The sequence below is a fragment of the Paenibacillus haidiansis genome, assembly GCF_036553665.1.
In the GTDB taxonomy this organism is placed as follows: Bacteria; Bacillota; Bacilli; order Paenibacillales; family Paenibacillaceae; genus Fontibacillus; species Fontibacillus haidiansis.
This window is the reverse complement of record NZ_JAZHPZ010000001.1, coordinates 284,757-342,427: the sequence shown is the minus strand read 5'-3', so window position 1 is coordinate 342,427 and position 57,671 is coordinate 284,757. Positions and strand designations below refer to the sequence as shown.

Below are 57,671 nucleotides of genomic sequence, written 5' to 3'. Positions count from 1 at the left end.
AACTGTAGTATATGGAATCGCACCTTACCGTGGCAATCTATTTCATTTACGGCTGCCTCGGATTGATTGGGATAGGCATGCTGCTATTGTTCTGGATCAGGATCAGGTCGATCCGGATGGACAAACAGAAGGAAGTGTATTCACGGAAACATCAGGAATATTTCCGGTTTATTCAAGCCCATTTAAACGGGGACGGCGAATTGCCGCTGCCGCCCGGCAAGCTGACGCAGCTGGAGCGGCAGGTCGTTCAGGAGAAATTGATCGAATGGATCGAGCAGTTCAAGGGAGAGACGCGCGACAAGCTGGCGGATCTGTGCCGGCGGGCGGGATTCGTGGAGAGCGATATCAAACAGCTCGACAGCCTGCTTTACGGTCGGCGGATTTCGGCGGCGTACCGGCTCGGCGGCATGCGGGCGGCGGAAGCCGTCCCAAGAATGCTGCTGATGCTGGAGAAGGAGAGATACAGCCCGCTGACGATCGTAATCGCCCGCTCCATCGCCAAGAGCGCGGAGCGCGGGGATCAGCTCAAGGAGATGCTGAACCATTTGCTCCGCCACGGCAAGCCGATTCACAATATGGCCGCCGATATCCTGATGGAGACGAAGCTGGATTTGAGCCGGCTGCTGCTTAAGCTGCTGGATGACGAGAACCCGGATTTCGTCAAAGTCGCGCTGGTCGCCATGTGGGGACAGGCGGTTCCGGAGGTCGTTCCGGCTCTTGACAGACTGGTCGGCGCGGAACAGAAGGATGTCCGCACGGAAGCGGTCAAGCTGTATTTAAGCTCCAATCCGGTGCTGGAGGATGACACGATCCGCGAGCTGATGGCCGACACGAATTGGGAGATCCGCGCCGCCGTGGCCAAGTCGCTCGGAAATATCCACGCCGCCGGCAGCATTTCCCTGCTGCGCGCCGCCCTGAGAGATCCGAACTGGCGCGTAAGAAACAACAGCGCGGCCAGCCTGGCCAAACTCGGCGAGGCGGGGTTCGAGGTGCTGTGCCAAATCGCCAAGAACGGCTCCGGGGTCGAGCGGGAAACCGCACTCGATCATGTCGAAAAAGCGATGCTGGAGGAAAGCGAGCATCAGAAGCTGGACCAGATGATCGCTTACAACAAAAAAAAGCTGCTGTACGAACGGTATTTCGGTTCCTCCGGGGAATCGAAGCCGGTTCGCCAGGTCGCAGCCGTCGGAGGGGATTATACTGCTTAGGGATATTTTGCTCATTTACGGCCTGTTTGCGTCGTACTACGTAATGACCGTTAATATTATCTATTTTTCGATTATGGGATTTTCGTTCCGCAATATTTTGACCATTTACCGCCGGGCCGCCTTCTCCAAATTTAATACGCTGTCCGGTTCGGAACTCGTGCCGTCGATCTCGCTGCTGGTTCCGGCCTACAACGAAGAGGTCACGGTCATTGAAAATGTGAAATGCCTTCTGACGCTGAATTACCCGACCTACGAGGTCATTGTGATCAACGACGGTTCAAGCGACGACACGCTCGGCGTGCTGATCCGGGAATTCGGGCTGACACCGCTGCCGAATCCGGGGATGCGGAACGCAATCGACTGCCAGCCCGTTCGTGCCGTTTACCACAATCCTCAGTATCCGCATCTGTTTGTAATAGATAAACCGAACGGGGGAAAGGCGGATTCGTTGAACGCGGGCATCAATCTGTCGCATTATCCGCTGATCTCCTCGATCGACGCCGATTCCTTGCTGGAAAAGGACGCGCTGATCCGGATGGCCCGCATGTACATGGAAAATCCGGAGGAGACGGTCGCGATCGGCGGAGACGTGCGGATCGCCAACGGCTGCGTCATCGAGAACGGCGCGGTCAAGGAAGTGTCGCTGCCGCGCAAGATGTGGCCGATGTTCCAGTCCATCGAGTACCTGAAGGCTTTCCTCGGCGGGCGGATCGGCTGGAGCTCGATCAACGGGCTGATCATCGTATCCGGCGCCTTCGGCTTGTTCCGCAAGGATTACGTGATCGCGGTCGGCGGCTACCGGGGCGGGTACCCCGGCGAGGACATGAACATTATTATCAAGCTGCACCGCTACATGCTCGAGAACAAGCTGAAATACCGGATCGCCTTCTGTCCGGAAGCGGTCTGCTGGACGCAGGCGCCCGACACGTACCGGATCTTGTCCAACCAGCGCAAACGCTGGGGGCGGGGGAATCTGAAAAATATGATCGAGAACTACGACATGGCCTTTAATCCGAAATACAAAGTCATGGGCTTACTGACGATGCCGTACAACATCATCTTCGAGGCACTCAATCCTTACTTTAAAATTACAGGGCTGCTCGCCCTGATCGGATATACGCTGCTGGATATGACGCATTGGCGAATCCTCGCGGCATTCTGGCTGATCAATTTCCTCAGCGGCTTTTTGCTCAGTATCGGGGCGCTGCTGCTCGAAGAGCTGGCCTTTAAGCGGTTCAAGAAGCTGTCCGATCTGGTCAAGGTGATCGCTTTTTCCGCGCTCAAATTTTTCGGATATGCCCAGCTCGGCGGGCTGTGGCGGATTCAGGGCCATATACAGTATATGCGCAACAACAACTCCTGGGGCACGATGACCCGGCAAAGCTGGTCGGAGAAGAGCGACCCGGCCAAAACGGCCTGATCCCGGAATCAATAAATATTTCGGGATTCCCGCAATCATAGATGGAAGCGGGAAGGGAGTTGATAACAAGGGAGCCAAAAGCCAAATCCATGGCTGCATCAATTCATATCTAAGAAAGGCGGGATGAATCATGCCAAATACAACATTGCCAAGTCAGGAAGAACAGTCCAGTTTGTATCTGAACATTGTCCAAACGGCGCAGGAAGCCGTATCGGAAATGAACGGAATTTTGTTCATTTCCTGCGCGGGAGGGCCGGCTTATGCGGAAACGCAAGTGCGCGGCATTTTGGATTCGCAGCCGGGCCTGTCTTATGAAATTTGGAACGGGGAAGAGCCGGGGAATCTCTTCGTGCTGCTGCCCGGCCAAAGCCTGGACGCCGTGCACTTTCAAGGATTGCTGCTGAAACAGCGGCTGCAGGAAACCGTGCAGAATTTCGATCCGCGGATGACGCTGACGAGCTTCGAGAAAAGGGAGGAGATTACACAGCACGTGCTGATGCAAATGGAGGACTCCATAAGACAGCTCACCGCCGGAGAAATCCATATCTTTTCCCGGGAGGAGATGCAGACGGCGCGCAGCCGGATTCTGATCGTCGAAGGGGATGCCACGGTGCGCGAATTTCTGGAGATTCGCCTGCAGATGCAGGGATACGAAACATTGGTCGCGGACAACGGACTTACCGCCCTGGAGCTCATCGGATCATGGCAGCCCGATCTGGTGCTGACGGAGCTCAATCTGTACGGGATCGACGGCTTGCCTTATATCCATCACATTCAACAGCTTGACGTACCCGAGTCCCCGAAGATCGTCATTTTGACCGAGCAGCGGGTGGAGCAGACGATCAGCCTCTGCTTCCAAAACGGGGTGGACGATTACATCACCAAGCCGTTCTCGCCGGTGGAGCTGGATGCCCGGATTCGCCGCTGCATTCATTAATTCGCGTTTAAAGCTTCTATATATAAAAATACACCTATACAGACAAAACGGAGGTTGAAGCAGTGAATAAACAATATCAGACTTTACTGAATGCTATCGAATCGAAAACCGCGGTGCTTGGCGTCGTGGGCTTGGGATATGTTGGCCTTCCCTTGGCCGTCGAAATGGTGAAGCAGGGCTTTAAAGTCGTAGGCATCGATCTCGACGCCGGTAAAATCGAGCGCATTCAGCGCGGAGAATCCTATATTCACGATATTCCTTCCGAAAGCTTGGCCGAGGTAATGGGCACCGGACGGTTCAAGCCCACGACGGACTATGCCTCTCTGCAAGAAATCGACGCGGTCAGCATCTGCGTACCGACTCCGCTCAGCGAGAATCAGGACCCGGATACTTCTTATATTGTGACCGTTGTGGAGCAAATCAAGCGCTATATGAAAAAAGGCATCCTGATTACGTTGGAAAGCACGACGTATCCCGGAACGACGGAAGAACTGATCCAGCGCGAGCTGGAAGCGCTCGGCCATGTGGTCGGCGAGGATTTCTTCCTCTGCTTCTCTCCGGAACGGGTGGACCCGTCCAATGTCAAATTCAATACCTTCAACACGCCGAAGGTCATCGGCGGAACGACGGAGGCTTGTTTGGCTCTCGGCAACGCGTTATACAGTAAATACGTGCAGACGGTCGTACCCGTAAGCTCACCGAAAGTGGCGGAGATGTCCAAGCTGCTGGAAAATACATTCCGCAGCGTCAACATCGCCTTTATCAATGAAATGGCGATGATGTGCGACCGGATGGGCATCGACATTTGGGAAGTGATCGACGCGGCGAAAACGAAGCCGTTCGGCTTCATGCCGTTCTACCCTGGCCCGGGGATCGGCGGGCACTGCATCCCGCTCGACCCGATGTACTTGTCCTGGAAGGCGAAAGGCTTCCGCTTCTACAGCCAGTTTATCGAGCTGGCGCAGTCGACGAATGATAACATGCCGTATTATGTAGTCAATAAAACGTCGAAAATCTTGAACGAGTATGCCAAATCGATCAAGAAATCAAACATTTTGATTCTGGGCATGGCCTACAAACCGGACATCAGCGATCTGCGCGAATCCCCGGCCTTGGAGGTGTACGAGCTGTACAAGGACAGCGGCGCCCAGGTGGAGTACTACGATCCGTACGCGACGAGCTTCCGCGACAAGCACGGCAGAACCGTGCACAGCGTGGAGTATAATCTGGAGAAATTCAAATCTTACGATTGCATTGTGCTCGTAACGAACCACAGCAATCTCGACTACGGCACCATCGCCCATCTCGGCGTGCCGATCGTCGATACGCGCAACGCGTTCCGTGATTATCCGCTGCCGCATATCTATAAGATCGGCCATTCGGTGCAGCATGCGGCCGAGGCGGACGAGGCGCTGAGCGTCGGATAAATTATATAGGATGGGAGATAGTGAAAGGAGGCGGAACATGAAGATCCGGAATCTGGGGCCGCAAACCAAGAAACGGCTCATCATCCTGTGCGGAGGGATTCTGCTGGTTCTTCTGCTGCTCGTTGTCCGCCCTTCCGCTACCTACGCCAAAGCGACCTGGCTTTGGGACACCAAGCTGATTCAGCAGCATAGCGAAGATATCGTTGCTTTTGCCAAAAAGCAGGGAGTCAAAATTATTTTTCTGCAAATTGGCGGGGATGTGAAGGAGGAGAGCTACCGGGAATTCATCCGGAAGGCTTCCTCCTCGGGCATGGAGGTTCATGCTTTAAACGGGAAACCGGAATGGGCGCTCGGCGAACATCGGGAGGAAGCGGACGCCTTTCTCGAATGGGTGGAGAGTTACAATGAAAACTCTGATCCGGAAGAAAGGTTCACCGGGATCCAATTCGATGTGGAGCCCTATCTGCTCAAGGACTGGAAAAACGATCAGGCTGCCGTCGTTGAGCAATGGGCGGAGAATGCCGGGAATTGGATCGAAAAGGGAAAGGAGGGCGGCCTTGAAGTTGGGGCCGCGGTTCCTTTCTGGCTGGACGGCATCGACTATGCCGGGCCGGACGGGGAAATTCCGCTGAACCGGTGGATGGTCGATACGTTCGATTATGTCGCCATAATGGCCTATCGCGATGAAGCGGACAGAATTTACAGCGCGGCGAAGACGACGCTGGAGGAAGGGGATCGCGAGCAAAAGCCGGTTTGGATCGGCGTGGAGCTCGGCGAAAGCGAGGAAGGTCCCGGCGTGTCTTTTTATGAAAGATCGTTTACGTTTCTGACCGGAGAAATCAATAAGCTCGTCCGCAAGGTCAAAGGGCATGACTCGTTCGCGGGGATTGCGATTCACAGCTATGAGCCGTGGCGCGAGAAGATTTCCCAGTGGGAACGGTCATTGAAGCAATAACGAATCGTATATGGCAACCCTGCGCATTTCAAGCGCGGGGTTGTTTGCTTTTAGTAGTCGGTTGCTTTTTTTGATATAATAGTAGGTAATTATGTCGCGAAGAAGGGAAATGGAGTCGGTAGAATGATATTGCACAAGGGAGAAATACTGTTCCGGCAGGGAGACGAAGGATTATTTCTATATCATATCAAAAGCGGTCTGTTTAAGGTGACCCGGCTGCATGAGAACGGTAATATGGTATTGTTCAATATTTTGTATCCCGGTGAGATGGTCCCGCACCATTCCTTGATCTCGCCGAAGGAGACGCACGGCACGGCCATCGCGCTGATGCGAAGCGAAGTCGAAGCCATTCCGGCTCAGGAATGGTACCGCGAACTGCAGGAGGACCCGAAGAAGCCGCTGGAAGTGGCAAGGCTGCTGCAGGAGAAAGTGCGGTTCATGCAGGAGCGGCTCGATCATTTGACGGTCGGGACGCCGGCGGAGCGGCTGGCGCTCTTGACCAAATGGCTGGGGCAGCATGCGAACGGCATTCCTTTGACGGAATATTTGACCCAGGAGGAGATAGGCCAGCTGATCGGGGTCCGGCGGGAAACCGTCAACCGCTTGCTGCGGCATCACCAATAAGAAAAACCCCCGGGAGTTTTCGCATCTTCGGTGATGCGAAATTCCCGGGGGTTTTTTGGACTTTGGCTTACAGACTGTCCGCCGGTCCGAAAAATTCGAAATGGATGCGCTCTTCCGGCACGCCCCATTCTTTCAGCGCGCGGTTGATCGCCCGCATGAACGGCAGCGGGCCGCAGAAGTAGAAATCCGCGCTCGGATCGGCCACGGTCTTGAGCCACGGCAGGTCGATATAGCCGGTCTTGTCGCAGCTTTCGCCTTCGGCCGGGGACTCGTACACATGGTAGGAGCGGAGCTGGCCTTGATGCTCCCGCGTCAGCTTGTCGATATGCTCCTTCATGGCATGGTAGCTTCCGCAGCGTGCGGCGTGGATATATACGATATCGCGGTTGCTGCCATCCTCCAGCAGCGTTTCCAGCATGCTGACCATCGGCGTCAGCCCTACGCCGCCGCTGAGCAGAACGACCGGAATTTCTTTGGTTTGATCCAGGACGAAATTACCGGCCGGTGCGCTGATATCGAGGATACCGCCCTCATTGATTTTTTCGTGCAGATAGGTCGAAACGACGCCGGCAGGGTTGCCGTTTACGGCATCCTCGCGCTTCACGGAGATACGGTAATAGTCATGTCCCGGGGATGTCGACAAACTGTAATGGCGCAGATGGGTAAACTCCTGGCCTTCCGGTTTGACGCGGACCGTGATGTATTGTCCCGGCTTGTAGGAAGCGATATCGCCGCCGTCTTCCGGTTTCAGATAGAAGGACGTAATCACGTCGCTTTCTTTGACTTTGCGGTCGACGACGAACTTGCGCCAGCCGCGCCAGCCGCCTTTTTGCTGTTCGGCATCCTTGTACATCTCCGCTTCGACGCCGATGAATACGTCGGCGATCACGCCGTAGGCTTTGGCCCAGGCGTCGATGATTTCATCGGTCGCGGCGTCGCCGAGCACGGTCTTGATCGCGGCAAGCAGATTCTCGCCGACGATCGGATAGTGCTCCGGCATAATGCCGAGCGCGCGGTGTTTTTGGGCGATGTCTTTAACGACGGGAAGGATTTCCTCCAGGCGGTCGATATGGGCGGCGGCGGCATAAACCGCGTTGGCCAGGGCTGCGGGTTGTTTACCTTGCCGCTGGTTGGCATGATTGAAGATATTAAGCAGTTCGGGGTGATTTTTAAACATCATTTGATAGAATTGTTTGGTAATGGTTTGTCCGTGCACTTCCAGCACCGGGACGGTGGATTTGATCGTTTCAATGGTTTTAGCGTCGAGCACGATCGATACCTTCTTTCTAAAAATTATCGGTTACCTATTCAGTATAGGCATTCCTTATTTTTAATATTTGTGAGCATGATCACTTTAAAAATTTCTGAAATGTGAACTTATCATAAATTGCAATGAGCTTTATCACAGTTTCGATGAAAAAATATTATTTACCGTCTCAAGCTGTTTAGTCATTATTCGATTTGTGTTATAATAAGAATAGACAAAAACAGAAAGGATCAGGATACCATGTGTCCCCGAAGGACGAATCCCCAAAGGACGATTTGGAAACGTTGTGATCTCTCTTACACTTAGCTTTTTTCGTGGAGCGTCGGTTTACGGCCTACAACCCTACGAAAGAAGCGTGTGATAATGCGAAGGATGAAGTCCTCAAGGACCTTCTTTAGCGTAGGGTGCGGCCGTAAGGTCAACAAAACTACGATAAGAGGGATTCCGGATGAGGAAGAAGACAGGATGGAATGTTGACGGAAGACAGTTATTGACGATGTTGTTTGGTTCGTTTTTATTGGCTTTTACTTATTACCACATCAATTTTCAGAACGGCTTGTCGGAAGGCGGCTTTGTAGGACTTTCGCTGCTGGGTAAATACTTGTTCGATTTGCCTCCGGCACTTACGATGATTGCTCTGGATATTCCGATTTTTATTTTGGCCCTATTTTTGAAAGGCCGGAAATTTATTATGAATACGCTGATCGCTTCGCTGTCGTTCTCGGCGTTCTATGAATTGTGCGAGCAATTCTCGCCGCTGAATATGAACATGGGCGGAAATTTGCCGGTGGCGGCGGTGTTGTCGGGCCTCTTAACCGGCCTTGGCGCGGGTCTCGTCCTGCGGACGGGCGGAGCGACGGGCGGGGACGATATTTTATCGACGATGATAAGTCAGTGGTCCGGCATAAAGATCGGTACGGTGTTTATGATCATGGATGCGGTGGTGCTGACGGTTTCATTGTTCTACCTGCCGTTTAAAGAAACATTGTTTACCATTATGGCGGTGCTGATCGCCGGCAAGATGATTACCTGGACGGTCGATTACGGCCGGAAAGACATCGCGCCGCGCCATACCGCATACGGGATGAAAAAGAAAACAGCTTGAGCCTGACCGGCTTAAGCTGTTTTTTTGTCCGCCATTTGCTATTTCTCGTCTTTCGGATGGTTCTCGGCCCACTCCTCCGCTTTGGCCGTGCCGATGGCGATGGCGCGCCCTTCCTCGTAACCGTCCTCCAGCAGGGCACTCGCAATCTCCACCGCCTTGTTTCTGACCCGAGGCTCCAGATTTTTCATGGACGGCGGGTAGTCGTGACTGTTCCAGGGCATAAATTGATCCTCCTTCCTAGGGATGTTATCTCATTATTACCCCGGTTTATCCGGCCGTAAAACCGCGAAACAACGCCGATGCTGCGCTTACATGGTTCTCCAGGAGCCCTGCTGCTTGCGGATCAGCACAATCTGCCCGGCGTGATAGGCGTCATGCAGCAGCCAGCGGGATAGTTCTTCCCCGAGGAGAACATCGCTGGATTCTCCGGAATACGGCGCCGCGAGATCTTCCTCCGTCAGCCCGGCGATCGCCTGGCGCAGCTCGTAGGCGGTGCGCTCGGTCTCGGCGAGCGTCGCCGCCCAGCCGTCGGCTCCGGCCGGACGCTCGCCATTGGCAAATGTCGCTTCGTTGGTATCCACGCTGTGAGCGTTGGGATTATTTTTCAACCGGTTGAGGATGCGCTTGTTATAATAATTCAAATGATTGACGGTTTCGCGAATCGTATTGCCTCCGCCGGGGGGAACCCACTCCGCCTGCTCGGTTGTTACGCCTTGGACGGCGGTGGCCAGAGGAACGACCCATTCTTCGCGATCCCACGTATTGTCCTTTTGAATTTTCAGCAAGCCGACCGGATTAATGCCCATGCTTTCAGCTCCTTTTCGGAATTAGTAACTAGTGAAGTCGATATTTAAAGGTTACAATAAGATTGTAGCATAGCGGAAATAAAATGTAACTACTTAATTTGTAGATAGATAGTTACAAATGAATTACGGAGGTCTTTATCTTGGAAACGCTCTGGAGCGATTTTATAAACAGCGAGTGGCATGACTGGCGGGGAAGCGGGCGTTCCGAGGACCGGATCGGCCAGGAAAAGTGGCAGAATTATTTTCTGAACCGGTGGCATTTGGAAGCGCCCGTTCCCGCTGATGCGGAAGTGATCCGTACGATGCGGGAATTTCGCGACCGCCTGCACGACATGTCGGAGCGGTGCGCCCGGGGAGGGGGGCTGTCACACGCCGAGCTGGAGGAGCTGAACGCCATCCTCGATCTCGGGCCAGTGAAGCGGCGCGCGACGGAGGAAGCGGGGGAGCTTCGCCTCGGCCTCGTCCCCGTGCGCGAGGATTGGCGGCAGGTCATGGCGGAGGTGGCCGCCGCCTTTATCCGCACCCTCATCGATGGCGAAGCGGGCCGGATTCGCGTCTGCGACAATCCCGATTGCAGATGGGTGTTCTATGACGACACCCGCAACCGGGCCAAGAAATACTGCGAGGACAAAACCTGCGGAAACCTGATGAAGGTGCGGCGATTCCGGGCGAAGAAGAAGCTGGAGAAGGAACGCGGGGAGAATCCTGAATCGGACAAGTAACCCGGGAAAATCAAAATCGTCCCGCGAAAAAATGCCCCTGCCGGAGGTTCAGCACCGGCAGGGGCATTTATCATTTTATATTATTTGAACAAATAGAGATACTCGCCGTACCCTTGCTTCTCCATTTCGTCCTTCGGCACGAAACGAAGCGCGGCGGAATTGATGCAGTAGCGGAGTCCCGTCGGCTCCGGTCCATCGTCGAATACATGCCCGAGATGGGAGTTGCCTTCCCGGCTGCGCACCTCCGTGCGGACCATGAAATGGCTCGTATCGGTCTTTTCCTTGATGCTGTATTCCCGCAGAGGCCGCGTAAAGCTCGGCCAGCCGCAGCCGGCGTCGTATTTGTCCCGCGAGCTGAACAGCGCTTCCCCGGAAACGACGTCCACATAGATGCCCTCTTCGGTATGATCCCAATATTCGCCGGTAAACGGACGTTCCGTGGCGCTATTTTGCGTGACCTCGTACTGGATCGGCGTCAGCCGCCGTTTCAGCTCTTCCGGGTCCGCCGGGCCGGACCAGTGACGTTCGATGAAATCCTCCCGACCGGAGCCTTTGCGGTAACGCTTGTAATGGCCGGGGTTTTTCTTATGATAATCCTGATGATAATCCTCGGCCGCGTAGAACGGGCCCGCAGGGAGAATTTGCGTGGCGATCGGTTTGTCGAACCGGCCGCTTTCCGCCAGCTCCTGCTTGGATTGTTCGGCTTCGACGCGCTGGCTTTCGCTATGATAAAAAATCGCCGTCCGGTAAGATTCGCCCCGGTCATGGAATTGTCCGCCCTCATCGGTCGGATCGATCTGCTGCCAGTACAATTCCAGCAGCTTCCGGTAAGGGAATACGGCCGGGTCAAATTTAATTTGCACGGCTTCGTAATGCCCGGTTCCTCCGGCGCATACCTGTTCATAGGTGGGGTTTTCCGTATGACCGCCCGTATAGCCGGACACGATCCCGTGAATTCCCGGGAGCTCCTCAAAAGGCGATACCATGCACCAGAAGCAGCCCCCGGCAAAGGTGGCGAGCTCCAGGCCGTCGTTCTGTGATGAGTTCATGCTGATCCCTCCGTTTCGATGTGGTTCCGGCCATGCTCCGGTTGTTCCGGTTTCCATTATACCGTTTTTTGGGCCCAACCCAAAGCGGGGGAGCCGGTTCCCTTGATTTCCCTTCCTATATACCCATAAAATCAACAAAACCAACAGCATATATACGCTCGCCGCACCTAACGCCACCCATGGCTTGCTCAGCAGGGAAGCGCCCAAAAAAGCGTACAGAAAGACGCTCGGCAGCTTACCGATCACGGACGCGGACAGATAAGTGAGAAAAGGAATGCCGTAGGCCCCCGCATAAATGTTGACCGCGGTTTGCGGGACGACCGGAGTCAGCTTGCAGAGAACGATCGCCGAAAAAGGACTCCTGTCGATCGTATCGGCGATCCGCTCCAGCGGCTTGATCCGGGCGGTCCAGTTCTGCGCGACGCTGCGGAAGCCGTAGGCGGAGCCCCAGTAAAACAGCGCCCCCGCGAGCGTGGAGCCGATCAGGGTGAGGATGCCGCCGGCAAGCGCGCCCATCACATAGCCCGCCGCGGCGATGACAATGCGGTAAGGGACAATGGGAAACACGCCCAGGACGGTGGACAAAATAAGCAGGCCCCACACCGGAGGATCGCCGGTAATCCAGCCGACGAGACTGTCCCTATATATAAAGGCCACGGCAAATGCCGCGGCATACACCGCCAGTGCTGTCCACTTTTTCATGATGACTCCTTTCCTTCCTCTCACCATCATACCAAAGTCTCTCTTTACCACAAATATAAAATACGCTATAATTACTTGAAAATTAAACATGCATGGTTCCCAAAGGGGAGTAGCTAGTAAGCAATAAAGTCGTCATTACGGGTTAAACGCCCCGGCTTTATTGGCAACGTTCGTTGTTAGCGAGACCTTTGCCCGGTGCTAATATTGGGTGAAGGTCTTTTTTGATGCATCAAAAGTGCGCCAAGCCCAATATGAGCATGGCGCATTTTTTTGCGCTGGAGACCAGTATGAGCATAGAAAGGGGAGAGAACATGGAACTGTTGAGCTTGGAGTTTTGGACCGCGCTGTTGTCCATTGTTCTGATCGACCTGGTGCTGGCTGGCGATAACGCGATCGTCATCGGTCTCGCCGCCAGAAACGTGCCGAAGGCGGATCAGAAGAAAGTGATTTTGTGGGGGACCGTCGGCGCTATCATCGTTCGTGTAATTATGACTTTGCTTGTTCTGCAATTGCTTCAAATTCCCGGCCTTCGGCTCGTCGGCGGTCTCGCGCTGCTGTACATAGCTTACAAGCTGCTCGTCGACGAGAAGGAGCATGATATTAATGCAGGCAGTCAAATGTGGGCGGCGATCCGCACCATCATTATCGCCGATGCGATGATGGGGCTGGATAATGTTTTGGCGGTAGCCGGGGCTGCGCATGGCGATATCCTGCTCGTCATTGTCGGACTGGCCATCTCCGTACCGATCATGGTATGGGGCAGCACGATGATCCTGAAGCTGACCGAACGGTTCCCGGTCGTGATTACGATCGGTGCGGCGGTATTAGCCTGGACGGCGTCCAAGATGCTCGTCGAGGAACCGCTCATCCATGACTGGTTTGCGAACGGTTTGCTCAAGTACGGCTTTGAAGCTATCGCGATCATTGCCGTAGTTGTCATCGGGACGCAGATGAAAAAGAAAATGGAACAAAAACGCCGCCTGGAGCAAACGTTGAATCATGGCAATCTGCCGACATAAGTCAAGCTGAACCGCGGTTCGGCTTGACTGCAAGAATAAGCTGCCGATCCTTCGCAAGGTGAAGGATCGGCGGCTTTTTTGCGTCTTTATCGGCTTGGGGTGTTCAGGAGTTCTCCGGATTGCGCGCCGATTGCCGGAACTGCTTGGGCGACATGCCGTAACGCTTGCGGAACATTTTATGAAAATAGTTATAGCTGGGAAACCCCGAGCTTTCGGCCACATGCTCCAGCGTCAGCGGGCTGAAAATGATCCGCTCGCGGGCCATGCTCAGTCTGACCTCAAGCGTATATTGAATAATGCTCGTGTCGAACGCTTCCTTAAACAGATGGACGGCGCGGGAGACGCTGACGCCGACATGGGCGGCGGCATCCTCCAGCTTGAACTGGTTCGACGCATTCTCTTCGATGAAATTTTTGATCCGGTGGGCGAGGTAATTCGGATAGGCCGGAAGCGGCTGCTGCAGCAAATTACGGTCGATCTCCATGCACAAAATTTTCAAGTAGTATTCCGCGATTTCCGGGGAAGGATTGGAAATCCGCCGCTGCTCCAGCATAATTTGCCGGAACGTCCCGACGATGCCCTCGGACAGCGGAACCTTCAGCTTGCGCGGGCGGTCATGCTTCGCCCACCATTCCTTCACCCAGGGACCGGCGAGGAAGATATGATAGTCGCCGCTGTTGACCACGGGCTCGCCGGCCTTCGTCGTCTCCGGCTCGATCCGCAGCTCGTAGGGGTCCTCGGGCGAGACGAGCAGCAGATCGCCCGGCTCGAGCAGTTCCAGCCGTCCGGATAGCCGGGTGCGGCAGCGCCCGACGGTCTGCAGCCGGATCAAATAGTTCTCCAGCCCCTCGGGCTGAAATATATGGAACGGCTTGCTGTGCAGCGAATAGCCGGCTGTCAATATTTGCAGGTTTTGATATTCCATACAATGCATTCTCCTGTGGTTTTTATAAAATAATGACCAGATTGTTCATGTTCCAATCATATTATTCATTTTACAATGAGGCAAATTGAAATAACATGTAGGAGAGTCGACTTACAACATCATCGCTTCGGGAGGAGTGATAAGAATTGACCCCAAAAATGAAAATCGGCATGATCGGCTGCGGCAATATCAGCCCTGCCTACTTGAATTACCTGGCTCACAGCGAAGTTGCGGAGGTCCATGCCCTCGCCGACCTGGTCCCGGAAAAGGCTCGGGAGCGCGGAAATGAGTTTCGCATTGCAAACGTATGCACAGTAGAGGAGATATTGCGTCATCCGGAAATCGAACTGATTCTGAATTTGACGATTCCGGGATCCCATGCCTCCATCAATATGGATGCGCTATACCATGGCAAGCATGTATATGTCGAAAAGCCTCTGTCCGTTTCGCTTCAGGACGCGAAGGCGGCCTTGGATTTAGCGGCGGCCAAGCGGCTGCGCGTAGGCTGCGCGCCCGATACGTTCCTCGGCGCGGGCATCGAAACGGCCCGCCGGGCGATCGAAGACGGCCTGATCGGCAGACCGGTGGCGGCCACGGCCTTTATGATGGGCGCGGGACCGGAGAGCTGGCACCCGAACCCCGACTTTTTCTACGCCGAGGGGGGCGGCCCGATGTTTGACATGGGCCCGTATTATTTGACGGCCCTTATGCATTTGCTCGGCCCGATCGCCGCGATCAGCGGTACGGCGGCGAGCCCGCTTAAGGAGCGGCTCATCGGTGCGGGTCCGAGAGCCGGAGCAAGCATCCCCGTAAGCACGGCGACGCATTACAGCGGCACGCTGAACTTCGTTTCCGGAGCGGTCGGCACGATGATCGTGAGCTTTGACATTCCGGGTGGCAGCGCACTGCCATGGATCGAGATTTACGGCACGGAAGGAACGCTGTCCCTTCCCGATCCGAACTTTTTTGACGGCGAAGTGAAGCTGCGCCGTCACGGCTCCGAGGAGTGGACAGTCTTGCCGCCGGTATTCCATTCGGAAACCAACGAACGGGGCCGGGGCCTGGAGGATATGGTTAAAGCGATCGCGGAAGGCCGGGATCACCGGGCAAGCGGACTGCTGGCCTACCATGTGCTGGAAGCGATGCACGCTTTCGAAGCATCCTCGCTGGAGGGCCGCCGCGTGGAACTCGCCAGCTCGGCGGAGCTTCAATCTGGTCCGGAGGGCTATCTGGTCCCCGCCAAAGTTTTTGTGTAATTTTCAAACCATTTTATAATGAGGTGATTATTCATGGTACAAGTCGGTTTGCAGCTTTACACGGTCCGTGACGCCATGGAACGGGATTTTGAAGGTACCTTGCGCAAAGTGGCCGAGCTCGGGTATCAAGGCGTGGAGTTTGCCGGGTTTTACGGCCGTACGGCGGAACAAGTGAAAGCGGTTTTGCGGGAAACCGGACTGACCGCATTGGGCGCGCATACTCCGTATACCAGACTCCGCGAAGCCCTGGACGAAGAGATCGCATTCCATAAGGAGATCGGTAACCGTCATATCGTGTTCCCGTTCTTGGAAGAAGCGGACCGGGACCGCTGGGAAGAAGTAATCGAAGATCTGCGGGCGTACGGTAAACGGTGTGCCGAGAAAGGCCTGGTATTCTGTTATCATAACCATGAATTCGAGCTGACTCAAAATCTCGGAGAAGAGCCTGTGCTCGACGCGATTTATTCCCGGGTACCTGCGGGCCTGCTGCAGGTGGAATTGGACTCCTGCTGGGTCCATTACGCCGGCTTTGATCCGCTTGCCTATATCGCCAAATACAGCGGCCGTTTGCCGGTGCTTCATTTGAAGGATATGGTAACCAAGGACGGCGGAGCCGCGGAAACGGTGGAACTGGGCAAAGGGATTGTCCCTGTGAAGGATATCGCCGACGCCGCCATCGACAGCGGCGTGGAGTGGATCGTCGTGGAGCAGGATTTCTGCGCGGGCGACTCCTTGGAAGCTATCGCGACCAGCATGGAATGGGTACGTCAATATGCGAAAAACGGAGGTAAAATCGATGTCTAAAACTTTAAAAGTCGCCATTATCGGCTGCGGCGGAATCGCGAACGGCAAACATCTGCCGAGCCTGGCCCAACAGCCCGAGGTACAAATGATCGCTTTCTGCGACATCATTGAAGAGCGGGCGGTCAAAGCGGCCGCCGAATACGGCGCCGAAGGAGCCAAGGTCTATACCGACTTCCGCAAGCTGCTGGCGGAGAGCGACGTAGATGTCGTGCATGTGTGCACGCCGAACGACTCCCACGCGGAAATTACGGTCGCGTCGCTGGAATCCGGCCGGCATGTCATGTGCGAGAAGCCGATGGCGAAGACGGCCGCACAGGCGCGGCAAATGCTGGACGCCGCCAAGCGCACCGGCAAGAAGCTCAGTATCGCCTACCAGAACCGCTTCCGCGACGACAGCATGTATCTGAAGCAGCTGTGCGAAGACGGCGAGCTCGGCGACATTTATTTCGGCAAGGCGATCGCCCTGCGCCGCCGTGCGGTGCCGACCTGGGGCGTGTTCCTTGATGAAGAGAAGCAAGGCGGCGGGCCGCTGATCGATATCGGGACGCATGCCTTGGATTTGACTTTGTGGCTCATGGACAACTACGAGCCGAAAAGCGTCACCGGCTCGGTGTTCCACAAGCTGGGCAGCCGCGCCAATGCGGCCAACGCTTTCGGTCCGTGGGATCCGGAGCAGTTTAAAGTCGAGGATTCCGCTTTCGGCTTCATCACGATGAAGAACGGCGCAACGATCGCGCTGGAAGCGAGCTGGGCGCTCAACGTGCTTGATTTCGGGGAAGCGAGAACGCTGCTCTGCGGAACGGAAGGCGGCGCGGATATGAACGACGGGTTGCGCCTGAACGGCGAAAGATTGAGCCGACTCTATGAAACGAAGGTGGATTTCGGCGCCGGCGGCGTCGCCTTCTATGACGGGAAGCAGGAGACCGATGCCGTGCGCGAAGCGAGATATTGGGTACAGGCGGTCCTGGAGGACAAAGAGCCGCTGGTGAAACCGGAGCAGGCGCTTGTCGTGACGGAGATTCTCGAAGCGATCTACGAGTCGGCCAGAACGGGTAAAACGGTTTACTTCGATTAATCCGATTCGATTAATACGTCAAATACGTCGATCATAAACTAAACAAGCATTAGCATAAAACGATCTCTCATTCAGGAGGAATAGAAATGAAATTAGGCGTTTTTCTTGTACTCTTCGGCGGCAAGCCGCTGGAGGAGGCGCTGGATCTGGTCGCCGCCCAAGGGGTCAAAGCGGTGGAAATCGGCACCGGCGGCCACCCGGGCAATTCGCATTGCAATCCCGATGAGCTGCTTGCGAATAAAACCGCACGCGACAATTTCAAAAAAGCGGTGGAATCCCGCGGGCTGACGATCAGCGCGCTGAGCTGCCACGGCAACCCGCTCCATCCGCAAAAGGCGATTGCCAAGGAATTTCACGATACCTTCGTAAAAACCGTGCAATTGGCCGAGCTGCTGGAGGTTCCGGTGGTCAACACGTTTTCCGGCTGCCCGGGCGACCATGAGGACGCTAAATACCCCAATTGGCCTGTGGCGCCGTGGCCCAACGATTTTCAGGAAATTTTGGATTGGCAGTGGACGAACAAAGTAATCCCTTACTGGACCGAATGGGGCAAATACGCGGCCGATCATCATGTCAAAATCGGGCTGGAGCTGCACGGCGGTTTCTCCGTGCACACGCCGGCAACCCTGCTGCGCCTGCGCGAGGCCGCGGGAGAAGCGATCGGCGCCAATCTCGACCCGAGCCATATGTGGTGGCAGGGGATCGATCCGGTGCAAGCCATTTCCATCTTGGGCCGGGCGGGAGCAATCCATCATTTCCATGCCAAAGATACGACGATCGATCCGGTTAACGTCAATCGTTACGGAATTACGGACATGCAGCCGTACACGGCGATGCTGGACCGGGCTTGGCAGTTCCGTACGGTGGGCTTCGGCCATGATCTGAAAACTTGGGCCGATATCATCAGTGCGCTGCGCCTGCACGGCTATGATTACGTGGTAAGCATCGAGCACGAAGACGGTCTGATGTCGACGGAGGAAGGATTCACGAAGGCTGTCAAGAACCTGCAACAGGTTCTGATCGAGGATTCGGGCACGGAGATGTGGTGGGTATAAGTTGCCGCAATCCGAATATACTTAGCATTAGCGGCCGCCGTCCGGCGGCCGTTTTTCACTCTGTAAGCACTTACATATTTTGGACCGTCTTCAGTTTGAGTAGGGGTTTTTTCCTGGCGGGCGGATATTGTATAATCTAAAATAACATGGGCTGGCATAATCTAAGCGTGTTCATTCCTCCGGAAATATGCTATGATGTAATATACTAACTAATCGTAAGTTTAGCATCGTAAAATTTGTGTTCTTTTATTTATGAGGTGAATTCACATGGAAGAAAATCAGTTCGCGATGTGTCCCCGCTTCGAGTCGGCGTTCGTGATTCTGGGGAAGCGCTGGAACGGTCTGATCATCCGGACATTGATGAGCGGGCCCAAGCGTTTCAAGGATATTTCGAACGGGATTCCGGCAATGAGCGACAAGATGTTGTCCGAACGCATGAAGGACCTGGAGAATGAAGGGATCGTGGCCAGACATGTTTACCCGGAGACGCCCGTACGGATCGAATACGAACTGACGGAGAAGGGCAGGGCCCTAAGCCCGGTAATGAACGAGGTGCAATGCTGGGCTGAGCAGTGGATTAAGTGAAGGGCGTGCCGTTTTCCCGTGGCGGAAGCGGCACGAATTATAATGAAAGTGGGTGTACTTGTGGCTGAGGTAATCGTAATCGGAGCGGGCCCTGCGGGAGCAAGCGCGGCATTGTTTCTGGCTAAAGCGGGGAAGGAAACCCTGGTGCTGGACAGCAATACCAGTATGACGAAGCGGGCTTGGATTGAAAACCATTATGGGGCAAAAGACATTTCCGGGCCGGATCTTTTGAAAATCGGTCGGGAGCAGGCCCAGAAGTTCGGAGCCAAATTTATCGAAGAGAAAGTCACGGTCGTGGATACGAACGGTGGATCAAGAGTCACGGTAAAAACGGAATCCGGCCGCAGCTACGAGGCTTCGCATGTGATTTTGGCAACCGGAGCCCTCACGGATCTCGCGGGTGCGATCGGGCTTGAGCTGAAGGAAGGCAGAGAGCCGAGAATCAAGACCGTCATCGCGACGGACGGTAACGGACGCACCAGCAATCCCCGCATTTGGGCCGCAGGCACGGTCGCCGGCGTAAGCGTTCACACGATTATAACGGCGGGGGACGGGGCCAAAGTGGCGATTGAACTCATCAGTGAATTGAACGGAGACCGTTATGTGGATCATGACGTATTGAAGGCTTAGTATCATTTAAATCGGAATCTCTAAGGGCTGCCGGAAGTAGTGAGACTACGGAAGGCGGCCCTTTTTGTGCTCCGTGCACATGCACTGCGCTAAAATCGACAAAAAGCTTGTGACTGGAATCACAAGCTTCATTTTCAGGGTGCGATAGGCTAAATTTAGTATTTTGAAATGGAGTTCTTTTAGGATCAAAGTTTAATTGCGTTAGGAGGGGAACAGGTATGACTGAGCGCAAACGGCAATTTGACAAGGAAGACTTAGTCCGCGATATCGTGCTGGGGTTCCCGAAATCGGCGGATTATTTCCGTCGCCGCAAAATCGATTTTTGCTGTGGGGGCAACCGCTCTCTTCAGGCGGCCGCAGCGGAAAGAGGGATCGAGGCCGAGGAACTGGTCGCCGATTTGACGGAACTCGCGGCGGCTCATCCGCAAGCGGAAGAAAGGGATGCATGGGAGGAAGCGGATTCCCGGTCCTTGATCGAGCACATCGTCAATAAGCATCATGCGTTTTTGCGGGAAGAATTGCCTGAGCTGCAAAAGAGCGTGACGAAGGTCGCGCGCGTTCACGGCGAACATGATCCTCATTTGCTTGAAGTGCAGCAATTGTACGGACAGCTTCGCGACGAATTGCTGGAGCATACCGCCAAGGAAGAGGCGGAAGTGTTTCCGAAGATGATCAACTGGGAGCTTGGTCAAGAGGAAGAGGTTCTCGGCAAACTGCGGTCCGCGATCGACGAGCTGGAGGATGAGCATGAGGGAGCGGGGCGGATTCTCAAAAGGCTGCGGGATATTACCGGGGATTATCAACCGCCGGCTCACGCCTGCACGACTTACCGGACGACCTACGCCCGGCTGGAAGAGCTGGAAGGGATGACATTTACGCATATTCACCTGGAAAATAATATTCTTTTTCCGCGCTACTCGGAAGTCTGAATCATAGATTTACAGCCTTCTCTGTTTTTCCTTGTGGAAAACAGAGAAAAATTTGAACAAATATGTGATAAGTTTCACATTTAGTGTGAAATAAATCACAATTTAATTAGAATTTTAAATATATAATTTTGGTATGAAGTTGGAAACCGATTAAAGCAGAAGTCATGGAGCAAACGGATATTGAAGGAGGCAATTCTGAGATGGAAACAGCCAAAGAGAAGCTGGTCGTCATCGGCAACGGGATGGCAGGGATCAGCACCGTAGAGCAAATTTTGAAATTAACGACCAAATTCGACATTACCGTGTTCGGGAGCGAGCCGCATCCCAATTATAACCGGATCATGCTTTCCTATGTTCTGGAAGGCAGCAAAACGCTGGACGATATTGTGCTCAATGATTTGAACTGGTACAAGGATAACGGAATTACCCTGCATACGGGAACGACCGTCGCCAAGATCGACGAAAGCCGCAAAGAGGTAGTTGCTGCGGACGGCCTGCGGGTGCCTTACGACAAGGTGCTGATCGCCACGGGCTCGAATTCGTTTATTCTGCCGATTCCGGGCGCGGATAAGGAAGGCGTCGTCGGCTTCCGCGATATTGCGGACTGCAATCAGATGCTGGAAGCGGCCAAAACGTACCGGACCGCCGCTGTCATCGGCGGAGGCCTGCTCGGGCTGGAAGCGGCCAAAGGGCTTGTTCAGCTCGGCATGGACGTGACGGTCGTCCACCTTATGGAAGATTTGATGGAGCGCCAGCTTGATCATCAGGCGGCCTCGATGCTGAAGGCCGAGCTGGAACGCCAGGGCATCAAATTCAAAATGGGCGCGCAAACCGTCGAACTGCTCGGCGACAAGCGGGTCAGCGGCCTCCGGTTTGCCGACGACACGGTGCTGGATGCCGAATTCGTTGTCATGGCGGTGGGTATCAAGCCGAATGTGGCGGTGGCCAAGGAGAGCGGAATTGAAGTCGGCCGGGGGATTGTAGTCAACGACTACCTGCAAACCTCGATGGAAAATGTGTACTCGGTCGGCGAATGCACCGAGCACCGCGGCGTCTGCTACGGCCTTGTAGCCCCGCTGTTCGAGCAGGGCATGGTGCTGGCGAAGCATATCAGCGGCATTGACACCGCGCCTTATGAAGGCTCGGTCGTATCGACCAAGCTGAAAATTTCCGGAGTCGACGTGTTCTCGACCGGCGAGTTTATCGACGGGCCGGAGCATACGGTGATCGCAAACAAGGACGATTGGAAGCGGACCTACAAAAAAATACTGCTCAAGGACGGCGTCATGGTCGGTGCCGTACTGTTCGGCGATATTACGGACTCGGCGGAACTGCAAAAGCTGATCAAGCAAAAAACGGTCATGACCGACGAGTTGTACGCTTCGCTCATGGGCACCGGCTGCTGCGGCGGGGGCAAAAAGAGCACCTCGGTCGAAAATATGGCCGATGAAGAGATCGTCTGCGGCTGCAACGGCGTCACCAAGGGGACGATCGTGGATGTCATTACGAATCAAGGCTTGACGACGGTCGACGAGATCAAAGCCTGCACAGGAGCTACCCGCTCGTGCGGCGGCTGCAAGCCGGTGGTCGAGCAAATCCTGCAATATGTACTGGGCGACGGCTTTAAAACGGCGGCCAAACAAGGGATTTGCGGCTGCACGACCTTGAGCCGCGACGAAATCGTGGCCGAGATTAAGGCGAAGGGGCTGCAGACGACCAAGGAAGTGATGAATGTGCTCGGCTGGAGCCAGCCGGAAGGCTGCTCGAAGTGCCGCCCGGCCATCAACTACTACCTCGGCATGCTGCATCCGGATACGCACGAGGACGAGAAGGAATCGCGCTTCGTCAACGAGAGAATGAGCGCAAACATCCAGAAGGACGGCACGTACACGGTCGTGCCGCGGATGTACGGCGGCGTGACCACGCCGGAGGAATTGAAGAAGATCGCCGACATTTCGCTGAAATACGATGTCAAGGTCGTCAAGGTGACCGGCGGGCAGCGGCTCGACCTGATCGGCGTGAAGAAAGAGGATCTGCCGAAGGTATGGGAAGAGCTCGACATGCCGTCGGGATATGCATACGCGAAATCGCTGCGCACGGTGAAGACCTGCGTCGGCTCGCAATTCTGCCGCTTCGGCACGCAGGATTCGATGGGCATGGGCGCGACGCTGGAGCGCAAATTCGAGCGGCTCGACTTCCCGGCCAAATTCAAGATGGCCGTCAACGGCTGCCCGCGGAATTGTGCGGAATCGTGTACCAAGGACATCGGCATCGTCGGCAATGACGGCGGATGGGAAATCTTCGTTGGCGGCAACGGCGGGATCAAAGCCCGGCTGGCCGATTCGCTCTGCAAGGTGAAGACCGACGAAGAGCTGATCGAAATCGTCGGCGCGGTGATGCAGTATTATCGCGAAACCGGCAATTACCTGGAAAGAACTTCGGAATGGGTGGAACGGATCGGCCTCGATCAAATCAAGGCCGCGGTCGTCGATGACACGGAGAACCGCAAGGCGCTCCTGGAACGGATCGAGTTTGCCCTGGAGCAAGTCGAAGATCCTTGGAAGAAGCTGCTCAACGATGAAGACAAGCGCGACAAATTGTTCGGCCGTTTGGAAATGAGCAGCCAACTGTAAGCGTAAGACCCTAACGAGAGGAGAAGCGAAAGCTATGAAAAACGATCATATGGAGTTTTATCCCGTCGGAGCGCCGGATGAATATCTAACGCAAATCGGCCGCGTCGTCGAGATCGGGGGGCGGCAAATCGCCGTCTTCCGCCTTTCCGACGGCCGGATTTTCGCCGCGCTCAATCAAAGCCCGCATCCGAAGGGCGGGCCGCTGGCGGAGGGGATCGTATCGGGACACTATTTGTACGATCCGCTTTACGACTGGAAGATCGATCTTACCACCGGGCTTGTGCAAGCTCCGGATACGGGCCGGGCGCACATGCTGCCGGTGAAGGTCGAAGACGGCCAGGTATGGATTGGGGCGGGGGAGCTGCAAACCACCGCATAGCGGGCTTTTATCGCATGGATGAGTAAGGGTTATTCGGAGATATAGGGGAGAGGATGTCCGATGTTTACGCAAAATGTGGAAGCGATCGTAGAAGCGGCTGTGAAAAAGAAAGAGAAAATGAATGAAAGCTTGCCCAGATATCTGGTTTCCGCCATGCTGGCCGGGGCTTATGTGGGGCTGGGGATCATTCTGATCTTCAGCGTAGGCGCGCCATTGGCCGCGGCGAAATCGCCGTTCCAGACGATGGTGATGGGGATGTCCTTCGGGCTCGCCCTCACGCTGGTCATCTTTGCCGGTTCAGAGCTGTTTACCGGCAACAATATGTTTTTTACGGCCAGCACGCTGGCCCGGAGAACGACGGTGGGCGACACGCTCAAAAACTGGGTCCTCGTGTTCCTGGGCAACCTGGCCGGCGCCGTCGTACTCAGCCTGCTCATCTTGGGCTCGGGTTTGTTCAAATCCGCCGGCCCCGAGCATCTGATCTTCGCGAGCACGGCGAAAAAAATGGGCGCCCCGGTCATGGAGCTGTTTTTTCGCGGCATTTTGTGTAACTGGCTCGTCTGCTTGGCCATCTGGATGTCGAACAAAGCCAAGGACGATATCTCCAAGCTGGTCCTGATCTGGTGGTGTCTGTACGCGTTCATCGCCAGCGGCTATGAGCATAGTGTGGCCAATATGACGCTGCTCAGCCTCTCCCTCTTGCTGCCGAATCACCCCGAGACAATCACGCTGGCCGGCTGGTTCCACAACATGATTCCGGTCACATTCGGCAATATCGTCGGCGGGGCGATCTTCGTCGGCATGGCCTACTGGTTCATTTCGCCGGTGCGCAAGAAATAACGGATTCAAGGGCTTATCATAGCCTAATAGCCGCTCTGGAGTCTTTAACGGACTGCCGGAGCGGCTTTCATTATTATTGGACTATTTATATATAGACAAAAATTAACTGGCGTTGCTTTAAAAAGTAAACTTATTATGAAAAGAAAGGAGCAAGCAAACGAAATGGGGGATTAAAATGCGTGATCTTCATTTTATGATGGATTACAAAAATCAGGAGGCCGTCAGAAAGAGCTTGTTCGCACTAGCGGAAAGCACTTTTGGAATCTCATTTGAAGCATGGTATCAAAAAGGGTTTTGGAATGAAACCTACATTCCTTATTCCTATGTTGATGGAAAACAAGTAATCGCAAACGTATCCGTTAATATACTGGATTGGATTATCGATGGAGAGACGAGGAAGGCCGTGCAGATCGGCACGGTAATGACCCGTCCCGACTACCGAAACCGGGGTCTGTCGTCAAGCTTGCTGGCAAAAGTAATCGAGGAATACGAGAACCGCTGCGATTGGATGTATCTTTTTGCCAATGAGTCGGTGCTGGATTTTTATCCGAAGTATGGATTTCAGCCCGTAGAAGAGAAGCAGTTTTCGATGGACTATGTGGTCGAGCGGAGGGAGCGACGGGGCCGGAGGATAAGGAAGCTCGATGTAAACGATAGCGCCGATTTGGCGACAATTTACCGGCTGGCACAGGAAAGAATCCCGAATTCCCGGCATTTTGACACGGCGAATTCCCAAGGGATCTTTATGTTCTATTGTTTGAATGTCTTTAGCGAAGATCTTTATTATTTGGAGGATAAGGAGATCATTGCGGTATGCAGGCAAGAGAACGGCCGGATCGACCTGTTCGATATCGTAAGCGGGCGGGAGTTCGACTTGGCGGAGGTCTTGGATCGTCTCGCGGAAGACCATGCCGGAAAGGTCGTATTCCATTACACACCGGATCATGAAAATCTGAACCTGCGCGCCGAAAAGTACGAGGGGAACATGTTTGTCCGGGCCAAGAGCCAGACAATCGTCTCTGCGGATTTTAAGCATCCCGTAACGGGTATTGCCTAGTGAACAGGTCAAACAGGACGGAGCAGGGGATAGGTGCTGCGCCGTCCTATTTTTGCGGGATTTCGGAACAAACGATTTCAGGGGCCGGATTGGTCTTATCTATCATCGGCATTAAATCCGGCAGATTTCACTTGGGCACAATTCGCAATGACAAATGTCCTGAAGCATAATCAAGTCTTTGATGACGATCATGCCGTTCTCGTACTCCAGCGCGTCCTTCTTGCGCAGGTCGCTCAGCATCCGGTTGACGCTTTCGCGGGTGGCGCCGATCATGTTGGAGAGGTCGGTATGGGTAATCTTCTTGTTGATCAGGATGCTGTCCCCGTGCTGCTCGCCGTACGTGTTGCTCAAACGGATCAGCGTCGAGCAGAGCGCGCCCGGTTTGCCGTACATCATCAGATCGCGGAATTTGGTTTGCGTCAGGCGATGGTGGATGCCCATCCATTTCATGAAGTCGATCGCAAAATCGCAATGCTGGCAAATCATGATTTCCAGGTCTTTTTGCTCGATGACCCCGATTTCGCTGTCTTCGATCACTTCGGCGGTAAAGCTGTGCTTGGTGCTGAAGAAGGGATCGGCCTGGCCGACCATGTCGCCGCGCCCGTACATATACAGGATCAGCTCTTTGCCTTCGTCGGTGGATTTGGTCAATTTCACGCGTCCGCGCTTAATATAGAACAGTTTATCTGAAAAGTCGCCCTCCCAGAACAGATGCGTTCCCTCGGGATATGCTTTATCTTTCATCGTGACAAGCAACCGGTTGAAATTCTGCTCCGCAAAACAGCTCGTATTGCCGTGGGGCAAGGTGGCGCTCGTAATTTCACTCATCTTCGGTTTCCCCCTCTGTGTTCCAAATTTTTCTGAAAATTTTAAATTAATTATATAACTTTTCCGCGCTTTTGGGAGGCCTATCAAGCCCGAAAAAGTGTCGAAATTTCAACATTGTGACTATTTTCACTTTTTTTAAAATAAGAAATTCTGGAATTATATTGCAAATAATAAATGAAAAATCGAACACGGCAAATGAAAAGTTTCAAAAAAAACTTTATACTATGTGAAAAAATTCACTATACAAATTATTCCCGCTGTGTTATGCTTTACCCATAAAGAGAAGCGCAATGCTTCGTAAGGGTAAGCCTATTAGTGAAATATTTCACTATTATAGGATTATCCACTATCTACCTTAGGAGGATGAGAGAAATGGCTATTAAAAACGAAGTGACGGCAAAAGCGGGGCCGACTGCGGAACAGTACATCCAAACCCTGATCGACAAGGCGAAGAAGGCTTCCGAAGCCTTTATGAGCATGGACCAGGAGCAAATCGACAAAATCGTTCAGGCCATGGCGCTGGCCGGGCTTGACAAGCATATGCATTTGGCCAAAATGGCCGTTGAAGAAACCGGGCGAGGCGTGTATGAGGATAAAATCATCAAGAACATGTTTGCGACCGAGTACATTTACCACAGCATCAAGAACGACAAAACGGTGGGCGTGATTGAAGATAACCCTTACGACAGCTTCCAGAAGATCGCCGAGCCGGTAGGCATTATCATGGGGATTACTCCGGTGACGAACCCGACCTCCACGACGATCTTCAAAGCTCTCATCGCGATTAAGACCCGGAACCCGATCATCTTCGGCTTCCATCCGTCCGCACAGAAGTGCAGCGCGGAAGCCGCGAAAATCCTGCTCGAAGCCGCTGTGAAGCATGGCGCGCCGGCAGACTGCATCCAATGGATCGAGAATCCGTCGATGGACCGTACGAACGCCCTGATGAATCATCCCGATGTGGCCTGCATCCTGGCGACCGGCGGATCGGCGATGGTCAAAGCGGCATACAGCTGCGGCAAACCGGCGCTCGGCGTAGGTCCCGGCAACGTGCCTTGCTTCATTGAAAAGAGCGCGGACCTCGATCAAGCGGTCAACGATCTGATTCTGTCGAAAACCTTCGACAACGGCATGATCTGCGCTTCCGAACAAGCGGTTATAATCGAAGAGCCGGTCTTCGATCAAGTGAAAAAGAAAATGATCGCCAACGGCTGCTACTTTGTCAACAAGGAAGAAGCCGCCAAGCTGACGGCCGGAGCGATCATCGCCGATAAATGTGCAGTAAACCCTAGCATCGTCGGCCAACCAGCCGTGAAAATTGCCGAAATGTGCGGCATCGACGTACCGGCCGGCACGAAAATTCTCGTAGCGGAAATCGAAGGCGTCGGTCCGAAATTCCCGCTCTCGGCCGAGAAGCTGAGCCCGGTTCTGGCCTGCTACAAAGTGAAGAACGCGGATCAAGGCATCGAACGCGCGCTTGAAGTCGTACGCTTCGGCGGCATGGGCCACTCGTCGGTTATTCATTCGAACAACGAAGAAATCATCCAAAAATATTCCGACAGCATGCCTACTTGCCGTATTCTCGTCAACCAGCCGTCTTCGCAAGGCGGGATCGGCGACATCTACAATACGAACCTGCCATCGTTGACACTGGGCTGCGGATCTTACGGACGCAACTCGACATCGTCGAACGTAACGGCCATCAATTTGATCAACGTGAAAAGGGTGAATCGTCGTACCGTGAATATGCAATGGTTCAAAGTGCCGAGCAAAATCTACTTCGAGAAAAATTCGACGCAATATCTTGCCAAAATGCCGGATATTTCGCGGGTGTTGATTGTAACCGACCCGATGATGGTTAAACTGGGATATGTGGAAAGAGTGGAGCATTATCTCCGTCAACGCCAAACGCCGGTAGCGATCGAAGTATTCTCGGACGTTGAGCCGGATCCGTCGACGACGACCGTAGAGCGCGGTACCGAGCTGATGGCCAAATTCCAGCCGGACTGCATCATCGCCCTGGGCGGCGGCTCGCCGATGGATGCCGCGAAAGGCATGTGGCTGTTCTATGAATATCCGGATACCGACTTCCATAACTTGAAGCAGAAATTCATGGATATCCGCAAACGGATCTACAAATACCCGCGTCTCGGACAAAAAGCGAAATTCGTGGCCATTCCGACGACTTCGGGCACAGGCTCGGAAGTGACTTCTTTCGCGGTTATCACGGACAAAATCAACGGCAACACCAAATATCCTTTGGCCGATTACGAGCTGACGCCGGATGTGGCGATCATCGACCCGGAATTCGTCTACAGCTTGCCTAAAGTAGCCGTAGCCGATACGGGGATGGACGTTCTGACGCATGCGATCGAAGCTTACGTATCGGTAATGGCCAACGACTATACGGACGGTTTGGCGATCAAAGCGATCCAGCTCGTGTTCCAGTACCTGGAGAAATCGGCGCTGACCGGCGACAAGCTGGCCCGCGAGAAAATGCACAACGCTTCGACGCTCGCCGGCATGGCGTTCGCGAACGCCTTCCTCGGCATCAACCACAGCTTGGCGCATAAATGGGGCGGCCAATACCATACCGCTCACGGCCGCACCAACGCGATCCTGATGCCGCACGTTATCCGCTATAACGCGAAGAAGCCTACGAAATTCGCCGCATGGCCGAAATACACGAACTTCGTGGCCGACGAGCGCTACGCGGAAATCGCCCGCATTCTCGGATTGCCGGCCCGCACGACGGAAGAAGGCGTGAAGAGCCTGATCAACGCGATCCGCGATCTGAACAAAAAGCTCGGCATTCCCGAAACCTTCCAAGAGCTAGGCTTCGATCCGAAGGATTTCGAATCGCGCGTGGATTATCTGGCCGATCGTGCCTTCGAAGACCAATGCACGACCGCGAATCCGAAGCTTCCGCTCGTAACCGAACTGGCCGAAGTGTACCGCGACGCATTCTATGGAAGATTTGAAGATTAAGTGAACAGATAGGCCGAAATTGGTGACAAAAATCACTTCGAAAGTGATTTTTGTCACAATCTTTCTTTAGGAATTATTATAAAATAACAATATAAATGATCCCGTACGAATGGTAAGTACGACGGATTTGATTCCTAATTCCAAGGACTTATCAGTGACATAATTGTGAAATGTATCACAAATTTTAGGGATCATGAGACGCGGAATTATCCTTCAAGTCCGCGTTACTCAAAATATAGATGGAGGGATTTAAGATGTCGGTGATTGAGAGAGAAGTACAAAAAACGCAAGAAGTACCAACGGCATGGAGAGGCTTCAAAAAAGGCAAATGGATGAAAGAAGTTAACACCCGCGACTTCATCGATACGAACATCAAAGCTTATGAGGGCGACGAAGCATTCCTGAAAGGCGCGACCGATAACACTAAAGCGCTGTGGGACATTATTTCCGATTTGTCCAAGAAGGAAAGAGAAGCGGGCGGCGTGCTGGACGTTGACGTTCACAAGCCGTCGACCATCGTTTCCCATGCTCCGGGTTACCTGGATAAGGGTAAGGAACAAATCGTAGGCGTACAAGGGGATGCTCCTTTCCAACGCACGATCCATCCGTTCGGCGGGATCAACATGGTTATCAACTCTTGCAAAGCATACGGCTTCGACCTTCCGGGCGAAATCGTAGATATGTTTACGACAATCCGCAAAACGCATAACCAAGGCGTTTTTGACGCTTATACATCCGAGATGAGAGCTGCGCGCAAAGCCGGCATAATTACCGGTCTTCCGGACGCATATGGCCGCGGCCGCATCATCGGTGACTACCGCCGCGTCGCACTGTACGGGGTAGACTTCCTGATCAAACAAAAACAAAGCGAATTGAAGAGCCTGGAAGTCGACGTGATCGATGAAGACGTGATTCGCCTCCGCGAAGAACTGTCCGAACAGATCCGCGCTCTGGGCGAATTGAAACAACTCGGCGAAATGTACGGCTTCGATATTTCCCGTCCGGCCGAAAACGCGAAGGAAGCCTTCCAATGGGTATACTTCGGATATTTGGCAGCCGTGAAGGAACAGGACGGAGCGGCGATGTCGCTGGGCCGTGTATCCTCTTTCCTCGATACCTATATCGAACGCGATCTGACTGAAGGAACTTTGACCGAAGAAACGGCGCAAGAATTGGTTGACCATTTCGTTATGAAGCTGCGGATCGTCAAATTCCTACGTACTCCGGACTACAATGAACTGTTTAGCGGCGACCCTACTTGGGTAACGGAATCGATCGGCGGGATGTCCGTCAACGGCACGACGAGAGTAACGAAGAACAGCTTCCGCTTCTTGCATACCTTGTACAACCTGGGTCCTGCTCCGGAACCGAACCTGACGGTGCTCTGGTCGGAACAACTGCCTGAAGCGTTCAAGAAATACTGTGCCAAAGTTTCCATCGAAACCAGCTCGATTCAATACGAAAACGACGATCTGATGCGTCCGATTTACGGCGATGATTACGGTATCGCCTGCTGCGTATCCGCGATGGAAATCGGCAAGCAAATGCAATTCTTCGGCGCCCGCGCCAATCTGGCGAAAGCCCTGCTGTACGCGATCAACGGCGGTAAAGACGAGAAATCCGGCGTGCAAGTAGGCCCTGAATTCCCGGCCATCACTTCCGAATATCTCGAATACGACGAAGTGATGAAACGCTTCAAGTCGATGATGGAATGGCTCGCCAAGCTGTATGTGAACACGCTCAACGTGATCCACTACATGCACGATAAATATTGCTACGAACGGATCGAAATGGCACTGCACGACCGCGACATTCTCCGCACGATGGCTTGCGGCATCGCCGGGTTGTCGGTCGCTGCCGACTCACTGAGCGCAATCAAATATGCCAAAGTGAAACCGATCCGCAACGAGCAAGGCATTGCCGTTGATTTCGAAATCGAAGGCGAATTCCCTTGCTACGGCAACAACGACGATAAGGTTGACCAAATCGCCGTAAATCTGGTCGAAACATTCATGAGCATGATTCGCAAGCATAAAACTTACCGCAATTCGCTGCCAACGCAATCGGTTCTGACGATCACTTCGAACGTCGTATACGGCAAGAAGACCGGTACTACGCCGGACGGCCGCAAAGCGGGCGAACCGTTTGCTCCGGGGGCCAACCCGATGCACGGCCGCGACAAGAAGGGCGCGCTTGCTTCGCTCAGCTCCGTCGCCAAACTGCCGTATGAACACAGCCTGGACGGTATTTCGAACACCTTCTCTATCGTGCCTAAGGCGCTCGGCAAAGAGCCGGAAGCCCGTAAATCGAACCTGGTATCGATGATGGACGGTTACTTCGGCAGCAAAGCGCATCACCTGAACGTCAACGTCTTCGACCGCGAACAGCTGATGGACGCGATGGAACATCCGGAAAACTATCCGCAATTGACGATCCGCGTTTCGGGATATGCGGTCAACTTCATTAAATTGACTCGGGAGCAACAGCTCGACGTTATCAATCGGACCTTCCACGGTACGATGTAATAAGGTAGAATCATCGTTATACAACTATCGCAGAATCGGCGGCAGTCTAAATTGAAAGGGTGACGGGAAATGCTTAAAGGTCGCATACATTCATTGGAAACTTTCGGAACGGTCGATGGCCCGGGTATTCGCTTCGTACTCTTTATGCAGGGCTGCCTGCTGAAATGCCAGTATTGCCACAACCCGGATACCTGGAGCCTGACGGACGGTAAAGAAATGACGGTGGAAGAGGTTCTGAGCGAAATTGAACCTTACCTGAATTACTACCGCTCCTCGGGCGGCGGGTTGACGGTGTCCGGCGGAGAAGCGACGCTTCAGGCGCCGTTCGTCACCGAATTGTTCCGAGAGGTTAAGCAGCGCTGGAATTTACACACAACGCTTGATACGAACGGCTATAACGACGGCGACAAAATCAAGGATCTGCTGGATGTCACGGACCTCGTGCTGCTGGATCTGAAGCATATCGACGACGAGAAGCACATCAAGCTGACGGGCAAATCGAACGAGCGGATGCTGAAGATGGCGAAATGGCTGTCCGAGCACGGCCGCAGCATGTGGATCCGCCATGTGTTTGTTCCCGGCATTCATGATGACGAAGCCGATCTGCTAAACCTGGGCCGGTTTATTGGCGGCCTGCAGGGCATCGAGAAATTCGAAATCCTGCCGTATCATCAAATGGGCATTTACAAATGGCAGGAGCTCGGCTGGGATTATCCGCTGGATGGTGTACCGTCGCCGACGGCGGAAGAGATCGAACGGGCTAACCGGCTGATCGAAGAGGGACGGCAGCAGGCGATGGTTTCGCTATAATTATAGTTAATGTCAGAAAACATGACGTAAAATATTAAATATTTGATCTTTAGCGGTTAAACTTAACTTTACACGTTAGGTTTAACCGCTTTCTTTTTGTCGATTAGATGATATTATCCCTGGATAAGATAAATGTCCTCCTTCCGGGACGAATAACCGGTTTCTATAATGAAGATGTAACAAAAACCGATTTTGAGGAGGGTCAAAGACATATGAAGAAAAGTTTGATGCTGCTGTTGACCTGTATTTTTGTGGCATCCGCTCTTCTGGCAGGGTGCGGCAAGTCGAACGGCGGCGGCAATGCTCCGGCGAATGAAGGACAGGCGACAACGAACAACGGCGGAAATGAAGCGCAGGCCACCGATGAGCCGTTCGAAATCACGATCCGTCATACCCAAGTGGGGGAATCCAAAAAATTCCGCTTGGCGATGCTTGAAGATGTCGTGAAGCAAACGGAAGCAGCCGTTCCCGGCTTGACGGTCAAGCTGGACGCCGTGGATTCCGAAGTCAACCGCAAGGAAAAGCTCAGAGGCGAAATGGCCGCAGGCAAGCCGCCGGAAATTTTCGACGTATTCGGCAGCCCGGATGCCCAATTGTATGCCAAAGAGGGTCTGATGCTCGACCTGACTCCGATCCTGGATGAACTCGGTCTCAAGGATAAATTCACGACATTGTCGCCGTTTACGCTGGACGGAAAGATCTACGGTCTGCCGATCGGGGGATCGATTGAAGGCTTTTTCTACAATAAAGACTACTTTGAGCAAAAAGGCTTGAAAATCCCGACCACGCTGGACGAACTGGACAAACTCGCCGAAGCGATTAAAGCCGACGGCAAGATTCCGTTCGCGCAGGCTTCCAAGGATGCCTGGATTCCGCTCATGACGACGAACAACCTGTGGTCCTACTATGCCGGACCGGAAATCACATACGGCTTCAAAACGGGTGAAACCAAATGGACGGACGAAAAAATGGTCACGGCCATCGCCAAGCATAAGGAATGGGTGGATAAAGGTTATTTCAAAAAAGGCGAGCTCGGCTTCGAGTACGCCGACATGAGAAACCAAGTGATCACCGGCGAAGCCATTATGATGATGGACGGCTCCTGGGCCAACTCTGTGTTCAGAGATCCGGAGCAAGCGGGCGATATGGTCGGGAAGATCGGATTCTTCAATATGCCGCCATTGAATACTGGCGATCCGGTCGTCGTCATGCAGGACGCCAACAACGGCTACGGCTTCTCGGCCGCGGTTGCCGAAGACCCGCGTAAACTGCAAGCGGTTAAGGAGTTCATCAAAAATATGTGGACGGACGAAATGCAGCTTCGCGGTCTGCAGGAAGACGGCGTGCTTCCGGCAATGAAGATGGATCTCGAGCAAATGAAAACCACGTCCGACGATCCGCTGATGCAGGATATTTTCAAAGCCGTCAGCGAAATCGGCACTTCGTTCCCGGCGTTTGACGCCTTGGTGCAAGCGGAAGTGAATACGGCGCTCAGCATGGGAATCCAGCAAATAATCGGCGGCGAAATCGAGCCGGCGAAGATGCTGGAAAATGTGCAGGCCGCCCAGGACGCGGCCAACGCGGCGGAGCAATAAGCTTTACGTAAAACGTTCGAAGGGCGCCACCCGCCTCGAGTTTGTGGGGGGCGTCCTTTTTTAAGCAAGAACCACCTGAAAAATGGATTACTATTGCACTAGAGCGGAGGCTTGACATGAATAAAGCGCTTAGAAACCCTCTGATTTATTTGCTCTTCGTCCTTCCGGCGTTCATCCTGTTCCTCGCCTTTTTCATCTATCCGATATTTACGGCGATTGACAACAGCTTCACCAGTTGGAACGGGATATCGAAGGATGTCCAATATATCGGATTCGATAATTATGCTACGGCTTTTCACGACGCGGCCTTTTGGAAATCGGTGCGCAACAATGTGTATTTCATCTTGTTCTCGTGCCTGATCCAGGTTCCGCTGATCGTGTTCTTCTCGCTGCTGATCGCGAATGTCAAGAAATTGAAGGGCTTGTACAAAACCGCGGTGTTTATGCCGTCCATCATGTCCACGGCCGTGATCGGGATCCTGTGGGGGTTCATTTACAATCCGGATTTCGGCTTGGCCAACGAAATTTTGGGCTTGTTCGGCGTTTCCCCGGTGTACTGGCTCTCGGACAAAAGCTGGGCCATGATCTCGATTCTGATCACTAACGCCTGGCAGTGGACCGGGTTCTACATCGTTATGGTGCTGGCCGCGATCATCGCCATTCCGCGGGAGCTGGAGGAGGCGGCGGCCATCGACGGGGCTACCGGCTTCCAGCGGGCGATCAAAATTACGATCCCGCTCGTGATGCCGATCATCTCCGTGGTCATCATGCTCTCCATCGCCGGCGCGATGAAAGCGGCGGATATCGTCCTGGTGATGACGAAAGGCGGTCCGGCGGGCTCGACCGACGTCATGGCCACTTACATGATCCGCTATGCGATTACGAGCTTCAGACACGGCTTCGGCAACGCGATCGCCGTCCTGATCTTCGTGTTTACGATCGTTATTACCGTGTTGTATCAGGTGCTGATCTCAAGACGGACAGAAAGGATTGAATACTGATGAGAGCGCTGAAAAAAACGATACCGCATATTTTCTTGATGGCTTATCTGCTCGTCATCCTCTATCCGTTCCTGTTCGTGCTTTTTTCTTCCGTCAAAACGAATAACCAGGACATCGCCTCGAACCCGTTCGGGCTGCCCGGCTCGATCACATTCGATAATTATGTCAACGCCTGGGTCAATGCGAAAATCAGCACATACTTTTTTAACAGTTTGTACATCGGGGTCTTGTCGGCATGCTTGTCCATTCTGTTTGCGGCGATGCTGGCTTTTGCCGTAACCCGGATGCGCTACGGCAAGATCAGCGCCATCGTGTTTCAACTGATCCTGCTCGGGATGCTGATTCCGAACAACTCGCTGCTGCTCCCGATTTACGGGATGATGAGAAAGCTGGATATCCTCGATACCCATATGGCGCTCATTCTGCCTTATGTAGCCAACGCGATTCCGTTCTCTGTCATCATTCTCGCGGCGTTTATGCGTTCGCTTCCCGGAGAAATCGAAGAAGCCGCCGTTATGGACGGTCTGGGTCCGCTTCGGCTGTTTGTGCGGATTATCATTCCGCTCACCGTACCGGCGATCGTCACCGTATTTATTGTCAATTTCCTCGGCAACTGGAACGAATTTTTGCTCGCCAACTATTTTCTGTCCGATGAGGAGTTAAGAACGCTGCCGGTGGGCATGGTCGGCTTCAGGGACGCCTATAACACGAACTATGCGCAGATGTCGGCGGGGATTATTTTCAGCGTGCTGCCCGTAATGATCATTTACGCCATCTTGCAGGAGAAGATTATTGAAGGAGTTACGGCAGGCAGTGTCAAAGGATAAAGGGTGCGGGCTGCGCATAAGGATGAAGTGACCCCGCGCGAATCCATAACAACGGGAGCAAACCCCTATGAATCTGCGAATCAAGCTGTTTACGGCGTTCCTTGGGCTCGTCATTATTCCGATGTTCCTGCTCGGTCTGATCACGTTTCTGGTCACCTTTAATTCGATTGAATCCAAATACAGCGAACAGGCCGAATATTCGCTGAAAGCGATCGGCTACAGTATCAAGAGCATTTTGCACGAGATGGACAATGTGACGGACAACGGGATCGCCAAAGGCGTGTTTCAGGAGGCGCTGACTTCGAAGGATCCGGATTCGCAGGACTTGACGGCGGCGAGCCAGCTCGAACTGAACGCCAATCAGCGGAATTTCCGCACCCTGCTGTACAATCATCCCGCCATCGATTACGCGTTTCTGTACAATATTCACGGTAATATGAGTTCGAATGTGGTCACCCTGTTCAATAAAGAGGATTTCAAGACATTGCCTTACGAGCAATTCAAAGAACATCCCCTTTATGAAGAAGTGATGGAACTGAACGGGGTGCCGAAATGGATTGCCCCGCATGAGTACCCCGAGCTAACCGGTTCGGAAAATGTGTTCACGCAAATCCGGCTGATCAAGGAATTGAGCCATTTCAAGCGGGTAGGTGTGCTGGTCGTCCAGATCAAGAACTGGGAAGTGGAAAAAATATTTCAAAACCTGACGCTCGGCAGCAATATGCAGGACACCCGGTTTTTCCTCGTCAACAGCAAAGGGCAGGTGCTTTACGATTACGAATCGGAGCTGACCGGGCAGACCCTGCAGCCGAGTATTCAAAAAAAGCTGGATTCGGCTAAAAATTCACTCAGCTTTAAAGCGAGATTCAACGGGGAAGAAAGTGTCATTTCCATTTACAATTTGGAGGAGTACTCCTGGAAGCTGGTGTCGGTCACCTCGTGGGATTATTTGTCTCAGGAGGTAACGACCTTCGCCAAATGGTTTATAGCTATTATTCTGGTTTGCGTGCTTACGGCCATGCTGTTCAATCTGCTGTTCATGAACCGGATCACCGGTACAATCGGCGTGATCGTCCGCTTCATGCGTAAGGTAGAAGACGGGGACTTCGGCGCTAGGGTGGATGAGAAGGGCGACGATGAGCTGCTTCTGCTGCAGCAGGGCTTCAACAACCAGGTGGAGAAAATCAATCTCCTGTTCGAACAAGTGAAAAGAGAGCAGCAGCAGAAGGCGAACGCCGAACTGCGGGTGCTCCAGGCACAGATCAAACCGCATTTCCTGTTCAACACGCTGGAATCGATCAATGTGCTGGCGGTGCAGAACGAAGGGCGCAAGGTCAGCGAGATGGTGCTCAGACTGGCCAGCATTCTCCGCATCAGCATTCAGGATAAGGAGGAGATTCCGCTCAGTCTGGAAATCGAGCACCTGCGAAACTATTTGGAAATCCAGAAATTCCGCTTCGACGAGCTGTTTGATTATGAAATCGACGTGCCGCCGGGCATGATGAATTGCAAGCTGCTCAAGCTGACGCTGCAGCCGCTGGTGGAGAACAGTATTCAGCATGGTTTTGAAGGGATCGCTTATAAAGGAATCATCAAGGTGACGGGCTTCATCGAGGGTGACCGGATTCTGCTGCGGGTGGAGGACAACGGCATCGGCATGTCGAGCGAGCAGCTGGCTTCCATTCAATATGCCGATCCCGACGCGAAGGAGCGAACGGCCGCTTCCCGCCCCAGTGACGAAAGAAGAGGACTGGGGCTTCGCAGCGTATATGACCGCCTGCGCTTTCAATACGGCAGCAAGTACGGGTTGTTTATCTGTTCACAGCCGGGTCATGGGACGATAATCCAGTGTGTGATTCCAAAATACGAATTGGGTGATAAAATATGAAGCTAAAAGCATTGCTGGTCGACGACGAGATTCATATTTTAAACAATTTATCCAAGGTGCTGCCCTGGGAGGCGATCGGTTTCGACATCGTCGGGCTGGCGAAGAACGGCGTCGAAGCGCTGGAGGCGGCGATCCAGCATCGGCCGGACTTGATTCTGTGCGATATCCGCATGCCGGTGATGGACGGAATGACCTTGATCCAGAAGCTGCGCGAGCAAGGACTTACCGGTGAAATATTGCTTCTGACCGGGTATCAGGAGTTTGAGTATGCCCGGACGGGGATTAAATACGGGGTTAAAGATTATATTTGCAAACCGATCAATTATTTCGAGCTGGAAGAAGTGGTGCGGCAGATCGCCGAGCAGCTTAGGGAAAAGCGTAAAAAGCGGAACAAGGAGCTGCATTTAAGCCGGGTCGCTTCCTTGGCCAACGAAAACGCCATGCTTCATTCTTTGTTGGGACTGGAGACAGGTGAAGAAAGTGAATGGTGGGATGAGCGGGGAGAGCCGGAGGGGGCGGAGCTGCCGGCCCTGCCGGAGCATCACGGCGTCCTGCTGCTGGACCTGGAGGGCTATGCCCATCGCTCCATCTCCTGGACGGTGCATGAGCGGAAGGCCTGGAATCTGCATATCAAAAATACGCTGAAGGATATTTTCGGTGCCATGAACGAGCATTGTACCGTGCTGCAGGTCCGGGAAGGCGAATGGTGCGTCGTCTTTCATTCCCCGGAAGCCGTGGGCATGAAGAAGGAAAGGCTGCGCCCGGCCTACGACAGGCTGCAAAGCGCAATGAAGGAAAAGGAAGGCATGACGCTGCGGATGTGTCTGCAGCCGGGCCCGGTTACTTTGCGCGAGATGGCTTCCATGTATCAGCGCATGCAGCAAATTCTGATTTTAAGCCCGCCGGAGGAATGGTTTCTGGATGCTGCGGCGATCCCGCAGGATTCGCGGGAGTCTCATGAAGGCTCCTACGGCAATGAATGGCGCTTTATCGAGCAAATCGGCATCGGTTTACGAAACGGCAGCCACGAAACGCTGGTCCAGGTTGGCACGGAGCTTACGCATTACGTCGGACATCGAACCGAGAACAGGGCCGCGGAAAAGCTGCTGCATTATTTGCTCATCCATTTGCTGCGCGAGATGCGCGAACTGCAAATGCTGTCTTTGGAGCAAGAGAAAGAGGTTTGGCTCAGACTTCAGGAGCCGCTTAGCCTGAAAGACCTGCTTACGCTGGTGAATTCGCTGCTTAACCGGTCCAGAGAGTTTCTGGCGGCCAAGAAAACGTCGGAAACGCTGATGATGTCGGCGCAGCATTACATTCAGCATCATCTGGGCAACGACTTCGGCATCGAGGACATCGCCGATTATTTGGGTATCAGCTGCAGCTATTTCTGCCTGCTCTTCAAGAACCATTTCGGCGAGACGTTTGTGGAATATCTGACCAAGCAGCGGGTGGAGATGGCGAAATGTCTGCTCAGCGGCAGCGACAAATCGGTGACGCAGATCGGCTCTTGCGTAGGATACCAGGAGCGCCGTTATTTCACCAGAGTATTTCAGAAATATACCGGAATGACCCCTTCGGAATTCAGACTGAAGGAGTCGTCCGTATCCTAAAGCGAATAGGGTGATGGTATTGGCATCGGAATTATCGGGATGGTCATTGGAGCAAAAAATCGGGCAACTGTTTATATGCGGTTTCCACAGCCTTGAAGCCGACGAGCAGATCAAGACGCTGGTCGGCGATTATCATGTCGGCGGAACCGTATACTTCCGCCGCAATGTGGAGTCCGTGCCGCAGCTTGCGGCTCTGTCCGCAAGCTTGCAGTCTCTTCCGCGGGAGCGCCCGGAAATCCCGCTGTTGATCGCGATCGACCAGGAGGGCGGGATGGTGGCCCGCCTGGATCATGAAGGAATGAGCCGGATTCCGGGCAATATGGCGCTCGGTGCGGCCGGGGATCCCGCCTTGACGGAGGCGGTCGCAGAGCTGGCCGCCAAAGAAATGCTGGCGCTCGGCATCAATTTCAATTTCGCCCCGTGCGTCGATGTCAACAACAACCCGGCCAACCCGGTCATCGGCGTGCGTTCGTTCGGCGAAGACCCCGAAAAGGTTGCCGAGCACGGCGTCGCGGCGATCCGGGGATATCAGGAGGCCGGCGTGATCGCGACGGCGAAGCATTTCCCCGGCCACGGGGATACAGCGGTCGATTCCCACCGCGGGCTGGCCGTTGTGCCGCACGGCAAGGAGCGCCTGAACGAGGTAGAACTCCTGCCGTTCCGGAAGGCGATCGCATCCGGCGTCGATGCGATTATGACCGCCCATGTGATCTTTCCGGCCTTTGAGCCGGGTGAGATTCCGGCGACGCTGTCGAGCCGCGTCCTGACCGGCCTGCTGCGCGAAGAACTTGGATATGACGGGGTCATCGTGACGGATTGTCTGGAGATGCACGCCATATCCAAGTCTTGCGGCATCGCGGAAGGCGCCGTGCGGGCGATCGAGGCCGGGGCGGATCTCGTGCTCGTGAGCCATACGCTCGCGGAGCAAACCGCGGCCATCGAGGCGGTCATCGGGGCCGTCCGCAGCGGGCGGATCAGCGAAGCGCGGATCGACCGGTCGGCGGCGCGCGTGCTGGCGCTGAAGGCGAAGCGGATCGGCGCGGCTGCGGGAAGCGGCGCTGCCGCCTCGGCACCCGCGGTGCCGCTGACGCCGCCGGGCGAAAGCTCGGCCTTGCTGAACAAGGTCGCCGAGCGCAGCGTGACGCTGGTCAAGGACGCCGGAGGCCTGCCGCTGAATTGCGCCGAGCCCGTTCTCGTGATCTGGCCCGAGCTTCGCCACCGCACCGAAGTGGACGAACCGGCGGTGCACCGCTATACGCTGGCGGATGCGCTGCGGCCCTACGGGAGCGGCGCGGTGCTGTCCGTCATCGGAACTCACCCGACGGACGACGAAATCAAGGCCGTCATAGAACAGAGCGCCGCCTTCGGGCAGATTGTCGCCGTGACCTATACGGCGGAAGGCGACATTCCGGCGGGGCAGAGCCGGTTGATCGAGGCCCTGAATCATATTCACGGCCGGAAATTGATCGTCGTTTCCTCGCGGAATCCTTACGATTTGAACGCGTTTGGGGATATCGAGAATTATCTCTGTATCTATGAAAACAGGTCATTTTCCCTGGATGCGCTATCGAAAGTGCTGACGGGCGGAATTGCTCCGCAGGGGAGCCTGCCCGTAAGTCTTAATGCCCAGTATCCGGCAGGATATTTCGCAAGGTAAAATGGCATAAAATTCATATTCAAACCGGCTGTTCTTCCGCGATCCGCGGGGGATTGCCGGTTTTTTGCGATTTATTTACATTGCTTTAATATTAGTAGCAACTTTTGGCGAATTCATGCGTTTAAATGTATGTGCGCTTAGTAGCGGGCTATAAAATGGGAGTAGAGAAGGAGTCTAGCATGAAGTTCAAAAAGTTAATCATGACTACAGTATTGGCGGCTTCGCAAGTTGCGATGGTCCTTCCCGCCAGTGCGGAAGAAGCGGTGCAAAACAATCCCGCAACCGAGGCCAGTGTTACGGACCAGGCGGCTAACCAAGCGGGAACGGTTACAGGGACTGAAGAAGTAACCGGAACCGAGACCGGAACGGAAGTCGAGGCGGGTACGACGGACCAGGCTCAGGATCCCGTCGAAGGACAAACCGGGCAGGATGACGGCGGAAACGCCGGCACCGACCAAGCGAATCAAGACACAGACGACCAGGAGAATTCGGGGGCTACGGATAACTCCTCCACCACGCCTCCGGCCGCGGAGAGCACTTCGACCAGCGGCACGGCCGGCCAGCTTGTCCTGTTGATGAACAGCAACAAAATGTATCAGGACGGCAAGGAATACCTGGCGGGTCATCCGATGGAAGTCAAGGACGGAGTATCTTACGTCTCGATCCGCGCCATTGTGGAGCGCGCCGGACTTCAGCTTTCATATGATAATGCCACAAAGGAAACGATCATTATCCGGGGAACGGATGAACTCCGGTTCACGATGAACACTTCAAGCTACAAAGTCAACGGGGTTACCACCAAAATGAGCGGAACTTCCTACTCCGCCAACAACAATTTCATGGTGCCTTTGACGGCGATTACCAAAGCGCTGAACATGCCTTATACCTGGGATCAAGTCGGCAAGCGCGTCATTGTCGATGTAAATACCAAGCCGGTCGCTTCGTTCTCGATCGGAAATACGGAAGTCATCGCCGGGGAAACCCAGGTGCAGTACTTGACCGAAGCCACTTCGCCAATGGGACTGCCGATCGTTAATGAGGAATGGCAGGGCCGTGAAGAGATGTTCATGACTCCGGGCCAATACGTCGTAACTTACCGGGTTCAGGATTCCAACGGTCAATGGAGCGATCCGTTCTCGCTGACGATTACCGTAGTGAAGCCGCATACGCCGCCGGTCGCCAACTTCACCACGAACAAAGAAACGTACAAAATGGGTGAACCTATTACGTATACCGATTTCAGTACGGATGAAGTCGGCATCAAGAACCGGACTTGGGAGAACCAAGGCCAAGCCTTCTTTACGCCGGGGCCCGTTACAATCCGGTTGACCGTAGAGAATGTGTTCGGGCAAACCGATACGTTCGAGAAAACGATCATGATTTCGAACGAAACGCTGTACACGCGGGACGAATTTAACAAACTGTTCACCCCGGTCGGCGAGAAATACGTATTTAACGGGACCAGCGTCCCATCCTGGGAAAGAGTAAACTACACCTTTACGTCCGATCCGACGACCCTGATCCGCGCCAATAGCCCGGAAACCGTATATTCCAAGGGTATTCTGTACCAGGAAGAAGCGATCGGGGACACCCGGTTTTTGGTGCACCATGTGAACGCGACGGGCCAAAATGTGAAGATGTACGTGATCGCCACCAACGAAAATGAGGCGACCGCCCATCTGACCCAAACCAATCTGGGTTTTGCGGGACCGAACCAATATGCGACGGGCGTAGGGAAGGCTTCGGTGCAGCGTTATTATGAATCGATGCAAACCGGAAGCAAGTACAAGGATATTTATATCGCTCCCGGCGAAAGCAAGATCATTCTGAACGAACTGAGCGCCATTTCCTTGAAGCCGGGGGAAGTCATCTCCCTGCTGGCGGATATGAACAGCGATTATACATTGAAATATGAAGTGATCATGATCGGCGAAGATCAGGATCCGTTCGCTACGCTGCCTTATTTAAGCGTCCTTCCGTCGGATATCCATAACCGCGGAACTTATAGCGATGCTACGCGTCATATCGAATACGGCGAGTTGATCGGTGATAAGCCGGTTCGCCTGTTGCTCGGGGATAACTCCAGCGATCCGTTCCTGGTCGGGGCGGACGGTCCTACAGGGGACTACAAACTTAACGCGGGCAACTTCGGCGTAGTCTATACGATCAAGCTGCATCGCGTGGCGCCGAACACCTTGGTCACCTTCAATCCGCGCGGCGGATTTTACACCGGGTATATTATGGTCAACGGCAGCATCGTGCCGGTAGCGAACAACAGCGGGCTCAGCGCGCCGAACGAGAACAGCGTATTGTACCGTACCGGTGAACGCGAAGAGAGTCTGGAGCTGTTGTTTACAGCGGCACCGGGCAGTAATCTTTCCGTCAACCTGCTGTTCCAGCAGATGCCGGAAGTGAAGCAGCCTTAAGCGCCGAAGGTTCATCCGTTCGGAAAATAATTCATAAGAAAGGACCCAGCCGTTCGGTTGGGTCCTTCTTCATTCGCGTTTATCTATAATAAAACGATGGTCTAAACCACCGGTACGCGGCTTCATTGACGAAGGCCGGGTTTTGCGGCATTATTAAAAGTGACGCATGAAAGGCTTAAGACGGGAGGAATGTCGCATGCTGTCGACAGAGCAAATTATCGGAGTCATGTCCGCCCAGGGCCTCAGGATTACCGACCAGCGCAGAAGCCTGGCGAAGCTGTTTGCCGAGCGCGACGGTTATTTGACGCCCAAGGACGTTTATGAATATATGTGCAAGGAGTACAGCGGCCTCAGCTTTGATACGGTGTACCGGAACCTCCGGGTCATGGAAGAGCTGGGGGCGATTGAGCAGGTTGTCTTTGAAGACGGCCTGAAATTTCGTGCCGGCTGCAGCAGTGAAGGACATCATCATCACCATATGATCTGCCTGCAATGCCAGAAAACGTATCCGATCCACTTTTGTCCGATGCCGCTGACCGATGCGCCGGAGGAGTTTCAAGTGGTCAAGCATAAATTCGAAGTGTTCGGCTATTGCAAGAACTGTCGGAAGGACGCAGCAGCGGAGAAGGAACAGGCTGCAGAGCGAAGCGGGGTCAACTGAAATGGGCATCGCACGCAAGACGTTTCAGGGGCCGATTCATTTCTACCGGAAATTTATTTCCCCGCTTAAACCGCCGACCTGCCGGTTTTACCCTACCTGTTCGGCTTATGCGCTCGAAGCGATCGAGGTGCACGGCCCGCTTAAAGGCTCTTGGCTGGCGGCCAAAAGAATATGCAAATGCCATCCGTTCCATCCGGGCGGGCTTGATCCGGTGCCGCCGAAGCGGGGGAAGGGCGAGCCAGTTCCGAATGGAGAGAAGGGTAACTGAGTATACAAACAGGAACCTTAATGCAGCTCCGCAGGCTGTTTATTAAGGGCTAGGTCAGCCAGAGTTTCTGGTTGGCCTATTTTTATGAACGATTTATTATGGATTTAGTCAGCCAGAGGGAGGTAAGGCGGGATGAAGCGAACCGGAATAAGGTTAAGGCTGATGCTAATCATGATCTGCCTGACCACATTGCCTGTCGTCATTATTACTTGGATTGCGACAAATAACACGAGGGCATCGGTTGAGAAAGAAATGATCGATGCTAATACTTCCCGAATGATATGGGCGGACCAATATTTGAGCGAATTGATCGCACAAATGGACAGGCTGTTCTATACGCTTCAAATCAACGAGCAGTTGATGCAAAGTATTCAATCGGCGGAGGGCCCTGGGGATCAGGATAGCTACAGGACACATAATTTGATACGTGAAACTTTGACCTCAACATTTTTTGCGAATTCCCGGAAGATCGATAACCTAACTCTTTACGGCGAAACCCAGAAGCTCGCTTACACGGTCGATTATGTTGGCATGAACAGTGCCAGATTGGATCTGCATAAAGAGCCTTGGAAGCGTTTGCTGGAGGGTGCGATCAAAAATATGTATTTTGCCTATTCCAATGGTTCCATCCATGTTTATCACGGGATTAACCGTTTTGAAGACCGGAAATTGCAGGGGGCGATATCGGTACGCCTGAACGAAGAAATATGGCAGGAGATCGTGCAAATACTTCAGTCCGAGCAAGAAAGCTCGGTATATCTGTTGAACGATTCAATGACCAAACTTTCTTCGGTCAATGAAAAAGAGCCGTATGACGAAATCATCAATGAGCAGTTCTCAGGTTATCATCCGCAGCAAGCGGGATTCCAGTTCCATAAAAGCGATCAAAATTTTTATTTTATCAATAGTGTCAGCGGCGGCCAGTTAACCGTCATCAAAGTTATTCCAAGGTCAACCGTAAGCCGGAGTGCGGAAAGGACAATCCGTGCGGGGATATTGACCGGAACGTTGTTTGCGGCGTTTTCGATCCTGCTCTCGGTAATAGTTTCCCTGCAGATTACCAGGCCGATTATTGCCTTGGCTCGGAGAATGCGGAAAACGCGCATATCCGATTTTGAGATGACGTCCGTACAGACCCGGGACGAGATTGGCCTGCTGGAAAGCGGCTATAACTCGATGATGCAGCGCATGAAAGAAATGATCGAGGAAGAGTATCAGCGTGAAATCGATGTGAAAAACGCGCAGCTCATGGCACTGCAGGCTCAAATCAATCCCCATTTTCTTAACAATACGCTGCATATGATCGGGGGGATGGCGCTCGTCAAAGGGGTTCCGGACATCTACAAAATCACAAGCGTTATCGGGGACCTTCTGCGGTATGCGATCAGCGGAGGGACGGACAGCCAGATGGTTACGTTGGATAAGGAGCTGAATCATACACGGAATTATATTTTTATTCAAGAGAACCGGTTTGCGGGCCGGTGTCAAGTCACACAGTATATAGGGGACGAACTGCTGGACTGCATACTGCCCAAATTCACCCTCCAGCCATTGGTAGAGAATGCATTTGATCACGGGCTGCAACCTAAGGAAGGCAGGTGGAAGCTGCATATCCGGATCACCGGTGTACGCGGCCGGATGATGATTGCCATTAAAGACGAGGGGATCGGGATATCTGAAGGGAAATTGCATGAGATTCGTATGCGTTTAAAACGGGGGGAAGATGAAAGATACGCGGAAATCAAACCTGCCCCGGGCGAACGAAGGGGAGGCATCGGTATCAAGAATGTACATGATCGCTTAAGACTGCAATTCGGTGAGCATTATGGACTTCGAATTTTTTCGAAGGCAGGAGAAGGAACGATGGTTGTGGCTGTTCTGCCGGCCGTGCATAAAAAATAGGGGGATCGCAGCGGATGAACCAACATCGGTTATTGATTATCGACGACGAACCATGGTCGAGGGAAGTAGTAAAGGCCTTAGGACAATGGGAGAACCATCGGATTGAGATCGCAGGCGAAGCGGAAGACGGAATTTTGGGTCTGAAGATGATTCAAGAGCTGGAGCCCGACATCGTGTTGACTGATATGAGAATGCCTGGAATGGAAGGGGCAGCCCTGCTTAAGGAAATGAGCGCCAAATTTCCGAATATTCAGATTATCGTGATGAGCGGTTATGACGATTTTGTCTATCTGAAACAAGCGATTCGCTCCAGGGCTGTGGAATATTTGCTCAAGCCGGTGAATCCGGATGAATTGAACGAAGCTCTAGCCCGCAGCGTCAAAGCGGTCGAGACGCTGCAAAAGACGGCAACGCCACCCAACATACCGCTTGTTTTTACCGATAAGGAAATATTGGACGAGTATTTGGCGTACCGCCAGCGTATTTTCGGTTACTTGCTTACATTGGACAAGAAGGCCTTACAGATGGAATTCAAGAGTTTGGGAATATTCCTGACAGGTAAATTCCCCGATGGGGCGGGGAGATCCATGGCTGGACAAGTCGGTCATGATTTCTTGTTGATCCTGGGCAAGTTTTCGGCAGAGCATGATTTGGTGCTGGAGGAGATCAGCGATCTTTATGACCCGGCAATAGGCGAAGAAGCGAATGAGGCTCCATGGCAATCATTTACGGAAGCAACGGCTGAGCTGGGGACCATTTTTGAAGCGGCAATGAATCTGTGTGAAATGAATAAGAACAAGGGACGACTGGATTTGGATGAGGTTAATGATTATATCGCCAAGCATTTTGCCGACGATATCTCGCTTGAATCGGTAGCCCGGTATTTCTATGTCAGTAAGACTTATTTGAGTAGAATGTTCAAGCAGCATACCGGAGAGAATGTATCGGACACGATCCTTCGCCACCGGATGAATAAGGCGCGTGAGCTGATTGTGGAGCAGGGATTGCCGATTAAATATGCGGCGCAGCTGGCGGGTTATGAAGACCTGACGTATTTTTACCGGGTGTTCAAGAAATTTTACGGGATTCCGCCCGGTGAGATGCGCAGGGATGAATGACGGATCAAAATAATCCAATGCGTGAAGGCAATATGTTCAAAAGATGTGTAAATAGTACTCCTATATACTGGCTATGTAATCGATATTAACTAGGGGGTATTGCACATGAAGAAAGCGCTTAAACTTATGCTGACCTGCGTGCTCGCGCTGTCGGTGATCGCAGGCTGCGGCTCGGCTTCGACAGGCGGTAATGCAAACGGAGCGGGCGGGGACAAACCGAAGGAAGTCGAGCTCAAAGTATTTATGAGCTTCCCGCGTTTTAAAGACCAGTTCGAAGCGTACTTCGATAAATTCAAGGCCAAAATGCTAGCCGAGAAAAATCTGGATGTGACCATTAAACTGGAGATGCCGAATTCCGACCAAGCCAAGCAGATTCTGCAAACGCGGCTGGCCTCCAACGACGCACCGGATCTCTTTACACTTCATGCGATTGCCGATATTCCGACTTATTATGAAGCCGGATACTTGACGGATTTATCCGACCAGCCGTTTGTCGGGGATCTGTACGACAGCGTCAAGCAAACGGTAACTTACGACGGCAAAGTGGTTGCGCTGCCGCTGGAGAGTCTTTCCTGGGGATACCTGTACAATAAGGAGATATTTGCAGACCTCGGGTTAACGCCGCCGCAAACCTTGGACGAGATGAAAGCGGTCGTGGATAAGTTGAATGCCAATAACGTCAAGCCCTTTTTGCTGGCGTTCCAGGAATCCTGGATTCCGCAGCTGATGATGGCATTATCCCTTGGCGGCATTGTCACTTCTGAGCATCCGAACTGGATCCAGCAAATGAATGAAGGCACCGCTTCTTATAAAGACGTGGAAGACGTATTTAACATTATCGATCTTATCATGGAAAACGGGACGGACAAACCGTTCGAGGTAAGCGGTGCGACCGGATCGGCCGATTTCGCCAACGGGAAGGCGGCCATGTGGGTGCAGGGAACCTGGCAGGCCGAGACATTGCTCAAAGTGAATCCGGATATGCAGATCGGTGTCGCCCCGCTCCCAGTAAGCAATGATCCGAACAGTACGATGATCAATCTATCGACTTCCACTTCGCTGGCGGTTTCGCCTACAAGCGAAAACAAGGAAGTGGCGATGGAACTGATCAACTTTATTCTCGATGCTCAGGAATCGTCCGCATTGTTCGAAGAATTGAAATTCAACCCGGTATCTAATGTCCATCATTATGAAACGTTCCCGTGGGTCGACGAAGCTTCACAGTATGTATCCCAAGGGAAGGCTTATCAGGATTTGTCGCTCCCGAACGGGGTAACCGACGAGACGGCCAAGCAGTTGCAAAGCTATTACGCGAAAGACGCAACCAAGGAAGATATGATCAAAGCTTTGGATAAAGCATGGGCGGCCGGAGTGAGAGGTAACCAGTAATGAGTATTTTTCATCGGCATAAAACGATTTTCACGCTGCTGGGGTTCGTGTTGCCCGCACTTTTGTTCTACGTCATATTCTTCCTTGTGCCCGCTGCCGGAGGCGTGTGGTACAGCTTGACCAACTGGAACGGATTAACCCGAAGCTACAGCTTTGTCGGCCTGGATAATTATGTGGAGGTTTTCAAACAGGATCCCATCTTTTGGGATTCTCTTCTTTTCACACTTAAATATGTCTTTTACATGGTGATCCTGCAAAATATATTGGCGATCTTGCTTGCCGTTTTCATAGAGTCACGGGCGAGCAGTAAAGTGTGGTTCCGTACGATATTTTTTATGCCGAATATGATTTCGATGATTATCGGCGGGTTTATGTGGATGTTTATTTTCACCAAGGTTCTTCCCTATATTGCCGAACACACGATATTTAAATTTCTCGACCAGTCCTGGATCGGCGATCCGAACTTTTCGTTCTTTGCCATTCTGGTGGTATCCCTTTGGGGCGGGGTCGGCTATTTGATGGTTATTTATATCGCCGCATTGCAGGGCGTGCCGAAAACCTTGAAAGAAGCGGCTGCGATCGACGGGGCGAATGCTTGGCATATTTTCCGCCATGTGACGCTTCCGATGATTTATCCGGCATTGACGATAGGCCTGTTTGTCACGCTGAATTCTTCGTTCAAAGTATTTGATGCCGTATTTTCGCTGACAGGCGGCGGACCGGGCCGTTCCACGCAGGTCATCGCCCTGAATATTTACGAGGAAGCCTTTGCCATGAACAGCCGTTACGGTTATGCCAGCGCCAAGGCGATGATTCTGTTCCTGGTGGTCTTCATCATAACAATGATTCAACTGCGGGTGATGAAGAAGAGGGAGGTGGAAGCGTGAGTACGAATGCAAACCGAGCTTTACGGAATAAGCCTGTTACCGGAGGAGATCGTCTCGGAAAACGTACCTGGAAACCAGGATCAGTACTGATATTCCTGTTTCTTGCCCTCGCCGCCGCGTTCACGTTATTTCCAATATTCATGGGGCTATTGAACTCATTCAAGACCGAGGGGGAGATGTTGAACAATATTTTGGCCTTCCCTTCTAAGATTCAGTTCGCCAACTATTCGGACGCTTTCGACAAAATCGACTTTTTGCGGAGTCTATGGAATACAGTTGCCGTCACGGTAATCGGGCTGATCGGCATTATCGTGTTCTCCTCGATGGCCGGTTATAAATTATCGCGAACTCCGGGTAAGCTTAGCGGATTCTTGTTTGCCCTGTTCGTCATGTCTATGTTGATTCCTTTTCATTCCGTGATGATCACGTTGAACAAAATTGCCAAGCTTCTGAGCGTACAGGGTTCCACGGTTGGTCTTGGTTTGATTTATATCGGTCTCGGCGTTTCCATGGCCATTTTTCTTTACCACGGGTTCGTGAAGTCCATTCCGCGCGAATTGGATGAAGCGGCTGTCATCGACGGGTGCGGGGAACTGAGATTATTCTTCACGGTTATTTTTCCGCTGCTGCTTCCCGTCACGGCCACGATTGCGATTTTGAATGCGCTGTGGATCTGGAACGATTTCCTTCTGCCGCTGCTCATGCTGACCGATTCGGATACGTATACCTTGCTTTTGTCAACCAACATGCTGTTCGGACAGTATGGAAACAACGATTGGTCCGCTATTTTGGCTGCGTTGATCCTGACCATGCTGCCTGTAATTATCCTGTACTTGTTACTGCAGAAGTACATTTTGAACGGTGTTGTAGATGGAGCAGTTAAAGGCTAGCCTTTTTTACAATAAACAATGGGAGATGAGATTGAAATGTACGGTCAACAAGGGGAAGTGAGCGGATTTTTAAGAGCGGACGGGCAGCGGCTGGTGAATGGTGAAGGCCGGGAAGTCCTGCTTCGGGGCGTAGGTTTTGGCGGATGGTTGTTGCCCGAGGGATATATGTGGAGGTTTCCGGAGGAAGGAGACCGCCCGCGGCGCATCGAACGTATGATCGAGCAGTTGATCGGCAAGGAGAAGGCGGCACGGTTCTGGCATGAATACTATAACGCCCATACGGCGGAAGCCGATATCCGGCGGATTGCGGAAGAGGGGTTTAATTCCGTGAGATTGCCGATCAACGCCCGTTTTCTGATTGAGGAGGAGGAACCGCTAAGACTAAAGCCGGAGCATCTTCAATTGCTGGACCGAATGATCGGGTGGTGCAAGCAGTACGGGTTGTATGTGATTTTGGATTTGCACGGGGCGCCGGGCGGTCAGACGGGGACGAACATCGACGATTCGGAACGTGACCTGCCCGAGCTGTTCGTTAATGAGGGCCACCGGAAGGCGGCTGTCGAATTATGGGCGGCACTAGCCGAACGGTATAAAGACGAATGGATCGTCGCGGGGTATGATCTGCTCAACGAGCCCCTGCCGGAGTGGTTCAACGGGTATAATGACCGGATAATGCCACTGTACAAAGAAATGACGGAAGCGATCCGCCGGGTGGACCGCAACCATATGATTATTCTGGAGGGAGCCCACTGGGCAACGGATTGGAGTATATTTGACGAAAAATTCGACGACAATTTGATGCTCCAGTTCCACAAATACTGGAATAATCCCGATCAGGCGAGCATCCAACAGTTTCTGGACAAACGGGAGGAGTGGAATGTCCCGATCTTTATGGGGGAGGGCGGCGAGAACAATCTGGAATGGTATGTGGGCGCCTTCGGCATGTACGAGGACTTGAAGGTCTCCTGGAATTTCTGGACCTGGAAAAAGATCGATACGAACAATTCGCCATGCTCGATTCGCAAGCCTGCGAACTGGCAACTGCTGGTCGATTATTTGCAAGGCGGAAGCAAGCCGAATGCGGAGGAAGCTGAGGCGGTATTGCGGGAGTTTTTGTCCAATATGCGGCTGGAGAACTGCGATTATTATCAGGAAGTGGTCAATGCGCTGTTCCGCAGGCCGCCATTGCGTTACCCGGCTATATTTTACGGTCATAAGGGTCAAGGGGTAAGTTATGGTTTGCAGAACGCCGCCAAGTGTAATATCGGCTTTCGGCAAGAGGACGGAACTGACATCCGGTTCATCCGAAGCCTGCGGACGGAACCGAATTTTCAGCATGGCGGTGGAGAGCCGTGGGCCGAGGAAGATCGGCTCCTCCTGCAAGCACACACCGGAGATTGGTTTAACTATGAATTCAATGTTTATCCGGAGAATTCGGATGCGAGTAAAACCCTCCTATTGTGCATTCGAGCGGCGGCGCCCGAGGGAAATGCAAAAATTGAAGTAACCGTTAATGAGCGGGAAAAGATAACGTTGGATGTGGTTTCGCAGGCTTGGTCCGATTATGAGATCAGCGGGGAACTAAACATTGGCCCAGGGCGGCATGTAATCGGAATCAAGGCGCTCGATCATCCGGTCCAATTGGATTGGCTGGACATAAAGGTAAACACGACTCTTAAGTCGTAAGTTTCGGTTGTCTTGACCTTGACATACCGGATCAATTTTTCATAATATAAGAGAATATAATGTAATGTTTCGATGAACGGATAAGTACAGGGCGCGTGGTCCAGCGCAGAGAGCCGGGGTAGCTGAGAACCGGTCTGGGTCCCCCTTGGAAAATGGTCCGGGAGAACCCGCTTTCGAGTCGGCTTGCTTTGACAAGGCGATAAGGGAGAGGCGCGGCATCCGGCGTTATTGGAGGGGTCAAAATTGACCGGCTGAGCCCGCACTGCTGTGAAGCGGCGGGGAATTTGGGTGGTAACGCGTGAGCATTCTCTCGTCCCATGATGGGGCGGGAGTTTTTTGTTTTTCAATTTTCCGAAATAAATTCGAAATGAATAAGGAGATGAACTATGATGTCAGACAAAAAGACGTTCTACATCACAACCCCGATTTATTATCCCAGCGACAAGCTCCATATCGGGCACGCCTACACGACGGTGGCCGGGGATGCGATCGCGCGCTACAAGCGTCTGCGCGGATACGATGTCCGCTATTTGACGGGCACGGACGAGCACGGACAGAAGATCGAACGGAAGGCCGAAGAGGCCGGCAAAACTCCGCAGCAATTCGTCGACGATATTGTGAAGGGCATTAAGGACCTGTGGAAAAAGCTCGACATTTCCAACGACGATTTCATCCGCACGACCGAGCCGCGGCACAAGAAGGTGGTCGAGGAGATTTTTGACCGACTGCTGAAAAAAGGCGACATCTACAAGGGAGAATACGAAGGCTGGTATTGTACGCCTTGCGAGTCTTTCTTCACGGAGCGGCAGCTCATCGACGGCAACTGTCCGGATTGCGGACGCCCGGTGGAACTGGTCAAGGAGGAGAGCTATTTCTTCCGTATGAGCAATTACGTCGACCGCTTGCTGAAATACTACGAGGAGAATCCCGATTTCATCCAGCCGGAGTCGCGCAAAAACGAGATGATCAATAATTTCATCAAGCCGGGGCTGGAGGATTTGGCCGTCTCCAGAACGACATTCGACTGGGGCGTCAAGGTAAAAGGCGATCCGAAGCACGTCGTTTATGTCTGGATCGACGCTTTGTCCAATTATATTACGGCGCTCGGCTACGGTACGGATAACGATGAGCTGTTCAACCGCTACTGGCCGGCGGATGTTCATCTGGTCGGGAAGGAAATCGTCCGCTTCCATACGATTTACTGGCCGATCATGCTGATGGCGCTGGATCTGCCATTGCCGAAGAAAGTGTTCGGCCACGGCTGGCTGCTCATGAAGGGCGGGAAGATGTCCAAATCGAAAGGCAACGTCATGGACCCGGTTGTGTTGATCGACCGTTACGGGCTCGACGCCACCCGCTATTATTTGCTGCGGGAAGTTCCGTTCGGCGCCGACGGCTCGTTTACGCCGGAAAGCTTCGTGCAGCGGGTGAACTCCGACCTTGCCAACGATCTCGGCAATTTGCTCAACCGGACGGTGGCGATGATCGGCAAATATTTTGACGGCGAGGTTCCCGCTTTCCGTCCTAATGTAACGCCGTACGATGCGGATTTGTCGAAGCTGGCGCGGGAAACGGTGGCCAAGGTCGAGGAAGTGATGGAAAACCTCGAATTCTCCGTAGCGCTCACCGCGATCAGCGCGTTTATCAGCCGGACCAACAAGTATATCGACGAAACCCAGCCATGGGTGCTCGCCAAGGATGAAGCGAGAAAAGACGAGCTCGCTTCGGTAATGGCTCACCTCGTGGAATCGCTGAGAATCTCTTCGATTCTGCTGCAGCCGTTCCTGACTCAGGCGCCGGCGAAAATCTGGGCGCAGCTGGGGCTGACACCGGGTGAGCTGACGACCTGGGAAAGCACGAAGACGTTCGGCCTCGTTCCGGCCGGAACGAAGGTGGGCAAGGGCGAGCCGATCTTCCCGCGGCTTGAAGCGGAGGCGGAGATCGAGTTCATCTCGAACTCGATGTCCGGCGGAGCGACGGCTGAAGCTGCGGATAAGGCGGCCGAAGGCGTAGCGACGGCATCGGCTGCTGCAGGCGGCCCAGCGGCGGAAGCTGCCGCCAAGCCGGAGCCGAAGCCCGAAATCGGCATCGACGATTTCGCCAAGGTCGAGCTGCGCGTCGCCGAGGTGCTGGCGTGCGAGCCGGTGCCGAAGGCCGACAAGCTGCTCAAGCTGCAGCTCGATCTCGGCTTCGAGCAGCGGCAGGTAGTATCGGGCATCGCGAAGTTTTACAAGCCCGATGAACTGGTAGGCCGCAAAGTGATTTGCGTGACGAACCTGAAGCCGGTGAAGCTGCGCGGGGAGCTGTCCCAAGGGATGATACTTTGCGCTTCCGAGGGAGATCAGTTGAGCATTGCCACGGTGCCCGCTTCGATGCCGAACGGGGCGATCGTAAAATAATTTTACCGATTTCACGCCAAGGGTGCGCCCTTGGCGTTTTTTTTGCGTCGGCGGCTCCAATACTAGGAATATGAAAAAGTGGTTGACACCCCGTTTACCATGCCTCTATAATCATAATTGTAAAAATTACGATTAAGAAAGGGAGTAAATAATGATTAAGTACATAAAGCAGGGATGGAAGCCATTACTATTACTGACGGCAATGCTGCTCGTCATCGCCGGCTGCGGCAAGAACAGCGGCGGAGGGATTGTGGAAGGCAAGGTCAATGTGGTCACCAGCTTTTATCCGATTTATGAATTCGCCAAGACGATCGGCGGAGAGGACGCCAATGTGATCAACCTGCTTCCGGCCGGGGTGGAGCCGCACGATTGGACGCCGCGCAGTCAGGACATTCTCAACACCTCGAAAGCACAGCTGTTCTTGTATAATGGTGCCGGGCTTGAGGGCTGGGTGCCGAACTTCCTGAAAGGAATCGACAGCGGCTCGTCCCTGGTCACCGTGGAAGTCAGCAAAGGCATCGAGCTGATCGATGCGGAAGGGGACGACGGGCACGGACACGGCGAAGAACATGGAGACGAGCATGGAGACGAGCATGGCGACGAGCACGGGCATGAAGAAGGGAACGCGGAAGAGTCCGAAGATACGCATCACATAGACCCGCATACTTGGGTAAGCCCGAAATCCGCGAAAATCATCGCTGAAAATATTAAAGACAGCTATATCCAGGTTGACCCCGATCATAAAGAAGGTTACGAAGCCCGCTTCACTGAGCTCAGCCAAAAGCTGGATGAGCTTGACGCCAAATTTACCGCCGCACTGTCGGGCTTGCCGAAGAAAGAGATCGTCGTATCGCATCAGGCGTTCGGCTATCTGTGCCGGGATTACGGGCTGACGCAGCACACCATTATGGGCCTGTCGCCGGATGCCGAGCCGCGGGCTCAGGATTTGGTGGAGCTGTCCAAATTGGTGAAAGACGAAGGAATCCGCTATGTTTTCTTCGAGGAGCTGGTTTCCGATAAACTGGCTAAGACGCTGGCCGGTGAAGCCGGCGTGGAGACGCTCGTGCTGAATCCGGTGGAGGGACTGACGAAGCAGCAGCAGGAAGCCGGGGATAATTATTTCACCCTGATGGAGAAAAATTTGCAAAATTTGATTCTCGCTCTACAATAAAGAGAGGATTTTTTGAATAATCTCTTAAAGAACCGGAAGGACGAAGACTAATGAAATCGGATATCGCCGCTTCGGCGGCATACTGCCATGACAATATCATCGAGCTCGACCGCGTGTCGTTCGCATATAAGGATCAGCAGGTCATTACGGACCTGAGCCTGGTGATCAAAGAGCGGGACTTCGTCGGCGTGATCGGCTCCAACGGTGCCGGCAAAACGACGCTCCTGCGGATGATGGTCGGATTGCTCCGGCCCTCCGCGGGGGAAATCCGGCTGTTCGGACAGCCGGTCCGGCGGTTCCGCGATTGGGAGCGGATCGGCTATGTGCCGCAGAAAAATTCGTTCAACCCCCTGTTTCCCGCAACGGTACGGGAAGTGGTCATGTCGGGACTGTACAGCAACAAGAAGCTGTTTAAGCGCATCGGCAAGCACGATCAGCAAAAATGCGACGACGCCTTGGAGGTCATGTCGATCGGCGATATCGCCGGCAAGCGGATCGGCGAGCTGTCCGGCGGCCAGCAGCAGCGTGTGTTCCTCGCCCGGGCGCTAATCAACCAGCCGGATTTGCTCATTCTGGACGAACCGACGGTCGGCATCGATGCCCAGACCCAGGCCGACTTCTTCGAGCTCATTTTCCATATGCATGCCCATCATCACATGACCTTTTTGATGGTTTCCCATGATATCGAGATGATCGAAGGGTATCTCGGCAAAGAACCGCGCGAACGCGCGGGAGGGATCAAGTTCTATGCCCGCCATTCGCACGAACAGGATTGCGCCATACCCGGCCTGCAGCATTCGCTATTATAGCAGATATTGATAAACTCTTTAGGAGATGTGACATTTGGAAATTTTAAGTGCTGATTTTTTTCAAAGAGCGCTGACGGGCGGGCTGCTTATCGGGCTCACCGCTCCGCTCATCGGCATCTTTCTCGTACTGCGTCGGCTGTCCATGATCGGAGACACGCTGGCCCATGTGACGATCGCCGGTGTGGCGCTCGGTTTTTTGATCAACGCATACCCGATCGGGGTCGGACTTATATTTGCGGTCGTTGCCTCGTTTGCGATCGAGAAGCTGCGGAAAGCTTACAAGAGCTACGCCGAGCTGTCGATCGCCGTCATTATGGCCGGGGGCGTAGCTCTCGCTTCCCTGTTCTTTACGCTGGGGATGGGTTACAATAGCGATGTGGTCAGTTATTTGTTCGGCAGCATCTATACGCTCGACAAGACGGATCTGTACGTGGTTGGAGCCGTTACGGTTGTCGTCGTGGCGGTCATCTCGATCTTTTTCAAGGAGATGTTCCTGCTCAGCTTCGAGGAAGACGCCGCATCGGTAAGCGGACTCCCCGTAAAACTGCTGAATTTGCTCATTACGGTCATGACGGCGCTGGTCATCAGTACCGCGATCAAGATCGTCGGTTCCTTGCTGGTTTCCGCTTTGCTGACGATTCCGGCGGCCTGCAGCCTGATTATTGCCAGAAGCTTTAAGACATCGGTCATTTTCTCCGTCGTGATCGCGGAAATTGCCGTGGTCGCCGGTCTGGTGACGGCCGGAATCTGGAATCTGGCCCCCGGCGCAACCATCGTGCTGCTGCTGATCGCCATGCTCATTTTGACGCTGCTCGGCAAAAAAGGCTTTTCCGCCTAACTGCCTATTATTAAATAGTAGAAACCCGGTTCGGGAGGTTGCTCATGGCTGACATCAATATTTGGGTCGCTTTCGGCGCGGGGGTC

The 57,671-nt window shown here is 53.4% G+C and carries 49 protein-coding genes and 1 pseudogene (1 of these 50 only partly in view); 43 read left to right on the top strand and 7 right to left on the bottom strand.

The genetic code is table 11. From position 1 onward, the window contains the following. Positions 1-11 precede the first annotated feature (11 nt). The 6 genes from V3851_RS01675 to V3851_RS01650 all read left to right on the top strand — a co-directional run bounded on the left by V3851_RS01675 (position 12) and on the right by V3851_RS01650 (position 6,571). Positions 12-1,208: a HEAT repeat domain-containing protein gene (locus V3851_RS01675; protein WP_331844752.1), complete on the top strand. Its 1,197-nt coding sequence runs from the start codon at positions 12-14 to the stop codon at positions 1,206-1,208. Positions 1,209-1,251: 43 nt separating this feature from the next. After that, complete coding sequence (locus tag V3851_RS01670; protein WP_331844751.1) at positions 1,252-2,628, top strand: glycosyltransferase family 2 protein; 1,377 nt, start codon at positions 1,252-1,254, stop codon at positions 2,626-2,628. A 130-nt stretch (positions 2,629-2,758) separates the two neighbouring features. Continuing rightward, positions 2,759-3,565, top strand: coding sequence for a response regulator transcription factor (locus tag V3851_RS01665; RefSeq protein ID WP_331844750.1), 807 nt, complete (start codon positions 2,759-2,761; stop codon positions 3,563-3,565). Positions 3,566-3,627: 62 nt separating this feature from the next. After that, entirely contained in the window at positions 3,628-4,992 is a 1,365-nt protein-coding gene (locus tag V3851_RS01660; protein ID WP_331844749.1) for a nucleotide sugar dehydrogenase, read from the top strand. A gap of 37 nt (positions 4,993-5,029) precedes the next feature. Beyond that, positions 5,030-5,947, top strand: a complete 918-nt coding sequence (locus V3851_RS01655) for a hypothetical protein (RefSeq protein ID WP_331844748.1) — start codon at positions 5,030-5,032, stop codon at positions 5,945-5,947. Between the two features lie 123 nt (positions 5,948-6,070). After that, positions 6,071-6,571, top strand: a complete 501-nt coding sequence (locus tag V3851_RS01650; RefSeq protein WP_331844747.1) for a Crp/Fnr family transcriptional regulator — start codon at positions 6,071-6,073, stop codon at positions 6,569-6,571. A gap of 67 nt (positions 6,572-6,638) precedes the next feature. Here V3851_RS01650 and hmpA read toward each other — a convergent pair whose 3' ends face one another. After that, entirely contained in the window at positions 6,639-7,841 is a 1,203-nt protein-coding gene (gene hmpA / locus V3851_RS01645; protein WP_331844746.1) for an NO-inducible flavohemoprotein, read from the bottom strand. 445 nt (positions 7,842-8,286) lie between these two features. On the opposite strand from hmpA, the gene V3851_RS01640 reads away from it, so the two are divergent. Continuing rightward, on the top strand, positions 8,287-8,943 hold the full coding sequence (locus V3851_RS01640) for a YitT family protein (RefSeq protein ID WP_331844745.1): 657 nt from the start codon (positions 8,287-8,289) through the stop codon (positions 8,941-8,943). A 38-nt stretch (positions 8,944-8,981) separates the two neighbouring features. Here V3851_RS01640 and V3851_RS01635 read toward each other — a convergent pair whose 3' ends face one another. Together V3851_RS01635 and V3851_RS01630 are read right to left on the bottom strand one after the other, a co-directional pair. Next, positions 8,982-9,164 carry a DUF2188 domain-containing protein gene (locus V3851_RS01635; RefSeq protein ID WP_331844744.1) on the bottom strand — a complete coding sequence of 61 codons (183 nt, stop codon included), beginning with the start codon at positions 9,162-9,164 and terminating at the stop codon, positions 8,982-8,984. Positions 9,165-9,251: 87 nt separating this feature from the next. Next, complete coding sequence (locus V3851_RS01630; protein ID WP_331844743.1) at positions 9,252-9,749, bottom strand: DinB family protein; 498 nt, start codon at positions 9,747-9,749, stop codon at positions 9,252-9,254. Positions 9,750-9,889: 140 nt separating this feature from the next. Between V3851_RS01630 and V3851_RS01625 the strand changes: the two genes are divergently transcribed. Next, positions 9,890-10,471: a CGNR zinc finger domain-containing protein gene (locus tag V3851_RS01625; protein WP_331844742.1), complete on the top strand. Its 582-nt coding sequence runs from the start codon at positions 9,890-9,892 to the stop codon at positions 10,469-10,471. A gap of 80 nt (positions 10,472-10,551) precedes the next feature. Here the strand turns inward: V3851_RS01625 and msrB are convergent, their stop codons facing one another. Both msrB and V3851_RS01615 read right to left on the bottom strand, forming a co-directional pair. After that, positions 10,552-11,520 carry a peptide-methionine (R)-S-oxide reductase MsrB gene (gene msrB / locus V3851_RS01620; RefSeq protein WP_331845241.1) on the bottom strand — a complete coding sequence of 323 codons (969 nt, stop codon included), beginning with the start codon at positions 11,518-11,520 and terminating at the stop codon, positions 10,552-10,554. A 210-nt stretch (positions 11,521-11,730) separates the two neighbouring features. Continuing rightward, positions 11,731-12,222: pseudogene (locus V3851_RS01615) on the bottom strand (TVP38/TMEM64 family protein); the annotation flags it as partial. Positions 12,223-12,533: 311 nt separating this feature from the next. Here V3851_RS01615 and V3851_RS01610 point away from each other — a divergent pair. Next, positions 12,534-13,241: a TerC family protein gene (locus V3851_RS01610; RefSeq protein WP_331844741.1), complete on the top strand. Its 708-nt coding sequence runs from the start codon at positions 12,534-12,536 to the stop codon at positions 13,239-13,241. A gap of 103 nt (positions 13,242-13,344) precedes the next feature. On the opposite strand, the gene V3851_RS01605 is transcribed toward V3851_RS01610, so the two are convergent. Then, the gene (locus V3851_RS01605; protein WP_331844740.1) at positions 13,345-14,166 is read right to left on the bottom strand and encodes an AraC family transcriptional regulator; all 822 of its coding nucleotides are present in this window, start codon (positions 14,164-14,166) and stop codon (positions 13,345-13,347) included. A 158-nt stretch (positions 14,167-14,324) separates the two neighbouring features. Here V3851_RS01605 and V3851_RS01600 point away from each other — a divergent pair, with 158 nt between their 5' ends. The 11 genes from V3851_RS01600 to V3851_RS01550 all read left to right on the top strand — a co-directional run bounded on the left by V3851_RS01600 (position 14,325) and on the right by V3851_RS01550 (position 25,409). Beyond that, on the top strand, positions 14,325-15,422 hold the full coding sequence (locus tag V3851_RS01600; RefSeq protein WP_331845240.1) for a Gfo/Idh/MocA family protein: 1,098 nt from the start codon (positions 14,325-14,327) through the stop codon (positions 15,420-15,422). Between the two features lie 33 nt (positions 15,423-15,455). Then, the gene (locus V3851_RS01595) at positions 15,456-16,226 is read left to right on the top strand and encodes a sugar phosphate isomerase/epimerase family protein (RefSeq protein WP_331844739.1); all 771 of its coding nucleotides are present in this window, start codon (positions 15,456-15,458) and stop codon (positions 16,224-16,226) included. Beyond that, a complete protein-coding gene (locus V3851_RS01590; protein ID WP_331844738.1) occupies positions 16,219-17,301 on the top strand; it encodes a Gfo/Idh/MocA family protein in 1,083 nt (360 codons plus the stop codon). Before V3851_RS01595 ends, V3851_RS01590 begins: the two co-directional genes overlap by 8 nt. A gap of 86 nt (positions 17,302-17,387) precedes the next feature. Continuing rightward, entirely contained in the window at positions 17,388-18,356 is a 969-nt protein-coding gene (locus V3851_RS01585) for a sugar phosphate isomerase/epimerase family protein (RefSeq protein WP_331844737.1), read from the top strand. 267 nt (positions 18,357-18,623) lie between these two features. Next, positions 18,624-18,941, top strand: a complete 318-nt coding sequence (locus V3851_RS01580) for a winged helix-turn-helix transcriptional regulator (RefSeq protein ID WP_331844736.1) — start codon at positions 18,624-18,626, stop codon at positions 18,939-18,941. A 60-nt stretch (positions 18,942-19,001) separates the two neighbouring features. Further along, positions 19,002-19,571: an FAD-dependent oxidoreductase gene (locus tag V3851_RS01575; RefSeq protein ID WP_331844735.1), complete on the top strand. Its 570-nt coding sequence runs from the start codon at positions 19,002-19,004 to the stop codon at positions 19,569-19,571. A 218-nt stretch (positions 19,572-19,789) separates the two neighbouring features. Next, complete coding sequence (gene ric / locus V3851_RS01570) at positions 19,790-20,500, top strand: iron-sulfur cluster repair di-iron protein (protein ID WP_331844734.1); 711 nt, start codon at positions 19,790-19,792, stop codon at positions 20,498-20,500. A gap of 200 nt (positions 20,501-20,700) precedes the next feature. Next, entirely contained in the window at positions 20,701-23,133 is a 2,433-nt protein-coding gene (gene nirB / locus V3851_RS01565; RefSeq protein ID WP_331844733.1) for a nitrite reductase large subunit NirB, read from the top strand. Positions 23,134-23,167: 34 nt separating this feature from the next. Beyond that, entirely contained in the window at positions 23,168-23,512 is a 345-nt protein-coding gene (locus tag V3851_RS01560; protein WP_331844732.1) for a nitrite reductase (NAD(P)H) small subunit, read from the top strand. Positions 23,513-23,572: 60 nt separating this feature from the next. Further along, positions 23,573-24,352 carry a formate/nitrite transporter family protein gene (locus V3851_RS01555; protein ID WP_331844731.1) on the top strand — a complete coding sequence of 260 codons (780 nt, stop codon included), beginning with the start codon at positions 23,573-23,575 and terminating at the stop codon, positions 24,350-24,352. Between the two features lie 175 nt (positions 24,353-24,527). Next, positions 24,528-25,409: a GNAT family N-acetyltransferase gene (locus V3851_RS01550; protein ID WP_331844730.1), complete on the top strand. Its 882-nt coding sequence runs from the start codon at positions 24,528-24,530 to the stop codon at positions 25,407-25,409. Positions 25,410-25,520: 111 nt separating this feature from the next. On the opposite strand, the gene V3851_RS01545 is transcribed toward V3851_RS01550, so the two are convergent. Next, complete coding sequence (locus V3851_RS01545; protein ID WP_331844729.1) at positions 25,521-26,237, bottom strand: Crp/Fnr family transcriptional regulator; 717 nt, start codon at positions 26,235-26,237, stop codon at positions 25,521-25,523. A 372-nt stretch (positions 26,238-26,609) separates the two neighbouring features. Here V3851_RS01545 and adhE point away from each other — a divergent pair, with 372 nt between their 5' ends. The 23 genes from adhE to V3851_RS01430 all read left to right on the top strand — a co-directional run. Further along, the gene (gene adhE, locus V3851_RS01540) at positions 26,610-29,225 is read left to right on the top strand and encodes a bifunctional acetaldehyde-CoA/alcohol dehydrogenase (protein WP_331844728.1); all 2,616 of its coding nucleotides are present in this window, start codon (positions 26,610-26,612) and stop codon (positions 29,223-29,225) included. 254 nt (positions 29,226-29,479) lie between these two features. After that, entirely contained in the window at positions 29,480-31,750 is a 2,271-nt protein-coding gene (pflB, locus tag V3851_RS01535) for a formate C-acetyltransferase (RefSeq protein WP_331844727.1), read from the top strand. A gap of 69 nt (positions 31,751-31,819) precedes the next feature. Further along, positions 31,820-32,560: a pyruvate formate-lyase-activating protein gene (gene pflA / locus V3851_RS01530; protein WP_331844726.1), complete on the top strand. Its 741-nt coding sequence runs from the start codon at positions 31,820-31,822 to the stop codon at positions 32,558-32,560. A gap of 212 nt (positions 32,561-32,772) precedes the next feature. After that, on the top strand, positions 32,773-34,155 hold the full coding sequence (locus tag V3851_RS01525; protein WP_331844725.1) for an ABC transporter substrate-binding protein: 1,383 nt from the start codon (positions 32,773-32,775) through the stop codon (positions 34,153-34,155). 116 nt (positions 34,156-34,271) lie between these two features. Then, complete coding sequence (locus V3851_RS01520) at positions 34,272-35,156, top strand: carbohydrate ABC transporter permease (protein WP_331844724.1); 885 nt, start codon at positions 34,272-34,274, stop codon at positions 35,154-35,156. Then, positions 35,156-35,983: a carbohydrate ABC transporter permease gene (locus tag V3851_RS01515; RefSeq protein WP_331844723.1), complete on the top strand. Its 828-nt coding sequence runs from the start codon at positions 35,156-35,158 to the stop codon at positions 35,981-35,983. The genes V3851_RS01520 and V3851_RS01515 overlap by 1 nt, the downstream gene beginning before the upstream one ends. Before the next feature lie 67 nt (positions 35,984-36,050). Then, on the top strand, positions 36,051-37,871 hold the full coding sequence (locus V3851_RS01510) for a cache domain-containing sensor histidine kinase (protein ID WP_331844722.1): 1,821 nt from the start codon (positions 36,051-36,053) through the stop codon (positions 37,869-37,871). Further along, complete coding sequence (locus V3851_RS01505; RefSeq protein WP_331844721.1) at positions 37,868-39,484, top strand: response regulator; 1,617 nt, start codon at positions 37,868-37,870, stop codon at positions 39,482-39,484. The genes V3851_RS01510 and V3851_RS01505 overlap by 4 nt, the downstream gene beginning before the upstream one ends. Before the next feature lie 19 nt (positions 39,485-39,503). Further along, the gene (gene nagZ / locus V3851_RS01500; RefSeq protein WP_331844720.1) at positions 39,504-41,141 is read left to right on the top strand and encodes a beta-N-acetylhexosaminidase; all 1,638 of its coding nucleotides are present in this window, start codon (positions 39,504-39,506) and stop codon (positions 41,139-41,141) included. 179 nt (positions 41,142-41,320) lie between these two features. Next, a complete protein-coding gene (locus tag V3851_RS01495; RefSeq protein ID WP_331844719.1) occupies positions 41,321-43,567 on the top strand; it encodes a copper amine oxidase N-terminal domain-containing protein in 2,247 nt (748 codons plus the stop codon). A gap of 196 nt (positions 43,568-43,763) precedes the next feature. Continuing rightward, on the top strand, positions 43,764-44,228 hold the full coding sequence (locus tag V3851_RS01490; protein ID WP_331844718.1) for a Fur family transcriptional regulator: 465 nt from the start codon (positions 43,764-43,766) through the stop codon (positions 44,226-44,228). A 1-nt stretch (position 44,229) separates the two neighbouring features. Beyond that, positions 44,230-44,496 (top strand): membrane protein insertion efficiency factor YidD, encoded by a 267-nt coding sequence (gene yidD / locus V3851_RS01485; protein ID WP_331844717.1) that lies wholly within the window; start codon positions 44,230-44,232, stop codon positions 44,494-44,496. Between the two features lie 132 nt (positions 44,497-44,628). After that, the gene (locus tag V3851_RS01480; protein WP_331844716.1) at positions 44,629-46,398 is read left to right on the top strand and encodes a sensor histidine kinase; all 1,770 of its coding nucleotides are present in this window, start codon (positions 44,629-44,631) and stop codon (positions 46,396-46,398) included. 14 nt (positions 46,399-46,412) lie between these two features. Then, positions 46,413-47,516, top strand: coding sequence for a response regulator transcription factor (locus tag V3851_RS01475; RefSeq protein ID WP_331844715.1), 1,104 nt, complete (start codon positions 46,413-46,415; stop codon positions 47,514-47,516). A 105-nt stretch (positions 47,517-47,621) separates the two neighbouring features. Beyond that, a complete protein-coding gene (locus V3851_RS01470) occupies positions 47,622-48,905 on the top strand; it encodes an ABC transporter substrate-binding protein (protein ID WP_331844714.1) in 1,284 nt (427 codons plus the stop codon). Beyond that, positions 48,905-49,792 (top strand): carbohydrate ABC transporter permease, encoded by an 888-nt coding sequence (locus V3851_RS01465; protein ID WP_331844713.1) that lies wholly within the window; start codon positions 48,905-48,907, stop codon positions 49,790-49,792. Before V3851_RS01470 ends, V3851_RS01465 begins: the two co-directional genes overlap by 1 nt. 86 nt (positions 49,793-49,878) lie before the next feature. Further along, positions 49,879-50,682: a carbohydrate ABC transporter permease gene (locus tag V3851_RS01460; protein ID WP_331845239.1), complete on the top strand. Its 804-nt coding sequence runs from the start codon at positions 49,879-49,881 to the stop codon at positions 50,680-50,682. Positions 50,683-50,718: 36 nt separating this feature from the next. Continuing rightward, the gene (locus V3851_RS01455) at positions 50,719-52,368 is read left to right on the top strand and encodes a cellulase family glycosylhydrolase (protein WP_331844712.1); all 1,650 of its coding nucleotides are present in this window, start codon (positions 50,719-50,721) and stop codon (positions 52,366-52,368) included. Between the two features lie 389 nt (positions 52,369-52,757). Further along, the gene (metG, locus tag V3851_RS01450) at positions 52,758-54,767 is read left to right on the top strand and encodes a methionine--tRNA ligase (RefSeq protein ID WP_331845238.1); all 2,010 of its coding nucleotides are present in this window, start codon (positions 52,758-52,760) and stop codon (positions 54,765-54,767) included. A gap of 151 nt (positions 54,768-54,918) precedes the next feature. Then, entirely contained in the window at positions 54,919-55,938 is a 1,020-nt protein-coding gene (locus tag V3851_RS01445) for a metal ABC transporter solute-binding protein, Zn/Mn family (RefSeq protein ID WP_331844711.1), read from the top strand. 50 nt (positions 55,939-55,988) lie between these two features. Continuing rightward, entirely contained in the window at positions 55,989-56,747 is a 759-nt protein-coding gene (locus V3851_RS01440; protein WP_331844710.1) for a metal ABC transporter ATP-binding protein, read from the top strand. Positions 56,748-56,781: 34 nt separating this feature from the next. After that, complete coding sequence (locus V3851_RS01435; RefSeq protein ID WP_331844709.1) at positions 56,782-57,585, top strand: metal ABC transporter permease; 804 nt, start codon at positions 56,782-56,784, stop codon at positions 57,583-57,585. Between the two features lie 44 nt (positions 57,586-57,629). Beyond that, on the top strand, positions 57,630-57,671 hold the 5' end (the start) of the coding sequence (locus V3851_RS01430) for a cytochrome c biogenesis CcdA family protein (protein ID WP_331844708.1). It continues 672 nt past the right edge of the window; only the first 42 of its 714 coding nucleotides appear in the window; the start codon lies at positions 57,630-57,632; its stop codon lies off the right edge, out of view.

What these genes read in the sequence shown, in the direction of transcription:
- V3851_RS01675 (WP_331844752.1), top strand. Translation starts at nt 12, where the DNA reads ATGGAATCGCACCTTACCGTGGCAATCTATTTCATTTACGGCTGCCTC.
- V3851_RS01670 (WP_331844751.1), top strand. Translation starts at nt 1,252, where the DNA reads ATGACCGTTAATATTATCTATTTTTCGATTATGGGATTTTCGTTCCGC.
- V3851_RS01665 (WP_331844750.1), top strand. Translation starts at nt 2,759, where the DNA reads ATGCCAAATACAACATTGCCAAGTCAGGAAGAACAGTCCAGTTTGTAT.
- V3851_RS01655 (WP_331844748.1), top strand. Translation starts at nt 5,030, where the DNA reads ATGAAGATCCGGAATCTGGGGCCGCAAACCAAGAAACGGCTCATCATC.
- V3851_RS01650 (WP_331844747.1), top strand. Translation starts at nt 6,071, where the DNA reads ATGATATTGCACAAGGGAGAAATACTGTTCCGGCAGGGAGACGAAGGA.
- V3851_RS01640 (WP_331844745.1), top strand. Translation starts at nt 8,287, where the DNA reads ATGAGGAAGAAGACAGGATGGAATGTTGACGGAAGACAGTTATTGACG.
- V3851_RS01635 (WP_331844744.1), bottom strand. Translation starts at nt 9,164, where the DNA reads ATGCCCTGGAACAGTCACGACTACCCGCCGTCCATGAAAAATCTGGAG.
- V3851_RS01630 (WP_331844743.1), bottom strand. Translation starts at nt 9,749, where the DNA reads ATGGGCATTAATCCGGTCGGCTTGCTGAAAATTCAAAAGGACAATACG.
- msrB (WP_331845241.1), bottom strand. Translation starts at nt 11,520, where the DNA reads ATGAACTCATCACAGAACGACGGCCTGGAGCTCGCCACCTTTGCCGGG.
- V3851_RS01610 (WP_331844741.1), top strand. Translation starts at nt 12,534, where the DNA reads ATGGAACTGTTGAGCTTGGAGTTTTGGACCGCGCTGTTGTCCATTGTT.
- V3851_RS01605 (WP_331844740.1), bottom strand. Translation starts at nt 14,166, where the DNA reads ATGGAATATCAAAACCTGCAAATATTGACAGCCGGCTATTCGCTGCAC.
- V3851_RS01600 (WP_331845240.1), top strand. Translation starts at nt 14,325, where the DNA reads ATGAAAATCGGCATGATCGGCTGCGGCAATATCAGCCCTGCCTACTTG.
- V3851_RS01595 (WP_331844739.1), top strand. Translation starts at nt 15,456, where the DNA reads ATGGTACAAGTCGGTTTGCAGCTTTACACGGTCCGTGACGCCATGGAA.
- V3851_RS01590 (WP_331844738.1), top strand. Translation starts at nt 16,219, where the DNA reads ATGTCTAAAACTTTAAAAGTCGCCATTATCGGCTGCGGCGGAATCGCG.
- V3851_RS01585 (WP_331844737.1), top strand. Translation starts at nt 17,388, where the DNA reads ATGAAATTAGGCGTTTTTCTTGTACTCTTCGGCGGCAAGCCGCTGGAG.
- V3851_RS01580 (WP_331844736.1), top strand. Translation starts at nt 18,624, where the DNA reads ATGGAAGAAAATCAGTTCGCGATGTGTCCCCGCTTCGAGTCGGCGTTC.
- ric (WP_331844734.1), top strand. Translation starts at nt 19,790, where the DNA reads ATGACTGAGCGCAAACGGCAATTTGACAAGGAAGACTTAGTCCGCGAT.
- nirB (WP_331844733.1), top strand. Translation starts at nt 20,701, where the DNA reads ATGGAAACAGCCAAAGAGAAGCTGGTCGTCATCGGCAACGGGATGGCA.
- V3851_RS01560 (WP_331844732.1), top strand. Translation starts at nt 23,168, where the DNA reads ATGAAAAACGATCATATGGAGTTTTATCCCGTCGGAGCGCCGGATGAA.
- V3851_RS01555 (WP_331844731.1), top strand. Translation starts at nt 23,573, where the DNA reads ATGTTTACGCAAAATGTGGAAGCGATCGTAGAAGCGGCTGTGAAAAAG.
- V3851_RS01550 (WP_331844730.1), top strand. Translation starts at nt 24,528, where the DNA reads ATGCGTGATCTTCATTTTATGATGGATTACAAAAATCAGGAGGCCGTC.
- V3851_RS01545 (WP_331844729.1), bottom strand. Translation starts at nt 26,237, where the DNA reads ATGAGTGAAATTACGAGCGCCACCTTGCCCCACGGCAATACGAGCTGT.
- adhE (WP_331844728.1), top strand. Translation starts at nt 26,610, where the DNA reads ATGGCTATTAAAAACGAAGTGACGGCAAAAGCGGGGCCGACTGCGGAA.
- pflB (WP_331844727.1), top strand. Translation starts at nt 29,480, where the DNA reads ATGTCGGTGATTGAGAGAGAAGTACAAAAAACGCAAGAAGTACCAACG.
- pflA (WP_331844726.1), top strand. Translation starts at nt 31,820, where the DNA reads ATGCTTAAAGGTCGCATACATTCATTGGAAACTTTCGGAACGGTCGAT.
- V3851_RS01525 (WP_331844725.1), top strand. Translation starts at nt 32,773, where the DNA reads ATGAAGAAAAGTTTGATGCTGCTGTTGACCTGTATTTTTGTGGCATCC.
- V3851_RS01520 (WP_331844724.1), top strand. Translation starts at nt 34,272, where the DNA reads ATGAATAAAGCGCTTAGAAACCCTCTGATTTATTTGCTCTTCGTCCTT.
- V3851_RS01515 (WP_331844723.1), top strand. Translation starts at nt 35,156, where the DNA reads ATGAGAGCGCTGAAAAAAACGATACCGCATATTTTCTTGATGGCTTAT.
- V3851_RS01510 (WP_331844722.1), top strand. Translation starts at nt 36,051, where the DNA reads ATGAATCTGCGAATCAAGCTGTTTACGGCGTTCCTTGGGCTCGTCATT.
- V3851_RS01505 (WP_331844721.1), top strand. Translation starts at nt 37,868, where the DNA reads ATGAAGCTAAAAGCATTGCTGGTCGACGACGAGATTCATATTTTAAAC.
- V3851_RS01495 (WP_331844719.1), top strand. Translation starts at nt 41,321, where the DNA reads ATGAAGTTCAAAAAGTTAATCATGACTACAGTATTGGCGGCTTCGCAA.
- V3851_RS01490 (WP_331844718.1), top strand. Translation starts at nt 43,764, where the DNA reads ATGCTGTCGACAGAGCAAATTATCGGAGTCATGTCCGCCCAGGGCCTC.
- yidD (WP_331844717.1), top strand. Translation starts at nt 44,230, where the DNA reads ATGGGCATCGCACGCAAGACGTTTCAGGGGCCGATTCATTTCTACCGG.
- V3851_RS01480 (WP_331844716.1), top strand. Translation starts at nt 44,629, where the DNA reads ATGAAGCGAACCGGAATAAGGTTAAGGCTGATGCTAATCATGATCTGC.
- V3851_RS01475 (WP_331844715.1), top strand. Translation starts at nt 46,413, where the DNA reads ATGAACCAACATCGGTTATTGATTATCGACGACGAACCATGGTCGAGG.
- V3851_RS01470 (WP_331844714.1), top strand. Translation starts at nt 47,622, where the DNA reads ATGAAGAAAGCGCTTAAACTTATGCTGACCTGCGTGCTCGCGCTGTCG.
- V3851_RS01465 (WP_331844713.1), top strand. Translation starts at nt 48,905, where the DNA reads ATGAGTATTTTTCATCGGCATAAAACGATTTTCACGCTGCTGGGGTTC.
- V3851_RS01455 (WP_331844712.1), top strand. Translation starts at nt 50,719, where the DNA reads ATGTACGGTCAACAAGGGGAAGTGAGCGGATTTTTAAGAGCGGACGGG.
- metG (WP_331845238.1), top strand. Translation starts at nt 52,758, where the DNA reads ATGTCAGACAAAAAGACGTTCTACATCACAACCCCGATTTATTATCCC.
- V3851_RS01445 (WP_331844711.1), top strand. Translation starts at nt 54,919, where the DNA reads ATGATTAAGTACATAAAGCAGGGATGGAAGCCATTACTATTACTGACG.
- V3851_RS01440 (WP_331844710.1), top strand. Translation starts at nt 55,989, where the DNA reads ATGAAATCGGATATCGCCGCTTCGGCGGCATACTGCCATGACAATATC.